This is a genomic window from Acinetobacter seohaensis (assembly GCF_056431365.1).
This window is the reverse complement of record NZ_JBWKMK010000005.1, coordinates 1-57,671: the sequence shown is the minus strand read 5'-3', so window position 1 is coordinate 57,671 and position 57,671 is coordinate 1. Positions and strand designations below refer to the sequence as shown.

The following is a 57,671-nucleotide window of genomic DNA, read 5'->3' as shown; positions in this document are numbered from 1 at the left end:
CACCACTCCAACTTCAGATGTGGCAGTAACCACTGTCGAAACATCTCCTATCGAAACAACTACAGATATTGCAGCACCTGCAACATCCACTACAGAAAACAGCATATCTGCACCACCAGAAGCTGTTTTAGATACAGGCGATACGGCTTGGATTTTAGTTTCTACCGCTTTGGTACTGCTCATGACCATTCCAGGTTTGGCACTGTTTTATGGCGGTATGGTGCGTAAGAAAAATGTACTCAATACTATGGCTTATAGCTTTGTAGCAGCAGCCGTGGTCAGTATTGCCTGGGTGGCAGTGGGCTATAGTTTGGCTTTTAGTGAAGGTAATGCCTTTATTGGTGGCCTAGACAAAGTCATGCTGGCAGGCATTGGTACAGAGGCTTTAAGCGGCAGTATTCCTGAAATTCTATTTGTGATATTTCAAATGACCTTTGCCATCATTACTGTGGCAATTATCAGTGGTTCAATTGCAGAACGAATGAAGTTTGGTGCCTTTGTTGCCTTTATCGCGATTTGGGTGGTCGTGGTCTACGCACCAATTACCCACTGGGTATGGGGTGGTGGTTGGTTAGGCAATGATGGTGCTCTCGACTTTGCTGGTGGTACTGTTGTTCATATTAACTCGGGTGTTGCAGGTTTAGTTGCTGCATACATGTTGGGCAAACGTATGGGCTTGGGCCGTGAATCTATGGCTCCGCACAACCTGACTTTGACTGTACTGGGTGCAAGTTTACTCTGGGTGGGCTGGTTTGGTTTCAACGGTGGTTCTGCTTTAGGTGCCAATGGTGCAGCGGGTTATGCCTTAGTTGTGACTCAAGTGGCAGCCGCAGCCGCAGCAATTGCATGGCTTGTAGCAGAAAAACTGGTACGTGGTAAAGGTTCTGTATTAGGTGCTGCATCGGGTGCTGTAGCAGGTTTGGTGGTGATTACTCCAGCAGCAGGTTTTGTGACTGTTGGTGGTGCATTAGCGATGGGTTTAATTGGTGGTGTGGTCTGTTTCTGGGGGATTACTGCCTTAAAACGCGCCCTGAAAGCTGATGACTCTCTAGATGCCTTTGGACTACATGGTGTAGGTGGTATTGTTGGTGCAATTTTAACAGCCTTCTTTGCCAGCGAGTTTATTATGGGCGATGCTGCACCAAGCAACTTGATGAGCCAACTTTGGGTGCAAGTTGAAGGTGTGTTAGCGACCATTGCTTACTCTGCTGTACTGACTTTCATCATCTTAAAAGTAATTGATCTAACCATTGGTATTCGTGTGGCTGCAGAAGATGAGCGTATGGGACTCGACTTAAGCCAACATGGTGAACGTGTAGAATAATCTAGACAGTACATAATCAATATATTGTGTAAAACAGCCCTTCGGGGCTGTTTTTTTTCTATATGTTGCGTAAAACTCTACAAAGTTTGGAATTTTTGCTACACTGCATTTTCATTCAAATTTGTGCAATTAAACCGCTATGCATTGTCCATTTTGCAACACTGCAGACAGTAAAGTGATTGACTCACGTTTGGCGGCAGAAGGCTGCCAAATTCGCCGACGTCGTGAGTGTATTGGCTGTGGTGAACGCTTTACCACCTTTGAAAGTTATGAAGTGGTTATGCCACGGGTGATTAAATCCGATGGTAAAAGTGAGCCTTTCGATGAAGCCAAGTTACGTCGTTCGTTAATGCATGCTTTGCAAAAACGTCCCGTGACCCAAGAGCAAATTGAAACGGTACTCAGCGACATCCAATTACAAATTCGCCGTTTGGGAGAGCGTGATGTGAAATCACGTACCATTGGTGAGGTTGTTATGCAGGCTTTATTTGCATTGGATCATGTTGCTTATGTACGTTTTGCCTCGGTGTATCAAGACTTTCAGGATGTCGAAGCATTCCGTCGCCAAATTGAACAAATGCAGTCGCGTGAGCAATAAAGCGCAATGCCATCATCTATTCCACAGCAACCATCCATGATTGAACTCAATACTGACGCGCAACCCGATGATCTTTTTTGGATGCGTCGTGCCATTGAACTGGCACGTTTGGGGCAATACAGCACTAAGCCAAATCCGAACGTGGGCTGCGTTATTGTTAAAGATGCCCAATTATTGAGCGAAGGTTTCCATCCTCGTGCAGGACAGCCACATGCCGAAGTCTTTGCTTTGCGTCAGGCCGCTGAACAAGCGCAGGGTGCAACTGCTTATGTGACTTTGGAACCTTGTGCACACTATGGGCGCACACCACCATGTGCCAAAGCCTTGGTCGATGCAGGCGTGGCTAAAGTGGTTGTGGCTTGTCCAGACCCGAATCCATTGGTGGCAGGTAAAGGCGTTCAGATTTTACAGGATGCAGGTATTCAGGTTAGCGTGGGCGTGGCAGAAGCTGAAGCGCGTCAGTTAAATTTAGGCTTTTTAAAAGCCATGGCTACGGGCATGCCCTATGTGCGTTTAAAAGTAGCTTCAAGTTTGGATGGTCGCACGGCAATGGCTTCGGGTGAATCCAAATGGATCACAGGCACGGCTGCACGTGCCGATGTGCAGCATTGGCGGGCAATTTCTGCTGCAGTATTAACGGGGATCGACACGTTACTGGCCGATGACTGTCTGCTTAATGTACGCCACTTAGAGGGTGTAGATGACATCCACAGCGTAGTACAACCCAAACGGATTATTTTAGATCGCCAAGGTCGTTTGCCTTTGAGCGCACAAATTTTGCAGCAGCCTGAAACGGTGATGGTGATGGGACCGTATCGTGCAGAGTTGGCTGCTTTGGGCGTGTTACAATTGGAACCGCAACCTTTAGCCACCTTACTTGCCCAATTGGTACAGCAACATCAAATTTATGATGTATTGGTTGAAGCGGGAGCAACCTTATCGACCGCTTTCTTACAGGAAGGTTGGGTCGATGAAGTGATCAGCTATGTGGCACCTACATTGTTAGGGCGCTCGGCTCGTGCCATGTTTAATGCAGAATTTGAACAGATGGCAGAGCAACTTCGATTTAAACTTTGCGATGTCACTCAATTGGGTGATGACGTGCGCCTTAGGTTAATTCCTTCTCAAGAGACACTATGAGTTCAGAGTCAACGGTTTATCACAAACGTCGCCATGCGGCACGCACCACTGATGAATACTTATTCCATCAGTTAGTGCCTTATTTGGGCAATAAACGCCGTTTACTGCATCTGATTTTAGAAGCACTTGAACAGACAGGAACGCTGCATCCTAAAAATGGTCGTGCGCCAATTTTTGCCGATTTTTTTGCAGGTTCAGGAGTGGTATCACGTTTGGCGCGCCAAAATGGTTATCGAGTGATTGCCAATGATTGGGAACCGTACAGCCATGCCTTAAACCATGCGATTTTGGCCTGCACTGAAGCACCTGCGTTTAAAGAATTAGGCGGCTATCAAAAAGCCATTGATTATTTGAACCGTTTGCCTGAAGTCAAAGGCTGGGTGACGCATAATTTGTGTCCGCGCAATGATGAGATTTATGACCCAAGTCGTGACCGTTTGTTCTTTAAACGTCGAAACGGCATGCGCATAGATGCGATTCGTCAACAAATTGCCACGTGGCAAGCGCAGGGCGCCATTGATGATGTCGAAATGTCAGCATTATTGGCACCGTTGCTGTATTCTGCCAGTTTTGTCAGTAATACTAGTGGAGTGTTTAAAAGCTTCCACCATGGCTGGGGCGGCAAAACTCAAACTGCGCTCGAACGAATTGAATCGTTATTGTGGCTCACGCCAAGCCGTTTTTGTGACATTGGCGAAGCCAATAAACCTGCTGCAGAAATGTGGTGTGTCGATGCACAGCATCTTGCTAATCAAATGAATGGTTTTGAGGTGGATGTGGCTTATTTAGACCCACCGTATAATCAACATGCTTATAGCAGCAACTATCATGTTTTAAATGCCTTAACCTTATGGGATCAGGTCGACTTACCAACCCCAGACACCAAAGGCTTTAAAAGTGGTATTGACCGTGCATGGCGCAAAGAACGTCCAAGTCCATACAACTCATCCAAACATGCCAAAGAGGCGTATGAAACCTTATTGGACACCATTAATGCACGTTTTATTCTAACCAGTTATTCTACTGATGGTAATATTAGTGCCACAGACTTGTTACAAGCCAATTTAAAACGCGGTCGAGTGACGTTATTGACCCAAGATGTTCCCCGTTATCGCGTGAGTAAACAGCGCCAGTCCGAGCGGGCGCGCGTACTAGAATTTATTGTGATTACTGATACGCATGCCAAGTCCGGCCCACCTATTCGCCAGTTATTAGGACAACTCTACCACTTTGCAGAATTGGGTGGTGTAGATACCTCAGGCGTGAGTACCCAATTGGCGTTGTGGTAAATCCACAAATCCTCAGTGAATGAGAGAGAAGATTATGTTTACAGGCATTATTGAAAGTTTAGGTAAAGTAGAAAGCCTGCAAAGTGTGGGCGGTGATGTACGTTTGCGTATTCAGACCGATTTGGATATGTCGGATGTGCATTTGGGCGATTCAATCGCCACCAATGGTATTTGCCTGACTGTGATTGAATGGGGCGACAATTGGTATGCCGCAGATGTTTCCCGTGAAAGTTTGAACCGTACCACTTTAGGGACATGGAAAGTGGGTCAGCCTGTCAATGTCGAAAAAGCCATGTTGCCGACCACACGTTTTGGTGGACATATCGTAAGTGGCCATGTTGATGCAGTCGGTGAAATTACGCTGGTACGTGAAGATGCACGTTCAATTTACTATGAAGTGACTGCACCTGCAGAAATTGCCAAATATTTGGCAGAAAAAGGTTCGGTGACCGTCGATGGCATCAGCCTGACCATTAACCATTTACGCGGCAGTGTTATCAGTCTGAATTTAATTCCACACACGGCAGAGCGTACCAATATTGGCACATGGAAAGTTGGCAGCAAGGTCAATTTAGAAGTGGATGTCTTGGCGCGTTATATTGAGCGTTTGCTCTTGGGTGATAAAGCTGCAGAAACTACGCAGCAATCTAAAATTAGCATGGAATTCTTGGCTGAAAATGGCTTTTTAAAATAAGCACAGAGCCGAATGAAATTTAAACAGTCTGATTGAAAAATTAGACTGTTTTTTTGTTTTTAGGGATAATTAAAAAGATAAAGATGTTTTTTTCATCATAAACACCCCTTTGGTTTAATGTAGATGATTGATTTTTTAATGAATTTGGAACACTGGCTGCCATTATTACTCGATAATTATGGTCTGTGGATCTATGCCATTTTGTTTCTGATTATTTTTGCAGAAACAGGTTCTGTGTTCATGTTCTTTTTACCAGGCGATAGTTTGCTGATCGCAATTGGTGCCTTGTGTTCCACCACCGATGTGGTGCATTTGCACTATATGGGGATTTTACTTTTTGTCGCGGCAGTCTTGGGATATAGCGTCAACTATTACACTGGACGAATTCTAGGGGTGAAGTATTTTCATCAACATTCACGTTATTTCAAACCTGAATATATTGTCAAAACCAACCATTATTTTATGAAACATGGTGGCAAAACTATTTTAATGGCGCGTTTTATACCGTTTGTTCGTTCATTTGCACCATTTGCTGCAGGGTCAGGGCACATGCCTTTGGCGACCTTTAGTTTTTATAATGTGGTGGGTGCTGCCGTATGGATTTTTTCTTTAATGGCAATAGGTTATGGCTTGGGTAATATTTTGTCTTGGTTGGGTGATTGGATTTAAATTCCTCATTTTTTCTATTTTCTTATTCTAAATCCACCGCGATAACTAAAAAAGTGGATTGATGGCCACAAAAAAAGCCCACCGTGTGGACTTTTGATCTGGTTCAGTTTTAGTGTTTGGTGACAATTAACTCTGTGCCACCCAAGCGCGGGCTAAAAGTATCGTTACTTTGAATTGAAAACTCCCCCTTTTCCGCTTCTTTAGACAAGTACATGCTTAATGATTGGAAATCTGCACGACTGATCCATAAATCCTGAGCACGAATACTCCACTGTTCGCCCGCATTAAGATGGTCGATTTTGCCTGAAATTTTCGTCAAGATATCCATTTGAAACCCATGATTACAAAAGTCATTTAAAGGAGATAAAAGTTGAGAATTCAACTTTTTCTGGATGATTATCATGTGACAAAATTATTTCATTTTGATGACATTGGGTTTAAGACTTTGGGCTAATTGGGGATAAAAAGTAAAATTATTCTTTAGAAAAATTTGAATTTTTTAAGATATAGTCAATTTCTTCTTGGGCTGCAGCATGTAGTCGCGCACGAAAGATCGTTACCGCCTGCTCAATTTGAGTTTCGGCTTCTAGCTCTAAACGCAAACGTACACTTTCAAGTTCAGAAACAATTTGATCATCACTTACCGCAGTTGCGGCTTGATTAAAAGTCACTGCAGGTAATTCAGGATTTTGCTCATAACGTGCAGTATAGTTTGAAATTTCCTGATCCAGACTTTGACGCATCAACTCAAGTGCTTGAGTTTGTTCTGCAAAGCGTTGCGCTTCATCTTGCTGTAGCTGTGCAGCATAAGCGGCTTGTTCTGCACGTTGCTGTTCTAATTTGAGTTCGAGTGCCAATTGGCGACGTTGCCGTGCTTCTTCAATCAAACGTGCTTTCAGGTCAGCATAGGCTTGTTCAATTTTTTCCTGTGATTGTTGCTGAGCGCGCTGATCTTCTGCAATCCAGTTGTGTAATTGCGTTTCAGGTTGCAAGACCTCACAAATTCGATGCAGATCATCCATAAATGTCTGGCGCACAGCCTGAGGCGCGGTTAACCAGCGCTGTTTAAAATCTGAGCCGACATTTAAAGTCACCGCATCTCTCCTTATTTTGAGCAGTATTTTTAAAAAAACGTTTTAAAATTAAAGCTTAAACGTCTGTGGTTCTATGCCCAAACGTCGATATTGTTTAAATTTTTCACGTCCAAGCACTTTAGCTGCTTCGTGATTTTCAATAATCTCAATAATGTGACTAAATTTTGCATAGGCTTCAAGTGCCTGACTGTTAAAATTAAACATAATCCAGTCCGATTGCTGCGGTAATTCGGCAGAAATACATACGCTGGCCTGTGTTTGGTTAATGCCATGCGGAATAAAACTGCTGGCATCAAAACTCCACAGACGCTCATCCAATATTTGCTGTAACTCTGGATCAGGGCAATGCAGCCAAATGCGTGCCTGCTGCCGCAAAATTTTGCGGCATAAACGGCAAGTGCTTTCCACTTGCCGTTCAGGACTTTTTTCAAACAAATAAAAGCTAACTTTAGCCATTATTGCTTGCACGTTGTGCGAGGAACTGCATCAATAACGGTACAGGACGACCTGTTGCGCCTTTATTGCTGCCTGAATTCCATGCAGTGCCTGCAATATCTAAGTGTGCCCAGCGGTAGTCACGAGTAAAGCGTTGCAAGAAGCACGCTGCGGTAACTGAACCTGCTTTAGGACCACCAATATTGCCAATATCGGCAAATGGTGAATCCAGTTGTTCTTGGTAATCGTCAATCACGGGCATACGCCATACACGGTCAAATGCGGTGAGTCCCGCAGCATCTAATTCCGCCGCAAGCTCATCATCTGGGGTAAACATGCCTGTCAGTACCGAACCGAGTGCAACCACGCAAGCGCCTGTTAAAGTCGCAATATCAATCACCAAAGCAGGGTTGAAGCGTTTCACATAGGTTAGGGTATCGCACAGCACCAAACGACCTTCGGCATCGGTATTTAAAATTTCGATGGTTTGGCCGCTCATACTGGTCACAATATCACCCGGGCGAGTGGCTTTGCCTGACGGCATATTTTCTGCAGCGGCAATCGTGCCGACCACATGGATAGGTAAACGTGCTTCACACAGCGCGCGCATGGTGCCTAAAACTGAAGCAGAACCACACATATCAAATTTCATTTCATCCATCCCTAAGCCGGGTTTGAGTGAAATGCCGCCTGTATCAAAGGTGATGCCTTTACCGACCAATACCACAGGTGCTTCATCACGCTGTGCTTGATATTCGAGGCTAATAATGCGCCCAGGACGGTCTGAACCCTGACTGACTGCAAGGAACGCACCCATGCCTAGTTCCGCCATTTGTGCTTCATCTAAAATGGTGACTTTGAGCAAGTCTGGAAACTCTGCCGCCAAGGCCTGAGCCTGTTCTGCCAAATATTCAGGGAAGCAAATGTTGCCCGGACGGTTACCCAAGTTACGCGCCATGTTTTGCCCTGATTGCACGGCTTCAATTAACTGCAACTGATTAGCAGTGAGTGAGCTTTCTTTGGCAATTAAGTTAATCTGTTCAAGGTTAAATTCATTCTTTTTGCTTTTGTATTCATCAAAAGCATAGGCTGCTTGGGTCAGGCTGAGTGCAAATACATAATGCAGCTCGCTAGGCAGGGCAGACAAGTCAATGCTGATCTGTTTAAATTTTTTTTGTGAAGATTTGATAATGCTTTGTGCAATTTTTGCCAGCTTTGCGGCTGGTAATTCTTCGGTTTTACCCAAACCGATCAGGTTGCTATTGGCGCATTCAACAACGCTAGCCACCAAACTTAAACTTTCATTAAAGCCTGCTTTAAATTGTGTCGCTTGAATAATGCTGTCTAAATCCTTGATTTGATAAGCAGCAGTTGCCTGTGGCACCTGTTCTGCAGCCACTAAAATTGACAAAGATTCACTCGCGCTGTGTTCTTGGAATGAGGGACTTAAGCTAAATTTAATCACTGGATTTTATGCCTATCTAAATGTGCAAACTATGCAACCATTGAAACATTTTTATGCGTCGAGTTTCAATGTATAACAAGGCGATAGGTTTTATATTTTCAACATTCAGGTAAACTAACGCGAATTGGATTCCCTCACATTTTGGAAGAAATAATTTGATTATTCGGCGTTATTTGGTCAAGCAAGTTGTGTCGACATCCTTGGTTGTGATTGCCTTACTGACTTTGATCATGATGGGTGGTCGCTTGATCAAGTATTTTGGCGTGGCGGCACAAGGGCGTTTGGATGCGAGTATTTTATTCAGCATCATTGGCTATCGCTTGCCTGAATTTTTGACGCTGATCTTACCTTTGGGTTTCTTTATTGGTTTGATGTTGGTATTTGGTCGTTTATATGTCGACCATGAAATGGCGGTGCTCAATAGTAGTGGTGTGAGTCGGCATCAACTGGCACGTTTATTGGTGCCAATGACCTTGGTATTTCTAATCGTTCAAGGTTTCTTAATGCTGTGGGCATCACCGTGGGGACTGCGTCAGTTTGAAGCATTGACCACCAGTCAGGCAGTACGCACAGGTTTTGATTTGGTGCGACCCAAAGAATTTATTTCTTCAGGGCCATATACCATTTACGCAGGCGATCTGTCCGAAGATCGTAAAAACCTGAAAGATATTTTCTTTTATCAACGTGCAGAAAAAGCAGGTCGTCCTGATGTCATGATTCTGGCAAAAGAAGCGACACGGGTAGAGTTGGAAAATGATCCTGCCAATGTGGTGGATTTGGTCGAAGGGCGTCGTTATGAAATATTTCCGGGCACAGCCAAATATTCACAGGCAGAATTCCAAAGTTATCGTTTACGTTTAGAAAATGATAAAGAAGCCAAATTTGAAAGTGCCGAAGTAGAAGCCTTAACCACCTCGCAACTTTGGAAAAACCGTGCAGACCCTGTGGTCGCAAGTGAACTGGGATGGCGTATTTTTGTGCCTTTTGCGATTGTGGTGGCGTTGTTTTTAGCCGTGGCATTGTCAGAAGTTAGTCCGCGTCAGGGGCGTTATTTAAAACTGTTTCCTGCCTTGTTAATTTTCGCCAGTTTGATTGTGGCGCTCATGGCGGTTAAAACCCGTATCAGCAAACAAGAAATGGGTATGCTTGCTTATCCGTTGGTGTTGTTGGCTTATGCGATTGCGGCAGCCTTGTTCTCACGTAAACAAAAACTAGCACCTAAAATTAAGCAGCAAATTCAGCGAGTGAGGTCTTAAGATGTTGGCACGTCGTATAGTTGCAAAACACGTCACCAAGACCACTGCACTGGCTATGTTTGGTGCAACGGCAATTTTGTCTGGTTTGCAGGTGTTGTTTACCTATTTAGGCGAATTGGGTTCACTCAATGAAAACTATAGTGCATGGCAGGCATTGCTGTATGTATTGTGGGGTGCGCCAAATTATCTCTATGAAATTTTGCCGATTTCTGCCTTGATTGGCGCAGTGTTAGGCTTGGGTACGTTGGCATCCAACAGCGAATTGATTGTGATGCGTTCTGCAGGGATTAGCCTGTGGCGTATTGTGGGATGGGTGATTCGTTCCGCCATGGTATTGGTACTGCTGTCTTTTGTGCTCAGTGAATGGGTGATTCCATACACCAATGAACAAGCCAAAAGTGTTAAAAGTCACCGTAGCGTCGCTGAGCTGGGTGAAGTTCGTGGCTATTGGTCGCGCGAAGGCAATCGTTTTATTTATATTGACTACGCCAATGCCCAAGGGCAGCTCAAAAATGTACAAGTGGTCGATTTTGATGATAATTATCGCTTGCGTGGTACATTGTCTGCAGATCAGGGACAGTTTGTTAAAGACGGTAGTTGGTTGCTCAATCAAACTGAACAGATGGATATTTTGCAGGCGGGCAACGCGACTTTAGCTAAAAACAGCGAACAGGCTTTGGCTTTAGCATTGCAACCGAAATATGTGCACATGGTCACCATCGACCCTGAAGATTTATCCCCAAGTCAATTGGTCAGTTTCATGAGTTATATGCATGAATACAGCCAAGTACCCAAAACCTATCAACTGGCGTTCTGGCAAAAACTTGGTGCACCCTTTGCGCTGATTGCTTTGGTGGTGATTGCTTGCTCCTTTATTTTTGGGCCGTTACGTCAGCAATCTATGGGTTTCCGTTTGGTGATTGCTTTATTTGTCGGCTTAACCTTCTTTTATTTACAGGATTTCTTGGGCTATGCCAGCTTGGTCTATGCACCATCGCCTGCGTGGTTCGTATTTATTCCTATTATTCTGATGTTTGTCATCGGCGGTTACTTACTGCATCGTGCGCGTTAAGTGCGGGCCGATGCTGCTGCTTTTTCCGTATGATTGGGTAAACCTATCTGAATCAGTGGCGGAAACCATCTTCTGAACATAGAGTCTTGACGCAAAATTCGTTAAGATAGCATGATTAATTTGTAGACGAAAAAGAGTATTGATTATGGCGGATGCAACTGCTGGCAAAATCCCTCACGTATTGGTGATTATGGATGGTGTGGGTCATCGCGAAGCGGTCGAAGACAACGCGTTTTTAGCAGCGAAACGACCAAATTTGACTGCTATGCAGGAAAAGCATCCGCATGGTTTGATCTCTGGTTCAGGTGAAGATGTGGGCTTGCCAGATGGTCAAATGGGTAACTCTGAAGTTGGTCACATGAACTTGGGTGCAGGACGTGTGTTGTACCAAGACTTTACCCGTATTACCAAAGACATTCGTACAGGCGCTTTCTTTGAACATGAAGTGTTGGTCGATGCGGTAGAAAAAGCCAAAGCAGCCAACGGTGCAGTGCATCTGCTTGGTTTATTGTCTGAAGGCGGTGTGCATTCGCATGAAGATCATATCGTGGCGATGGCAGAATTGGCATTAAAACGTGGTGCAAAAGTTTATCTACATGCCTTTTTAGATGGCCGTGATACGCCACCAAAAAGCGCGCAGCCTTCTTTGGAAAAACTGGACGCATTATTTGCACAATATCCAAATCAAGGTCGTATTGCCAGCCTGATTGGTCGCTACTATGCGATGGATCGTGACAACCGTTGGGATCGTGTAGAACAAGCCTATCGTCTACTTACCGAAGGTGAGGCAGTACGCACTGCGGCAACTGCGGTTGAAGGCTTGGCAGCGGCTTATGCGGCAGATGAAAGCGACGAGTTTGTTAAAGCCACCCGTATTGGTGAAATTGCCAAAATTCAAGATGGCGACAGCGTGGTGTTTATGAACTTCCGTGCTGACCGTGCACGTGAATTGACCAAAGCCTTTGTGGAACAGGATTTTGCTGGTTTTGAACGTAAAGTTGTGCCGCAATTATCTAAATTTGTGATGCTGACCCGTTATCAAGCCAGCATTGCTGCGCCAGTGGCGTACATGCCAGAAGATTTGAAAAACTCGATTGGTGAATATTTATCAGACTTGGGCAAAACACAATTGCGTATTGCTGAAACTGAAAAATACGCACACGTGACGTTCTTCTTTAGTGGTGGTCGTGAAGATGAATATCCGGGTGAAAAACGTATCCTGATTCCATCGCCAAACGTAGCAACCTACGACTTAAAACCTGAAATGAGCGCTTATGAAGTGACTGATGAACTGGTTGCAGCCATTAATTCAGGTGAATATGATTTGTTGGTAGTGAACTATGCCAATGGCGATATGGTCGGTCATACTGGTGTGTTTGATGCAGCTGTCAAAGCAGTGGAAGCAGTAGATACCTGTTTGGGTCGTGTCTATGAAGCGGTGATGGCGAAACAAGGTCACATGATTATTACAGCTGATCATGGTAACGTCGAGCAAATGCAAGACTATGACAGTGGTCAGGTACATACTCAGCACACCACTGAATTGGTGCCATTCATTTATGTAGGCCCAACTCAGGCCACCATTTTGGAAGGTGGTGTGTTGGCAGATGTTGCACCAACTTTATTGAATTTGATGCAATTGCCAGTGCCAGCAGATATGCAAGGTCGCAACTTAATTCGCTTACAGGCATAACCCTCGATACAGGTAGATGATGGAATGACGGCTCACAAAATTTATGCGGTTGTGTTGGCAAGCGTGTTGTGTGCCAGTCATTCGAGTGTTTGGGCTGCGCCAGATTGGGAGTTAGATGGCCCTACACTACAACAGGACTATGTCGATGTGCCTGTAGAGTCGATACAGGAATTTGTACAAATCTATGGCATTGTCAAAGACAACTATGTGACTGAAAAAAGTGATGATGCCTTGTTTCAGCAAGCCATTCGTGGCTTGGTGAGCGGTTTAGACCGTTATTCACGCTATTTAACTGCTGAAGAATATAAACAACTTTTACAATATACCGAAGGCGACTTGGCCTCGGTTGATTTTACTTTGCGCTATGACGCTGCCCAGCAACATTGGGTCATTCAAAATTTAAGTGCCAATGCCGACTCGGCTAAACAAGGGCTGAAGAATGGCGACAGCCTATTTAAAATTGATAACCAAGAACTGAAAAAGCTGAGTGCAGATCAGGTCAATAACCTGCTCACAGGCTCAGTGGGATCGACTGTAAGCGTACAACGTGCAGCCAATCAGCCTGAAATTATGTTGGTACGCAACAAAAAAGTAGAAACCGATATTCAGGCGCAGATGCTTTCTAATCAGGTCTTGTTGTTAAAAGTACGTGTGTTTCAGCAAGACACCGCCAATGAAATTAAACGCTTAATTGAAGAACATAGCACGCCACGCTTAAAAGCCGTATTGATTGATCTGCGTAATAACCCAGGAGGCTTACTGTCTGCTGCGGTGGAATCTGCCGATTTATTTTTAAATCAGGGTGTGATTGTATCGACCAAAAGTCGTTCTGAAGGCGATCAACAATTTCAGGCGTTACCTAGCTTTGAATTTCAAAATTTAAAAGTCGGAGTACTGATTAATCATCGCTCTGCATCTGCGGCAGAAGTCTTTACCGGTGCTTTAAAAGACCATTCACGCGCTTGGGTGATGGGCGAAAAAAGTTATGGCAAGGGGGTGGTGCAAAAACTGTTCCCACTTAGCGATGGTGCTGCCTTACAAATGACGGTTTCGCATTATTACACCCCACGCGAGCAAATGATTGAAGGGGTTGGGATTCAGCCGAATCAGCAATATATTCAAAGTCCTGAAATGAAAGAAGAGGCTTATCTTGAGCATGTGGCAGATTTACTGCTGAGCCGCCGTTAAGTCTCATCTGAGTAACACGTATTTTTAGACAGTCTTCATTGTTTAGCGTTTACTCATCTTCAGTATCTAATCCAAACTTTTTCAGACGATAGCGCAAAGAACGGAAAGACATGCCCAATTTTTTTGCTGCCAACGTACGGTTCCAGTGGGTCAGGTGCAGCGCATTCAGTAAAATGTCTTTTTCTACTTTTTCCAAGTAGGCTTCTAAACCTTCTTCAGGCAGTTTGCGTCCTGTCAGCAATACATCTGTCACGATCTGCTGTGGTGTTTCTGCTGTAGGTTGTGATTCAGTGGTTGCTGTATTGCTCATACTGAATTGGCGCAAGGGTGCGGTTTGTAAGTGTTTGAGATCAATAACATCATCATCACTCAGGGTAATGGCACGTTCAATAATATTGCGTAACTCACGCACATTACCCGGATAGTACTGTTCTAATAAAAATTGCTGGGCACGAGGTGTCAGTTGTTTGGCAGGAATGTCCCATTCTTGTGCAACTTTTTGAATGAAGTGGTCTGCCAATAACAGAATATCTTGTCCACGTTCACGCAAGGCAGGCAAGACCAAATCCATCACGTGAATACGGAAGAATAAATCCTGACGGAAACGTCCTTGCTGAACCAAACTTTCTAAGTCCTGATGACTGGCGCTGATCACACGAAAATCGACATCAATTTCACTATCTGAACCCACAGGACGGATGCGCTTTTCCTGAACGGCACGCAGCAGTTTGACTTGCATGCTCAGTGGCAGTTCGGCAATTTCATCTAAAAATAAGCTGCCACCATGTGCAGATTGAATCAGACCTTGTTTGTCTTGAGTCGCTCCTGTAAAGCTACCTTTTTTGTGTCCAAATAGCTCGCTTTCCATGAGTTCGGTGGGGATTGCACCACAGTTAATTGCAATAAATGGTCCTTCGTTGCGGTTACTTAAACGGTGAACCAAATTGGCGACAACTTCTTTCCCCGTACCCGATTCGCCTGTAATAATTACAGGCGCTTGCGAGCGCGCAATTTTTTTGATGGTGCTGCGCAATTGTTGAATAGGCAAAGACTGCCCAATCAACATTTTATATTCAAGCTGATCTTGGCTGTGATGATCGGTGGTGTCGAAAGGTTTATTCAGTGCTTTTTCAAGGAGTTGCTGTAAATGTATTTGATTGACAGGCTTGCTGACAAAGTCAAATGCACCTGCTTTTAAAGCAGCAATCGCAATATCCATATTGCCGTAAGCGGTCAATACGGCAACAGGCACATTCGGATATTGTTCGGAAATCCATTCAACCAGTTGCAAGCCATTGCCATCGGGCAGGTTTAAGTCGGTTAAGCAAGCATCGTACTGATGTTCTGCCAATAACTGCTTGGCTTGCACTAAACGATACGCGACATGGGTTTGAATCCCCATACGTGCCAAAGTCATCTGCATGAGGGTACAAAGGTCTTCTTCGTCATCGACCAATAAAACCAAAGGTTGAACAGCGTGCATATTTTCCCCAAAACCACACAAAATTAAATCAAAACCACAGCAACAAGATTGATCCAATATCAATCGCGTTTATTCAATGGCACGTAGACATTTCATCCTGAAACATGCGCCTTGTTCTTGTTCTACATAGCTCAGCTTGGCTTGATTCGCCTCGCAAAAACTATGCGATAGATACAATCCTAAACCAGTTCCATTGATTTCGGTACTGAAAAATGGCTGGAACAGATAGAGGAGATCTTGACTGGCGACACCTGCACCAAAATCCCGCACATCAATATAAATATAAGTTGCTTGCGGATAGGCCGTAATCTCAATAGGTTGTTGTGCAGTATTGTGCCGAATGGCGTTACGAATCAGGTTAATCAGCACTTGGCGAAACTGCGATTCATCAAACTGGATGCTCAGTGGTTCGGTCAGTGTAAGTTGAATTTGACTCGCTGCATCAGGTAAATCTTCCTGAATGAATTGCGGCAAAAATTGATTGAGCTGAATCGCGACAGGCGTGGTTTGCTTATTTTTGACCATGCTCAGCGTGTCATGAATAATTTTATCAATCCGTGTCGCTTGTTTGCTGATCATGTCGGACAGCAATTGCTGTTGTATAGCATCACTGCCTGTAAATAAATTGTTGGCTTGTACAATGGCTGCCAAAGGGTTACGAATTTCGTGCGCAATACTGGCAGAGAGTTGTCCTAAGGCGGCTAATTTGAGTTGCTGGACTTGCTGATTGATTTTACGTCCATCCTGCAGCGCCAATAAAGTCAGCGTTTGATGTGGCACTTTGAGTTTTTGCACCTGAATATGCACATGGAAATGACTCAGTTGTGACTCGAATTGAAATTTTTCTCCATCTTGCAATTGATCAAATTTGAACAGATCAAATAAATCGGGCTGAATTTTATACAATGGATAGGTCGCGTGCGCATATTTAGGATGAATCCCCAACAGATGACAGGCTGCAGGGTTACTGAGGACGACATGGCAATTTTCATCTAAAACCAAATAGCCCATTTCGGTTTGTTCTAAAATATAACGGTTAATATTTTGTAGGCGGTTTAATTCCAACGACTGTGAAAAGTTTAGATTTTCTAAAATTTGGAAACGCCGTACTGCAATACGTCCACTGCCATAAACCACCCAAAATAAAAATGCCAATAGCGCACTTTGACCAATATTATTTAGCGATGAAAAGTCCAGCAAACTCCCAACAAAGTGTTGGTAAATCACCATAATCATCGCGATGAGGGTAATGGCTAAGGCTTTACGCTTTTGCAGCAAGAGTGATGCTGCAAAAATCGTGATCGCAAACAGCAGACTTAAATATAAATTAGGGCCATCGCTGGCAAAAGTCAGGCTACTGAGCGCGATAATATCGACTGCAAAAAACAGGGTCAGTTGTTGCGTGCTTTTAAAGGGAATGTATTTATAGCTGATCAGTTGTAGGCAGCTAAAAATAAAATAGCAGACCAAGGTATACAGATATAAACCCGGGTGCTGATATTGTGTGCCAAGCTGCTGAAAGGTGAGCAGGGTAATCAGCAGCAAGCAAAAGGCAATCAGCAGTCGGTAAGTACCATACCACATGCCAAGATGATACTGATTTAACTCAGAATATTGTTTTAAATCTGGCATATCGTAAAGGTCTTATTTGTGCATCAACAGCGTTGAAAATTATTGAACGTTTAGGGTTTAATCAGTCCATAACGAATGGCAAGGTGAGTCAGTTTGACATCACTATCAATATTTAATTTTTCAAAAATACGGTAACGATAGGTATTTACGGTTTTTACACTGACAAACAACTTATCGGCAATTTCCTGTGCGCTAATACAATTCACCACCATCATCGCCACTTGCATTTCACGTTCTGAAAGACTATCAAAAGGCGATTGTTGTGTGTCAGATAAGTATGAACTTGCCAGTTGTTCGGCAATGTCGGCACTGAAGTATTTACCGCCCTGCATGACTTTTTTAATGGCACGTACCATTTCACTGACAGGTGCGCCTTTGGTGATATAGCCTTTTGCACCTGCTTTCAGCAATAAAGAAGGGTAGGGTTCTTCTGCCAAACCACTCACCGCCAAGACCTTAGTGTCTGGTGCAGTTTGCAATAGACGACGTGTGGTTTCTACGCCTCCAATCCCAGGCATGTTCACATCTAACAACACCACATTGGGATGATGCTGACGCACTAAGGTAATCGCTTCTTCACCCGATTCAGCTTGTCCAATCACCTGCACATCGGCATGGTCTTCGAGCATACGGCAAATCCCAGTACGTACCAATTCATGATCGTCGACTACTAAAACTGTGATCACCTACACTCTCCCTTTGAAAAAATCATCTTTTTTGTTACATAAAGCAAAATTAGCTTGCAATGAAACGACAAAATTAGCAATGCTATTCTTAATCTAGAATGAAAAGTTCTGCACAATATGGTGTCAAAAACGATTCATTGTTGTTTTTAAATGTAAGGCATATTTGAGGTAATACGCAAATGTATCTTACCTCCCTGAGTTGAGTAAGCAGTCGTGAAAAATTCTAAGAAGTCGTTCATGCATGTGCTGGTCGCATCTATGATGTTCAGCCTAAGTTCTGTCAGTTTTGCTGAACTTGTCATCAATCCTTCCTCTGGGAGCGACGGTCAGGCGACCTTAAGTTGGTCTTCGGAGCAAGCCGATCAATTCTTAAATGGTGATCTGGAAAGTACCAGTGCGAGCGCTCAGGCTGCGCCAGAGAGCTATGTTGCTGAACCTACTCCGCCAGGTTCAACGAAAATTACCACTACAGTGCGTAGTAGCAATGGTGTTGCACCTGCTTCCACTGCGCCTAAAACAGTCCGTATTTTAGATACCTCTGCTTATAGCAACCAACCATCAGTTAATGCACGTGCGGCTTTGGTGATGGATGCGCAAACAGGTGAAGTGCTGTATAGCAAAAATACCAATGTGGCATTACCTATTGCATCTGTGACCAAGGTGATGACTGCCGTGGTGACTTCTGATGCACGTTTGAATATGTCTGAACAAATCACTTTGCAATCGATTGATTTTGCAGGTGCAGCAGGTAAAAACTCAAGCTCAACTTTGCGTGTGGGCGACAAGTTAAACCGTGCCGAAGCGTTACTGTTTGCATTAATGAAATCTGAAAATCCTGCAGCAGCAGCGTTGGCACGTACTTATCCAGGTGGGAAAAATGCCTTTGTAGCCGCAATGAATGCTAAAGCGCGTGAATTGGGCATGCATTCTACCCGTTTTACCGAAGCAACAGGCTTAGACCCACGTAATGTATCTTCTGCGCGTGATTTGGGTATTTTGGTCAGCACCGCTTCGCAATATGGTTTGATTCGCCAATTCTCAACCACGCCAACCTATGACTTTAACTTGGGTTATCGTGTTTTAAAATCTAACAATACCAATGCACTGGTACGTAATGGTGGTTGGAATATTAATCTGTCTAAAACAGGCTATATCAATGAAGCAGGGCGTTGTGTGGTGATGCATACCACTTTGAATAACCGTCCTGCAGTGGTGGTGCTTTTGGGTGCAGATACTTCACAAGCACGTACCAATGATGCAACTCGCTTAATGAGTTGGGCAAGCCAGTTACCAAAACGTATTTAATAAGATTTCAGATTTTTCATTCTTTCAGTATTTGGATTTACTCAACGTTTAAATGCTGAAGTGAATGCAAGATATAAAAAGCCCTGCAAGAGCAGGGCTTTTTTTAAGTTATTATTTTTTTAAAATCTCTATAGATGTTCTTTCCTGCTCGACCATCACTTGGAGTTTTAGCAAAAGTTTGTGGATATCTAGTGTCTAATTTAAAGTTAGCTTTTACATGTTTACCTTCTTCACTTAATTCAATATTGAAGTTAATTAATATTTTACGTAACCTAGGGGTGACTCCTTTAAAATCTGATAAACAAGTTTTAAGCTGTTCAAGATGTTCCAAATAGCCTTTATAGGCTTCATGATTTTTTATATTTTCTCTCAAATTTTCAATAATTTCCTTATTTCTTTCGTTTAGTCCAAGTTGTTCTAAATTGAGATCTAGAATCAAATTATAGACTTTGTACTCAATTTCATTTTTGAAATATTCAGCTGTATTAAAAGGTATTTGTATGAAAGTTTTGTCTTCATCAGGATTGTTGGCAATACGAAATTCTTGATAGTCATATTGAACAGAAGCATTTTCTAATTCTGTAATTTTTCTATTTTTAGCATCTATCTCTTCTTCATATAATTTAATTAACTCTTCATAATCTTTAGGGTCTTTAAGCTCTTTTTGTTTTAAAAAATCAATTTGTGCACGAAATTTTTTCTCAAGAATAAAGTGTCGAGTCAAATTTTTAGGGAATTTTTGCATTAGCAAGGAACTTCGTACTAACTTTTTTAATTCCTCGATTAATTCTTCGTTATTTTGATTAGGCTTCAAGAAAAGTTTTCTACTAATTCCTTGTTTCCAGTAAATACCTATAGAGCTCTGATATGCATTTTTGCTTAAAGAAGCTTGACGTAATTGATTAGAAAAAAATTCATAGTTTTCTTTGGGCTCAATAAAGATATGGGCCAGACCAAATAATTCTTTTTGTAAGTCTACAATTTGTTCTTCATTAAAACTAAGAGGCTGGCTAAGATATACGCACGGAAGGTGTCCATTGAATTCACCAAGCATAAATTTAGCAACAGTTTCAATCCAATATGATGAGTGGTCTAACCAATTAATTTGATCGATTAGAAATTCACCATCAAATGCGGCACCTAGATCATCAATTAATCTACTGATAATTAGCGGTTTTTTTATTGTCTTATTGTTGGGCTTTGGATTTGTGCTAATGGTTTTTAGCTTTATTCCTATTTTAAAATTAGTACCTGTTTTTTCAACAGAAATAATAGTTATCCAATGATCAGCTTTTTGTAAATCTTTTTGATATTCAAAGTAAAAACTTTCTGTATTGTCATAAGCTACATAATTAGTAATGATTTTCTCAGATTGATTGTTAGATAACAAATTAAAGTCATCATACGCAGAAAATTGTAGATCATGGATTTTTATTTTAGAATTTTTACTTTGATGAATCCAGTCGCAGCATATATTTTTTAAGTCATCTAAAGTTTTGCTTTGCGAATCAACATTAAAAATTGTTTGGTATAAAAGCATAATTTCCCCCTAATATTTATATAAAAATTTCTTAAATTTAAAAAAAGCCCTGCAAGAGCAGGGCTTTTTTATTTAGTCAGTATATGAATTACATATTTGACAGAATTGAATCACGAACTTGATCCATAGTTGCATCAATCGACAACATTACTGCATCTTGGCATTGCTTGATGGCAGTGTCAGGATCTTTTAAACCGTTACCTGTCACAGTACATACGATCACAGAACCTTCAGCAATTTTACCTGCTTTGATGTCGCGCATTGCACCACCAATAGACGCAGCAGATGCAGGCTCAACAAATACGCCTTCATACATTGAAAGCATGCGTTGTGCTTCTAAGATTTCAGCATCAGTTAGCTCATCAAACCAACCTTCTGAATCGCGTACAACGGCTTTGGCATGGTTCCAGCTTTGTGGGTTACCAATACGAATTGCAGTTGCAACAGTTTCAGGGTTTTCTACAGGCGCACCACGTAAGAATGGCGCAGCGCCAGACGCTTGATAACCCACCATGATTGGGCGGCCTTCAGGGTTTGGACCTGTGAATTTGTCCGTTGCTGCGTCATAGACCACTTGCTCGAATTGATCGGCAGATTGGTTGGCAACCGCTTCGGTATAACCCATCCAGTGTGCAGTAATGTTGCCTGCGTTACCTACAGGTAAGCAGTGGTAATCTGGTGCACGACCTAACTCATCTACAATTTCATACGCAATGGTCTTTTGACCTTGTAGGCGGTAAGGGTTGATCGAGTTCACAATGGTCACAGGTGCTTGGTCAGCAACTTCTTTAACTAGACGCATACCATCGTCAAAGTTACCGCGGATTTGCATGGTGATGGCACCGTACATCATCGCTTGTGCCATTTTACCCATGGCAATTTTGCCTTCAGGAATTAAAACGAATGCTTTGATGCCTGCACGTGCAGCATAGGCAGCAGCAGCAGCAGAAGTATTACCTGTAGATGCACAGATAATGGCTTTTGAACCTTCTTCAACTGCTTTAGTAACTGCCATGGTCATACCACGGTCTTTAAATGAACCTGTCGGGTTTAAGCCTTCATACTTCACATAAATTTCAACATCTTTACCAATAATGCGTGGAATATTCTCAAGCTTAATCAGTGGCGTGTTTCCTTCGCCTAGAGAGATTGCACGTGTGGTTGCAGACACTGGTAAACGGTCACGATAACGGTCAACTAAACCAGTATAACGATTGGCATTCGACATGATGATGTTCCAATTGTGTGTAGAGCTTGGCAAGGGGAAATACTCCCCTCCACCCGATTAATTATCAAGCGATTCTAAACGAATTCGTACAATTTCGCCATGAATGGTTGGCAATGCTTGAATTTGTTGTAACGCTTCATCCATTTTTGATTCTAGGACTGGGTCAGTCAGAATCACGATAGGAATAAGGTCTTTCAAGCGTGATTGCTGCATGATGGCATCAATACTGATTCCCGCGCGGCTTAAAATAGTGGTCACATCAGCAAGTACGCCAGTTTGGTCTTCGGCATTAATGCGAATGTAGTAACCCGTGGTCATTTCTTCACGGCTTAAAATTGGCAAGTCGGTTAAGGCTTCAAATGCCAATTGCGGAATTGTACCTGCGCCATCTTCGGTATAAGAAATGTCACGGACAATATCAACGACATCTGCAACTACTGCAGAGGCTGTTGGGCCTGCACCTGCACCTGCGCCATAATAGAGCGTTGGACCAACCGCATTGGCTTGTACCAAGACCGCATTTTTCACGCCATTAACATTGGCAATCAATTCTTCTTCAGGAATTAAAGTTGGGTGAACACGCAATTCAATACCTTTATCGGTACGACGGGCAATCCCCAAGTGTTTGATGCGGAAACCGAGTTCTTCGGCATATTTCACATCTTGTGCGGTCACTTTGCCAATACCTTCGGTAAAGACTTTGTCAAACTGTAGTGGAATACCAAATGCACATGAAGCCAAAATAGTCAGTTTGTGTGCAGCATCAATACCTTCGACGTCAAAAGTCGGATCGGCTTCGGCATAGCCTAACTCTTGCGCTTCTTTCAGTACATCTTCAAATGCACGACCTTTTTCACGCATTTCACTTAAAATGAAGTTGCCTGTACCGTTGATGATGCCTGCCAACCATTCAATTTTGTTGGCAGCCAAACCTTCACGGATGACTTTAATAATTGGAATACCACCTGCAACCGCAGCTTCATAGGCAATTTGTACGGCATTGTCTTCAGCTGCTTTAAATAGCTCATTGCCGTGTTCTGCAAGTAGGGCTTTGTTGGCTGTCACTACTTGTTTGCCGTGCTTCATGGCTTCCATGATCACGTCATAAGCAGGGTGAATACCGCCCATCACTTCAACCACCACGTCTACATCGGGTTGACGGACAATGTCCATCAAGTCGGAGCTTTGCTTGACCGATTCAGGCAAGTTTAGGTCAGGACGCGGACGACGTGTTCCCACATAAGTGATTTCAATTTCACGACCGGTGCGACGTCTAATCTCAGCAGCATTTTCTTTTAATAGTTTAAGGGCACCACCACCCACAGTACCAAGACCGAGGATTGCCAGACGAACTGGTTTCACGTCACACTCCATATTTTAATAACTTTAAGCAAGCCTAGATCATAGCTAAAAAAACGCGCTGACTCTAGGGCAGATCTCACTTATCTTCACAGTATAAAAAAAAGTAAAATAACGCATAAAAAATCGTTATTTATATTGGCTTCATAGATGCTACGTCTTGGTGTATTGGGATGATGCAGCATCCACAGATCCGCTATTTTTATTTGTCTAAGCGCTTGATCAATTCAGCGGTAGACAGATAGCCGCCTAAATATACGCCTTCGGCATTATAAATCGCAGGTGTGCCATTGACGCCCATATTTAAGCCCAATTGATACTGAGCACGAACAGGGTTTTTACAGTTGGCAGGTGCAATTTGTGCGCCATTCATGACCTGATTAAAGGCAGCGTGACGATCTTCGCTACACCAAATTGCTTCCATAGCAGGCATGTGCTGTTCACCACGCGGCCAAGCAATGTAACGGACTTCAATGCCTTTACCATTCATTTCATCCATTTGTTCATGTAGACGATGGCAATATGGACAGCTGACATCGGTAAATACATAAATGACGTGTTTGGTTTTGCCTTTGGCAGGGAATACCAATAAATCTTCCTGTTTTAATTCAGCAAAAATTTTCTTGTTCACGCCTGCTTGCAGGTTTTCACTGACGTTATGTAGTTCTTTGTCACCTAAACGGATCACATCGCCCTGAATAATGTATTTGCCATCACTGGTGGCATAGACCGATGACATGCCTTCAAGACTCACCCAAAATAAATTTGGAACTTCAGTGGCTTTAATGTCGGTAATTTTGGCGTTGATACCTGCAGTTTTAAAATGTTGCTGCAAGGTTGTACTTAAACGCTGTTGTGCATTGCGTTCAATTAGGGTTGATGCTTCACCCGTTGCAGGCGCACTGGCGGTGAGTGTGGTTTGCTTTTTATCTTCATTGTTTGCATTTGAACATGCGGTGATTGCAAAAGCATTTGCCAGTGAACAGGCAATCAAAAGTGTCGAGCGGGTAAATGTCATAAACAACCCTTTCTTGTTGGCATAAAAAATAGAGCGTTAGCATAACAAAAAATATTCGTGATCGTTAGGGTCTGTTGCCATTTCATAAATGGCTTACGTTCATAGACGAAGTTTCAGTAGATCTTATGCTTCGACGTCGTTTTTGTTTTTTTAAGCCCGTGGATGATGCTGGGCATGCAATTGCTGCATACGGATTTGTGCGACGTGGGTGTAGATTTGTGTGGTGGATAAATCACTGTGCCCGAGCAGCATTTGTACCACGCGTAAATCTGCCCCATGATTGAGTAAGTGTGTGGCAAAGGCATGTCTTAACGTGTGTGGCGATAACTCGGCTTGAATGCCTGCTTGCAGGGCATAGCGTTTAATGGCATACCAAAAATTTTGTCGGCTCATAATGCCGCCATGCACCGTTAAAAATAGATAATCGGTAGCACTTTTATACAGTTGCGGACGCGACTCGGTTAAATATTTTTCTATCCATTCACAAGCGACTTGTCCCATAGGCACCAAACGCTCTTTATTGCCTTTACCTACAATTCGTAAATAGCCTTGTTTTAGGTTGATTAATTCTAAACGTAAATTCAGCAATTCCGTCACTCGTAAACCGCAAGCATATAAGACTTCAAGCATGGCACGATCTCGTAATCCGAGTGCAGTGTTGATGTCGGGGGCGTGAATTAAAGCTTCAACATCGGCTTCAGATAAATCTTTGGGTAAGGCACGACCTAATTTTGGGGTTTTATGCGCAGCAACAGGGTTGTCAGAGCGCAGTTTGTGCTCTCTTAAAAATTTATAAAAAGAACGTAGTGCAGACAGGCAGCGTGCAATAGAGCGGGGGCTTTTTTGTTGTTTGGTGAGTTCGATGAGTACATCTGAAATATCGTCATGATTCCATTCAGGCATGGGTTTGCTGACATAGTCACTGCATTGAATTAAATCGGACAGATAGGCATTGCGGGTATGCGGGCTGACACTTTGCGCGATTAAATCGTTGCGATAGCCTTCCAAAAAGCTTAAAGCTTCTGGAATTTGTATTGCAGCAGGAATACGAGGTTTTTTGTTCAGCATAGGAATCACAGGCGAAATCACAAAATTAATTGAGAAATTCGATAATAAGCAGCGTTATTTTCTACTCTAATCCAATTCAGCAGGGCTGTCGATGTGATATAAAGCATTTAAATGTAAGTCGACCTTATTTGTTAATTGTTCTCATTTGCATGTTATAATGTGCAAAATGGTATAGGAATTTCACGGTGCGTTTGTCAGAACTTAAAGCAAAACAAACAGCCATCATCCGTCAGGTATTACGTACTGCCGATGGTGCAACATCCCTAAATGATTTGGTTGCGAATCGCTTAGAAACGTTAGGCTTTGTGCCTGGGACGCCTGTGCAGGTGATCACTAAAGGTATTTTTGGTGGAGATCCGATCTTAATTCAAGTGGGATTTACCCGATTTGCCTTGCGCAAAGTAGAAGCTCAACGCATAGAAATTGAGCAAGGAGCATCTGCATGAGCGATGCCTTACGTATCGCACTTGTAGGGAATCCAAACTGCGGTAAAACTTCTTTATTTAACCATTTGACAGGGACGCGTCAGAAAGTTGCAAACTATGCGGGTGTTACCGTAGAGCGCAAGCTTGGGCAGTTCAGCTTGCCTTCAGGGCAAGCGGTGCGGGTTTTAGATTTACCAGGCACTTACAGCTTAGAAGCTACCAGTCCCGACGAAGCCATTACCCGAGATGTGGTTCAGGGCAAAATTGCTGAAGAAGGTCAGCAAGATGCATTTTTGTGTGTGGTCGATGCGACCAACCTAAAATTACATTTGGGTTTGGTGCTTGAAATGATTGAGTTGGGACGTCCAATTTTATTGGTGCTCAACATGATGGATGAAGCACGCCGCCGCGGAATGCAAATTAATACGCAAAAATTGTCTGAGCGTTTGGGTGTGCCTGTGGTGGAAACCGTTGCGGTGCGTGATTCAGGTATTCAAAATTTAATGCACGCCTTAGATCAGGGCAAATTTGCTGTTCCGCAGACAGAATTGACAGGCCTAACAGGCACTCAGCATCAGCGTATTCAAACCATTTTGCATGATGTGGTGCACTTTGTAGATCAAGAAGACAAACGCTCCGACTTCCTCGATAAAATTTTTTTACATCCTGTATTCGGTTTAGTCAGCCTTGCGGTGATGATGTTTGTTGTCTTCCAAGCGGTATTTGCTTGGGCTGCACCGTTTATGGATGGCATCGAAAGTTTATTTGGCTGGCTAGGTGAAGTGATTGGCGAAAACATTAGCCATCCCTTGCTGAACAGCTTGATTGTGGATGGCATTATTGCGGGCGCAGGCGGTGTGGTGGTGTTCTTGCCGCAAATTTTAATTCTGTTCCTGTTTATTTTAATTTTAGAGGAATCGGGTTATTTGCCACGTGCCGCATTCTTGCTCGATAAGCTGATGTTTAGCGCAGGTTTGAGTGGTCGTGCCTTTATTCCATTGCTGTCTAGTTTTGCCTGTGCAGTGCCGGGCATTATGGCAACACGTAGTATTGCTGACCCACGTGATCGTTTAACCACGATTATGGTTGCGCCGTTAATGACTTGTTCTGCGCGCTTGCCTGTATATGCCTTACTCATCGCAGCATTCATTCCCAATCAAACCGTATGGGGCATGTTTAATTTACAAGGTCTGGTCTTGTTTGGTCTGTATATGGCAGGCATTGTGAGTGCCTTGGGCGTATCTTTTGTGCTTAAATTTTTGCAAAAAGATAAATCTGAGCATGTCTTGTTGATGGAACTACCAAGTTACCGTTTTCCAGACCTAAAAAGTGTTTGGATTGGTTTGCTAGATCGCGCCAAAATTTTCTTAAAGCGTGTCGGTGGCATTATTTTTGCACTGTCGATTTTATTGTGGTTCTTGTGTACGTTCCCGCAGCCGCCTGAAGGCGCGACCATGCCTGCAATTGACTATAGTTTTGCAGGGATGCTGGGGCATGTATTACAGCCATTTTTTGCTCCTGTGGGCTTTAACTGGCAGATCGTGATTGCCTTGATTCCTGCGATGGCAGCGCGTGAAGTGGTGGTGGCTGCATTAGGCACAGTCTATGCCTTATCTGCAGTGGATGAAGATGCCATGTCCCAAGGTTTGGCTGCTTTAATTAGTGGTGGTGGTGAACTGGGCTGGTCATTGGCAACGGGTTTATCGTTATTGGTGTGGTTTATTTATGCACCGCATTGTTTGGCAACTTTAGCAACGGTAAAACGCGAAACAGGATCATGGCGTACGGTCAGTATTATGACCTGCTATCTATTTGGTTTGGCTTATTTCATGTCATTCCTGACTTATCAAACGGCATCGTATTTGTTGGGTTAAGGCACATGCCTGACCTACAGGAGTAGATGAACATGGTTGAAATTTTAATTGTTGCTGCATTGGTACTGTGGAGTGCTGTAGTTGTCTTTAAAAAAGTCTTTCCCAAGACTTCTGGCGCAGTTTTTCTAAAACTCTCCAATTTCTGTACTGAAAAAGGCTGGCATGGCTTGGCCAAATGGCTAAAACCTGCAGCCGCGGCAGGCTGTGGTGGCAGTTGTGGTTGTGATTCTCAAGATCAACCCGCAGAAAAGAAAGTTGAAGTTCAAGCGGTGAAGTGGAAATAGGCTTGTTTATTCACTTTAGCAATATTCTTTTTAAAAACCGTCTGCAATATGACGGTTTTTTTACGCACTGACACAAAAAAACTGCAGGAACTGCAAACAGAAAAAGCATTCAAAACAGCAAAGTGCTACTATTTTGTCTGTTTCAAAATTAGCGCACAAAATGGGGCAAAAATGTTAATACAACGTGGTGGATTAAAAGTCGTTGCAGGACTTGGTATTTCTGGTGTTGCAGCCGTTAATTTTTTACATCATCAGGGTTACCGCGTTGCTGTGACAGATTCTCGCCCCACACCCCCAGGGCATGACCAAATTCCTGCCGAAGTAGAAACCCGTTTTGGTCAGTTTGATCAGGATTTATTGCTGTCTGCGGAAGAAATTGTGATTAGCCCAGGTTTAGATCCAAAACTCCCTGAAATTCAGGCTGCGATGGCGCAGGGCATTCCTGTGGTGAGTGAAATTCAGATTTTACGTCGTGCGACCGACAAACCTATTGTGGCAATTACAGGGTCTAATGCGAAAAGTACCGTTACCACACTGATTGGTTTAATGGCAGAGCAGGCAGGTAAAAAAGTCGCGGTAGGTGGAAATTTGGGACGCCCTGCGCTGGATTTGATTAAAGATGATCCTGAACTGTATATTTTAGAACTCTCCAGTTTTCAGCTAGAAACCACCTCGAATTTAAATGCAGAAGTGGCGGTAGTGCTGAACATGAGTGAAGACCATTTAGACCGTCATGGCGATATGTTCGGTTATCACACCGCCAAACATCGTATTTTTCAGGGTGTGAAAAAAGTGGTGTTTAACCGTGATGATGCTTTGAGTCGTCCGTTGGTGCCAGATCAGACTCCTATGCAAAGTTTTGGCTTAAATGCGCCTGACCTAAACCAATACGGCTTATTAAAAGATGATGATGGCAGCATGTGGTTGGCACGTGGGCGTGAGCGTTTATTAAAAAGCACCGAGATGTATATTCAAGGCACACACAATATTGCTAACGCATTAGCGTGTTTGGCATTGGGTGAAACCATTGGTTTATCTATGCACAGCATGCTGGAAACGCTGAAAACCTTTAAAGGTTTGGAGCATCGTTGTGAATTCGTCAAAGAATTACATGGGGTGCGTTATTATAATGACTCCAAAGGAACCAACATCGGTGCAACTTTGGCAGCTTTAGATGGCTTGGGTGCAGCAATTCAGGCACAAGGCGGTAAGGTTGCAATTATTTTAGGTGGGCAAGGCAAAGGGCAGGACTTCACTGCGCTACGCCAATCATTGCAACAATATGCCAAACTGGCAGTGTTGATTGGTGAGGATGCTACGAAAATTGAAACAGCAGTTGCGGGAACAACCCAACTCTTAACTGCAGATACCTTGCAACAAGCAGTTGAAATCTGCCAACAACATACACAAGCGCATGATGTGGTGTTATTGTCACCTGCATGTGCAAGTTTTGATATGTTCTCGGGCTATCCAGAACGTGGTCACAAGTTCGTTGCTTATGTCAACGCACTGGTATAACAACAATAAGGTGTGAGATATGGCTGGCTTTGCTCAGACAACAATCAATAAACTCAATCAGGTCTATGAGCGCTGGTTACCCAAACTGCCAGCGGAAGTGAATGTACGCAATGTACTGATTTTTAGCGTACTGGCGCTGTTATGTATTGGTTCAATCATGGTGGCATCGGCTTCGATGCCTTATGCCGAGCGCATGCATGAAAATGCCTTTCACTATGTATTGCGTCATGGCATTTCTATTGTGGTGGCATTAATCGCTGCCGTGATTGCCTATAGAGTGCCGCTGAATACCTGGTTTAACAACACCTTCTTTCTGTGGATTGTGACCATTGCCTTGTTGGCTGCAGTGTTGCTGGTGGGTACTGAAGTCAATGGTTCTAAACGCTGGATTCGGGTCGCAGGTTTTACCCTGCAAGCTTCCGAAGTCGCTAAAGTGATGATGGCCATTTTTACCGCTGACTATGTGGTGCGCCGTGCCGAAGAAGTGCGTAATAACATTAAAGGTCTGATTCGTCTTGCAGTGATTATGGCAGTCACGGTAGGTTTGGTGATTGCAGAGCCTGACTTGGGGGCGACCGTGGTGATTGCCTTGACCATGTTAGGGGTCTTCTTTTTAGCTGGTGCGCCATTAATTCAGTTTGGTATTGCCTTTGGCGCGATTATTGCCGCCTTTGTGTTTTTGGTGGTATTTGAGCCTTATCGTTTTGAGCGTTTAATGTCGTTCTCAAACCCGTGGAATGACCCTTTGGGTGTCGGTTATCAGTTGTCTAACGCCTTAATGGCATTTGGACGCGGTGAATGGGCAGGCGTAGGCTTGGGGCATAGTATCCAGAAAATGTCCTATTTACCTGAAGCACATACGGACTTTATGTTGGCTGTCTTAGGTGAAGAGTTTGGCTTTTTAGGCATTTTTGTGGTGTTGAGCTTGTCTTTTGCTATGCTGATTGCCTGCATTAAAATTGGTCATCGCGCCCTGAAAAACCAGTACTTACGTGCAGGATATTTGGCTTATGGCATCAGCATTATCTTCTTATTACAGATTATGGTGAATGCAGGCATGAATATGGGTATGTTGCCTACCAAAGGTTTGACTCTACCTTTTATTAGTTATGGTGGTTCATCGTTAATTATGTGTGCAGTGATGGTGAGTTTGATTCTGAAAATTGAAGCCAGCACGCATGAGATTAACCCTAGCCGTGAAGAATCCAGCTTCTAGAATTTATCCTTCTATTTCGCTTCTGGCTGAGCATGGTGCAAGACCATGCTTGGCATGACTGTTCCGCAGTGTAAGCACTTGACTGTAGTATTTTTTTGTTTAGACATAGGAAACAAGGGAATAAAAAATAAGGAAAAATATTGTCGTTGCTGTCTGAGTTCATAGCTACTGCGAGTGCGGCAAACGGGGCAGCTAAATTGACTTTTCTCGACCACTTTGGTTTTCGGTCCAACACCAAAAAAAAACATGACACAACCTCAAATGATCTATTTCAATTTGAGCATAACTGAATTTTAAATTTTATAAATAATAGCCGTGTAAAGCTGTGCCTGCAGGAATACGTGAAAGATCCCATTGCTGAATGGCTTGCGTAAGCATGCGTGCAGGGGTGTCTAATTCGACAGTGGCTTGATTTAAGGCAGTTAAAGCGGCTTGTAGCAGCTTCGGTGCTTGGGCTAAATCTAAAGCTTGTGCCAAGTTCTGTTTAGACAGTTTTTGCCCTTGTGCATTCATGGCTAAAGGCAGGTGCGTGTAGCTGAGTTTAGGGTAGCCTAACAGTTGCCCCAAATAGATTTGCCGTGCGGTGTTGTCGAGTAAATCTGCGCCGCGAACCACATGGGTAATGCCTTGCAAATAATCATCCACCACCACTGCCAGTTGATAATTGATAATGCCATCACGCCGTTTTAGGACAAAATCGCCCAAGTCCTGCGCAAGGTTGGAACATTGTTTGTCTTGCAGGCGGTCTTGAAAGCAAATCTCTTGGTCTGTGACTTTGACTCGAATCGCTTGATTGGCAAAATCTAAACCTAAATTGCGGCAAGTCCCTGCATAAATATGATTGGAGCCAAGCATTTTGCGGGTGCATTGACAGGCATAGACCAAGTCGCGTTGCTGCAATTGTTGCAACACGGCTGCATAGAGATCGAGGCGATCTTTCTGGAAAATAATTTCGGCATCCGGCTCAAATTGAAAGGCATCAATACAACGCAAGATATGATTTTCACTGCCAGGGTAAATGCGTGGGATGTCAGTATCTTCAATACGTACCAGCCAAGTGCCGTGCTGGGCTTTGGCATCGCAATAACTGGCAACGGCAGTAATGAGAGAGCCAAAATGCAAAGGGCCGGTTGGCGATGGCGCAAACCGACCTGAGTAGCGCGTCAGCGAAATATGATCTCGCTGCTGCGCATGGGGAGCATGCTCCGCTAAAGAATTTTCAACAGTCACAATTAACCGTTATTTTGCTTCTCTTTGATCTCTGCCAAAGTTTTGCAGTCAATACATAACGTTGCCGTTGGGCGTGCTTCTAAACGACGCAGACCAATTTCGATACCACAAGTTTCACAGAAACCATAGTCATCGTTTTTAATCGCTTCAATGGATTGTTCAATTTTACGAATCAATTTACGTTCACGGTCACGGGTACGTAATTCAATTGCAAACTCTTCTTCTTGAGTCGCACGGTCGTTTACATCTGGCAAGGCTGTATTTTCGTCTTGCATGGTGTTTAAAGTGCGGTCAACTTCTGACATTAACTCTTCTTTCCACGCCATGAGAATTTGACGGAAATGCTCGAGCTGTCCTTCAGACATGTATTCTTCATTTTTTTTAGGCTGATAAGGTGCAATACCAAATAAGCTAGCTGTAGAACCGCCCTCTAAAGCCTTTGGCTTTGCCTTACGCACGCGTTTTGTAGCTTTTTCTTCTACAAGATCTGTTTGTTCGTCCAAGACTTGATTTTGGTTGTCATTCGCCATGTAGGGCATTCCTCATCATATGCGTACGATTGGTACGCGAAAAATATGGTGATATGCAAGTGTTTTTATCCACTCCCAAAGAACAATATTCGATCTTCGGGGGACGTCATCATATAGACTTTTTTTGATTATGGATAGTCTTTGATGTTTGGATGTGTTATCGCATTTTTTCGTTGAAGGCATAAAGTAAAGCAAAAGAAATAAAATGAAAAGTTAATAACCTGAAATTTCAAAATTTATTTGTTGCACGATATGCTCAACCCGATGCACCTGAGTGCTAAAACTGCCATCTGCATTCAAATGTAACACACGGTAATCCGGGGCTTCTGTACCTAAGGCAAAGTGTTGGCTGTGTGGTTTGAACTGCACGCAGGTCGATGGGGTCGAGTAAAACTGAATCCCTTGCCATTGATTGAGTGAGTCCTGATGCACATGACCGCACAGCACCAGTTTGACTTGATTGTGCCGCGCCAATACATCAATTAGATCTTCAGTATTTTTTAACTTGTGCTGATCAATCCAGTGTGAATGCATATCAAAAGGATGATGATGACAGGCAATGATCACATACTGATGCGCATGTTGTTGCAGAACCTGATCTAATTGTTGTAACTGTGCTGCGTCCATCCAGCCATCAATCCGACCTTTAACCGCAGTATTCAGTAAAATGACACTCCAATTGCCCAACTCAATTGCATGAACTTGATTGGACTGTAAATGGAATGGAAAAACCGCGGCATCATCATGATTGCCCGGAATCTGGAAATGCGGCGTATTCAAAGTCTGCATAAACTGCAAATAACGCTGATAGGTTTCAGCAACAGGGATTTGTGCTAAATCGCCTGTATGGAAAATAGCATCGAGCTGCGGATATTGCTGTTGAATATCGTGCATTACCGCGTGAAAGCTGCGTTCAGGATTCATGTGCACAAACTCTAAATCTTCCTGATTCATGAGGTGCGTATCTGAAATTTGTACAATTGTCCAGCGTTGCTGGTGATTGTTTGAGAATAAAGTCATGCCTGACCCCTTAGACATCCTTCACGGTTTTAATTTGTTGTTGTAACCATTGCAATGCCATGATGACAGGTGCGTTTTTTAGCCGACCATTGGTCAGCAAGTTTGGAATTTCCTGATAATCAAGAATGTGTAATTGAATATTCTCTCCTTCATCTGGCATACCAAACACGCCACCTTCCTGTGGTAACGTGGTGCTCGCACTATATAAGTGGAACAATTCTGCGCATGCACCGGCAGATGGATAAAAACTGAATAAATGTTGTAGTTGTTGCAGCTTACAGCCTGACTCTTCTAAGGCTTCACGACGAATGCAGCTTTCAGGCGATTCATTGCCATCTAGTACCCCTGCAATCACTTCCAATTGCCAAGGCGAGTCGCTGTCGTCAATTGCACCAATGCGGAACTGTTCAATCAGTGCAAATTTTTGTTGTGCGGCATCATAAATGAGTACCCCAGCCGCTTCAGGGCGCTGAATAAGTTCACGCTGAAGGACTGGGGTATAGGTGGTTTGATTAAACAAGCGATGGCTCAGGCTGACTTTCTCAACCTGAATAAACCCGCGATACAGGTATTCACGCTGGTGAATCTGTGCATCGTGATGACCATAAGTTGCTTGTTGAATAATCTTCATAAACTCTCATCAGGATGAGCAAAGCATGATTTCATCCTAACTGAGATTTGATTGAATACAAACGCTTTTTAAACAATTTATAGCTTATGGTACAATTTTTGACCATGTTCCTGATAAGCGGTTTTCATGGCTTTGAGACCTGATTCTACCTCTGTATCTACTTGCTCTGTTTTGTTCGCAGCATTTTGATTTTGTGCATAATCTCTCACATTTTGGGTGATTTTCATGGAGCAGAACTTTGGTCCGCACATTGAACAGAAGTGTGCAGACTTATGCGCTTCTTTGGGCATGGTTTCATCATGCATGCTGCGTGCGGTGTCTGGGTCAAGGCTCAGGTTGAACTGATCTTCCCAGCGGAATTCAAAACGTGCTTTAGACAGCGCATTGTCACGGGCTTGCGCGCCCGGATGTCCTTTGGCAAGGTCAGCCGCATGTGCTGCAATTTTATAGGTGATGATGCCGTCTTTGACGTCTTTTTTGTTCGGTAAGCCTAAGTGCTCTTTAGGTGTCACATAGCACAACATTGCAGTACCGTACCAACCAATCATCGCTGCACCAATTGCAGAAGTAATATGGTCATAACCTGGTGCAATATCCGTGGTTAATGGGCCGAGTGTATAGAATGGTGCTTCTTTACAGACTTCAAGTTGCAAGTCCATATTTTCTTTGACCATGTGCATTGGTACGTGCCCCGGGCCTTCAATCATCACTTGCACATCATGTTCCCAAGCGCGGTGAGTCAATTCACCCAAAGTTCGCAGTTCGCTGAATTGTGCTTCATCGTTGGCATCTTGAATACAACCCGGACGTAAACCATCACCTAAGCTGAACGATACATCGTAAGCTTTCATGATTTCGCAGATTTCATCAAAGTGTGTGTAAAGGAAGTTTTCTTCATGATGCGCCAAACACCATTGCGCCATGATTGAACCGCCACGCGATACAATACCTGTTAAGCGATTGGCCGTGAGTGGTACATAACGCAATAACACGCCTGCGTGAATGGTGAAGTAATCCACACCTTGTTCAGCCTGTTCAATCAGCGTGTCTTTAAAGATTTCCCAAGTGAGGTCTTCGGCAATGCCGTTTACTTTTTCTAGTGCCTGATAAATAGGTACAGTACCAATTGGCACAGGCGAGTTGCGGATAATCCATTCACGGGTTTCATGGATGTTTTTACCTGTCGATAAATCCATGATGGTATCTGCACCCCAACGGGTCGCCCAAGTCATTTTTGCGACTTCTTCATCAATACTTGAACCCAGTGCCGAGTTACCAATATTGGCATTGATTTTGACCAAGAAGTTGCGACCAATAATCATCGGCTCACATTCTGGGTGGTTAATGTTGGCAGGAATAATTGCACGGCCTTCAGCTACTTCCTGACGTACAAATTCAGGTGTGATTTCAGTTAAGTTTTTAGCCCCAAAGTTTTGCCCCGGATGTTGACGCATATCGACACCTTCGCGTTGGCGTTGGTTTTCACGAATGGCGATATATTCCATTTCAGGGGTAATGATGCCTTGTTTGGCATAGTGCATTTGGGTGACGTTTTTACCCGCTTTGGCACGACGCGGCTTTTGAATATGGGCAAAACGGATCTCTGCAGTACGAATATCGCGTAAACGCTCTTGACCAAATGCCGAGCTAAGGGTTTCTAGTTTTTCGGTGTCTTGGCGCTCTTCAATCCAGCTGTCGCGGATGTTCGGCAAGCCTTTATTCAGATCAATTTCAACATTTGGATCGGTATATACACCTGAAGTGTCATACACCATGAGCGGCGGATTGTGCTCACCGCCTAAACCTGTTGGAGTGTCAGTCAGTTCAATTTCACGCATTGGCACCTGAATGTCTGGGCGTGAGCCTTGGATATAGACTTTTTTCGATGCAGGTAAAATGCGGGTTAAATCTTTGGCATCTTGCTCGTGTTGAGCAGAAATATCAGCAGGGGATAGATTCGTTAATTGGTTCATTGCAATGATCCTGAAGAATGAAATCAACGAATCAAGCACGACCAAAAACAAGGGCAAACTGATCTGTTTTGAACAAGGGAACAATTTGGGTGCTATGTTTTTAGATGGGCTTGATTCCTACGCAGGTTTTAACCTGATCAGGTTCAACGGTACTTGGGTTTACAGCTTGGTTTGCAGATTTTAGGCTACAAACTCAGCATGGACACAATCTCAGCGAGGCATTACTCGCGCTCCGTCAAGCTGTATAAATAGTAGCACGTTGTTGGTATAAAAGCAGGCTTCGCGCGGCTTTTATTCTTTGATGCCTAATGACAAGTATTTGAGCTTTAAGCGACTTTGGATAATTAGCGAGTAATACAAACGGCATCACTAAAACAATCGCGTTTTGCATGGATGGAGATGTTCTTTAAATTTAAATATTGATGCAACTGTGCATGTACTAAAGCATCATCGCCATATTCACGCTGTTCACGTGCAGTGGGCTGTGCTACAATTTCAGTGAGTCGTTGTTCACTGCTCATGTGTAAAAAGGCAAGGAATTTACGCGCTTGCTGTGCTAAGGGAGATTTTTGCAACTTTGCCAGTTTTTTAATTTCAAATAATACGGCAGGTTGGATACTGTATTCATCGACATAATCCTGAGAAACAGGACTGTTGACTGTGCCTTTAAACAGCAGCAAGGCATACACTTCGGCTAGATAACGTGCATCCCGTATAAAGCGACTTTTAGGATAACGCTGCACGTAATCTTCCCAAAATAAGGCGCGTTCAGTCAAATCGGCAGCATCAAGGGTGAGTCCACCATCACGCAGGCTGTGCTGCATATTGTCATTGGCCATTCTTTCAATAAAAATCTGCTCGGCATCGGGCATGTAAGGCGCAAAAATAATGGCTAAGTATTGCGGGCTTCGACGATAAACCAACTGTGCTTCACCTGCATCGTATAGCTCTAAATAGGCTTGTCCCTTATGTTTCAATAAATATTGATCACGCAAGGCAAAGTTTTCAAAATGACTTTGCTGAATGGTCGGATGCTGTGCCATATCAAAAGCGTGTTGGTCAAAGGCAGCTTGTTCTGCAGCGCTGCGTTCTACATGCAAAAAGCGTTGATACATTTGGGTCGAAAGATTGAGCAAATTTAATTGCTCATTCAAAGGCAGCAAGGGTAGGCAGACTTTTAAATCCTGATTAATTTGTTCTAGCGCAAACGTGGTGCGGGTATTGTCAATTTGCTGCATATTGTACTGAATATTTTCACACATTTGGGTCAAATCCACAGGCTCGCTGGCACTGGCCTGTACCTTTGGTGGTTCAGCTACGGGAGGTGTATCTGAATTTTGGCAGGCGAGCAAATACAGACAACTGCCAAGCAGTAGGGCAAGTTTACTGGCGCGAAGAAATTTAACCATTACAGCAATTCAACATGAGTATTCATTCATCATCTAGTGCCTTCATTTAGGCACTATGGATTCCAAAAATTCAAAATGAGTCATTCATACCAAAATTCTAAATTTAAAATATCCGCTGTGAGGCACACGGTTTTAGAAGCTTGGGTCGAAGGACGAGGGGAGAGCTTGCATTGTAAAGTCAAAGCCACGGAGTAAATTGTAGTATTCTGCTAGAGTTTGGTTACATGCCTGTGAGTAAGTACCACTTTATGCAGCGATTGTTAGCACGTGTATGGCTTTGCTTAATTATTGCAATGAATTGAAATAATATGAAAAATTATCAAAATTAATGAAAATCATACGAAAAAAAAGCAAATTCGCTTTAGTATGGGCGGTGTAAAAATACATTGCAGTAGGATTGACGAAATTACAGAGTGGGTTGATCGAAAAATAATGAAAAAAATGATGTTAGTGACATGCTTATGTTGGATGAGTTCAAGCGCTTTTGCTTTGGATTTAATGCAAGCCTATCAGCGTGCTCAAAATAGCGATCCGACTTGGCGCGCACAGCAATTACAATATCAGGCCGATCAATTAAATTTAGGGCTTGCGCAAGGCAATTTACTGCCAACTGTGACTCTGTCGGGCAATATCACCCGTAAAAGTCAGGAAATGAGTCGAGTCAATATTGCCAGTTCCTCGCCAGAGCTTTTAAGCAGTTCATCTTCAACTTCACGTCAAGTCGCGTTAACAGCACGTCAGCCTTTATTTCGTTGGGATGCTTGGCAAGCCCTGAAACAAGTCAAAACCTCGTTAAGCCTGAGTGAAGTCACCTTACGTTTACAACAACAGCAACATATTTTGAATGTATCAGAAGCGTATTTTAATGTGCTGAGACAGCAGTCTTTAACAACAGCATATTTACAAGAAGAAAAAGCTTTGTTGGAACAGCTCAATATGATGAATGCCAAACTGCGTGAAGGTTTGGTGGCTAAAAGTGAAGTCAGTGAAGCCAATGCGCAATATCAAAATGCACGAGCGAACAGGATTGGAACACATGTGCAGTTGGTTTTGGCACAAGAGCAGTTGGCACAATTGATTGGGCCATATCAAGAAAGTTTGGCAGTTTTGCGAGATGACTTTCAATTTCAAAAACCTGTGCCTGAAAGTTTAGAGGCATGGTCGCAATTGGCACAAACTCAAAATTTGGCTATTCAACAGGCACGTTTGCAGCGACAATATGCCGAAGATGCACGTCGGGTTGAACAAGCAGCACGTTATCCGCAGGTAGAAGCTGTGGGCAGTTATGGTTATGCCAAACAAAGCCCTGAAAGTATCATGTCGCCCGATGGTCAGTTCGACCAGGTCGGGATTGAAATGAACTGGAATGTGTTTAGCGGTGGGCGGGTCAATAAAAATGTGCAAAAAGCAGTGGTTTTGGTACAAAAATCTGAAGCCGAGCTAGATGCAGCAATCCGTAAAGCCAATACCGATGTGAAACAGGCATATTTACAAGTCGAAACTGATCAAGCCAAATTGCAGGCGCGACAGGCTGCAATGAATTCAGCAGATTTAGTGGCACGAGCATCCAAAGCGCAATATCAGGAAGGTTTAAAAACCATGGTGGATGTACTGTTGGCACAGCGTAACGCCTTTTCTGCCAAGCAGGATTATCTCAATGCACAGTATGACTATTTGAAGCATGTGTTACAGTTGAAAGCAGCCGTTGGGCAATTGACTGAACAAGATGTGCAGGAAATGAATGCTTGGTTGATTCGGAAAGCCATATAGGGTCTGTTGACATTTCATAAATGGCTTGCGCTGTAGGCTAAAACTGAGCAGATCAGGCATGAAACGCAGGGAATAGCGAGACTATTGCCAAGTTTCATAACGCAATCTGAGAAAGTTTTAGCCACATGAGCAAGAACAAAGCGTTGCTTTGTTTGCTGCGCAAGGGGGCGAGCATATTTTTGCTACTATTGCTTTATGAGTCAGTCATTTAGAATGACTAAATTTCCTGTCCCATGCCTTATATCAGCTAAAAAATATGCGTTGCCGCAAACATAGACGAAATGTCAACAGACCCAAGTCATTTTGTCATCTGAATGGCTTATGCTGTTTAAAGACAGAAACGATCAGACTTGAGAGTTTGGTGAGAAAATGTCATAAAAACGTCATCATTGCTGTGCTTTAATATTCAATCATTGCGTCAGTCTATCCTTTTGTTGTGGAGTGTATTCCTTGAGTACGAATAATCCTGTGTTAAGTCACCATATTTCTTCTCAGTTCAATGAAGATTTGCAGGATGTAAATACCAAATTTATGGCCATGGGTGGTTTGGTAGAGCAGCAGGTTGCCAACTCGATTCACGCACTCTTGGATACCGATGCAGCCTTGGCGGTAGAAGTTCAGTTCCAAGACAATGTTGTCAATCGCATGGAAACCGAAATTGATGAAGCCTTAACGTTGATTTTGGCGCGTCGTCATCCAGCCGCAATTGATTTGCGTATGGTGATTGCCATGTCTAAAGCCAATACTGACTTAGAGCGTATTGGTGATGAAGCTGCAAAAATTGCCCGTATTGCCCAAAACTTATGTGAAGAAGGTGGTTCGCCACGCGGCTATATGGAAACACGTCATATTGGTAATCAAGTGCGTGTCATGATTCACGATGCACTGGATGCTTTTGCACGTTTAGATGTCGATCAAGCACTGCGTGTTTTACTTGCCGATGCCGATATTGACCGTGAATATCAATCTGCAACACGTACTCTAATGACGTATATGATTGAAGATCCGCGTCATATTTCACGTGTGATTAATGTGATGTGGGTGTTACGTTCATTAGAGCGTATTGGTGACCACGCACGAAATATTTCAGAACAAGTGATTTATATGGTCAAAGGTTTTGACGTACGTCATACCAGTGTCAAAGAAATTGAAGAAAAAGTACAGGAACGCTAAGTTCAGCTTTTTTGAATATTCAGCCTCATCTAATGATGGGGCTTTTTTTATGGCTTGAAACAGCCGAAATTTTGGATAAAAAAAAATCTCAGACTTTGGGGGAAATCTGAGATTGAAATCGGGGATATTTATTATAGTGAGAGATAATTGCTTATCTCCTTGAAAATAAGTATAGGAAAATCACACTCAAGAATCATGTGGTTTATTGTAGTGGAATGTAGTGTTTTATATACAAATGTATTTTTAAATTACATTATTTTTAGTGTGATTATTTTTAAAACTATTGTCTTTAAAATCAATAATTAATATATTTTTGAGTGCTTTACTGTGACTATGAGTTATATGACTTCAGTCGAAAAATAAAAATAGGAAATTAGCTTAATTTTTTGAATCTATTTTCATTTATTTAAAACATTGTTGCGGCAACTCATAATCACAAATGGCATAAAAAAAGAGCCTTCATAAAGACTCTTTTAATTGTAAAATAAACAAGGTTTGAATTTTCCAAAATGAAAAAACAGTACTTGGATTAGTTTTGAGGTTTTAAGCCTTCTGCGACTTCCAAACTGGCATCATTGTTGAGAAACTTCTCACGTTGTTCTTCCAAAAACTTTTTCGCTTCAGGTTCAAACACATTTAAACGCTTTTCATTAATGAGCGTAGTTTGGTGTTTGAGCCATTCCTGCCAAGCCTGTTTAGATACCGTTTCAAGTAATTCTTGACCTTTGGCACCCGGAAAAGGAGCGAAATCCATCGCTTCCATGTCGGTTTGATATTTACGACAAAATACTTGTTTAGACATCTCTCACTTCCTGATTATGCATAAAGTTGAGCAAGACGTGTTTGAGCACGTTCAATTGCTGCAGCGACTTGTGCAGGTGCAGTACCACCAATATGATCACGTGCATTTACAGAAGCCTCAAGGGTCAAGGCTTTTTCAAATACATCGGCTTGAATCAAATCAGAGAATTGTTGTAATTGCGCTAAGCTCAGTTCAGACAAGTCTTTACCGTCTTGAACACCTAAGGCTACGGCTTTACCTACAATTTCATGCGCATCACGGAATGCTACGCCATTTTTCACCAAGTAATCGGCAAGGTCGGTTGCGGTAGAGAAACCACGCAATGCTGCTTCACGCATTTCTGCAATATTTGGTACTAAGGCAGGAATCATGTCGGCAAATGCCATGAGTGAGCCACGTACCGTATCAATTGCATCAAATAAAGGTTCTTTGTCTTCTTGGTTGTCTTTGTTGTAAGCCAAAGGCTGACCTTTCATCAGGGTTAATAGGCTCATTAAATCGCCATAGACACGACCTGTTTTGCCGCGCACCAATTCAGGTACGTCTGGGTTTTTCTTCTGCGGCATAATGGATGAGCCTGTGCAGAAACGGTCTGGAATATTCACAAACTTAAATTGTGCCGATGTCCATAAAATCAGCTCTTCAGACATGCGTGACAAGTGCATCATAATTAACGATGCAGCGGCATTAAATTCGATCCCAAAATCACGGTCTGATACTGCATCTAGCGAGTTTTCAGATACAGCTTCAAAACCAAGTAGTTCTGCGGTATAAGCTCGGTCAATTGGGTAAGTCGTGCCTGCTAATGCAGCAGAACCCAATGGCATGCGGTTGACACGTTTACGACAGTCAATTAAACGCTCAGAGTCACGTACCAACATTTCGAACCATGCCATAAGGTGATGACCAAAAGTCACAGGCTGTGCGGTTTGCAAATGGGTAAAACCAGGCATAATGGTGTGGGTGTTTTTGGCTGCCAAGCTCAAAATGCCGTGTTGTAATTTTTTTAATAATTCTAAAATAGCATCAATTTCGTCACGGACATATAAACGAATATCGGTTGCCACCTGGTCGTTACGGCTACGACCTGTATGTAATTTTTTACCTGTAATGCCAATACGTTGAGTAAGGCGTGATTCGATGTTCATGTGGACATCTTCAAGGTCAATACGCCATTCAAATTGACCTGCTTCAATTTCAGCCTGAATGGTATTTAAACCTTGGATAATATCGTCACGCTCTTCAGTCGTAAGTACGCCTACTTTGGCAAGCATCGTTGCATGTGCAATTGAGCCAGCAATATCTTGTTTATAAAAGCGTTGGTCAAATTGAACAGATGCTGTAAATTCAGCAACAAAAGCATCAGTCGCTTCAGAGAAACGACCGCCCCACATACCCGAAGTTTGGGCTTGTGACGGATTTGAGGAATTAGAAGATGTGGTCATATCGGCTCAATAAAGTAAAAAGCGGTGATTTGGACAAGAGTATAACAAATTCAGATTCACTTGCCGAAGAACAAGCCAATCAAACTTATGCTGATACGCAGGCAGAACAAAATTATGTGTATTTTTTTACGAAAATAGGGCGTTGGCAATATCTAATTGAACTATTTATTGGCAGTAATGCTTTGGCAATGGTCTTGGCTTTGGCTGAAGCACAGGGCTGGCAAGGTTTAAGTTTTACTCGGGTGCTGCAATATATTTTGTATATCAACTGGGTGGTATTGTGTTTTGCGGCTTTGGTTGAATTTTTTCAGGCACGTTTTTTACGCATGGGCTTGGCGCTATCGTTTATGGTGAGTTTTATCTTGCTGCAAACCATCGTATTGGTCACGACACTCAGTTTAAATACCTTATTGCATTTTGGGCAAAATTTTCATTTACAGCAGTTTAGTCTGGCTGAACTCATGCATGGGATTGGACTGCATTTGAGTTATGGTGTGATTTTGGGTGCGTTTTGTTTTCGTTATATCTATGTCCGAGAACAAGCTACTCAGCAGCGGCATAGCGAATTGCAAGCGCGGGTGCATGCTATGCAGGCCCGTATTCATCCACACTTTTTGTTTAACAGCTTAAATAATGTGATCAGTCTAATTGCAATTGATCCCGATAAAGCCGAGCAGATGCTGCTGAATTTATCACGTTTATTCCGTGCCAGTTTGCAGGAATTAAAACTGGTGAGCCTGAAAGATGAGATTGAACTTTGCCAGCGATATTTAGAGATTGAACAAATTCGTTTGGGTGATCGGTTGGCGGTAGAATGGAAAATTGAACAACCGCAACTGCTCAGTCAGGTACAAATACCCTTATTAACTTTACAACCCTTGTTAGAAAATAGTATTTTTCATGGAGTTGAAAAAGTTTTAGCAAAGAGTACGATAAGTATATTGATCGAAATATTGCAAAACCAAGTCAATATTGTCATTACAAATCCGTATGTCAGCGATAAAATAAATTTAAGACAAGGACACGGTATCGCGCTACAAAACGTGGAACAGCGCTTAAAAGCGTATTATGGGCGCAGTGTTACTTTCAAAAATTATGCGGGGAATGGTATGTACACCACGGTGCTGCAATACCGTTATAAATAAAAAAACTTGTGATTGTTCTGATTTTTCTAGACTTGATAAAAATAAAGTTATTGACTTAAAAAGGAGGAAAAATGGACATCCTAATTTGTGATGATGAGCCTCTAGCTAGAGAGCGATTATCACGTTTGGTCACTCAACTGGGGCATCATGTGGTGGCAACGGCAGCTCATGGGCAACAGGCGATTGAACTGGCGGATGAACATCAGCCGGATGTCATATTATTAGATATTCAAATGCCGGGAATGGATGGTTTAAGTTGCGCTCAACATTTGCGTGAGCTTGACCCAATGCCAGCCATTGTGTTTTGTACCGCCTACGATGAACATGCACTCGAGGCATTTAAGTCCAATGCGGAAGGCTATTTGTTAAAACCTATTATGCAACAGGAATTGCAACAGGTTTTAGATCATTTAACAAAACTCACGCAAGCGCAGATGAGTCATTTAAAACAAAAAGAAAATATGAACGAATTAAAAATAAAACGTCACCAAATTGCTGCGAAAACTTATCGTGGTGTAGAGTTGGTGCCTATAGAAAATATCTATTATTTTTTAGCCGATCAGAAATATGTCACGGTGCGTCATAAAAATGGCAGTGTCTTGATTGATGAAACGCTGAAAGATTTAGAAACCGAATTTGGTGATCTGTTTATTCGGATTCACCGAAATGCCTTGGTCTCGATTCAGTTTTTGGAGGGGCTAGAAGTGGTCAATTCAGGACAGTATCAGGTACGTTGCCGCGAGCTAGATGAGCGTTTGGCTGTTAGTCGACGACATTTGCCTTTATTGCGAGAACGCATCCAAAAACTCTAATTGATCAGCCTCATCGCAGATGAATACGCAGCAGATTGATAAATCGGCAAAGAAATAGACTTGCATTTTTAGGGGATCAGGTTAAGTTTAGATGAACTTATTTATCTTGCTTAGCCACTATGATGAAAACCCTGAAAATTGCAACTCGACAAAGCCCGCTTGCGTTATGGCAGGCTGAACACATTCGTGCCCGTTTAGAGGCGATGCATGCCGATTTAACTGTTGAGTTGGTGACCTTTGTCACACAGGGCGATAAAATTTTAGATACCCCATTGGCAAAAATTGGGGGGAAGGGCTTATTTGTCAAAGAATTAGAAGCCGCCTTAATGGATGGTCGTGCCGATTTAGCCGTACACTCTATGAAAGATGTACCCATGGCATTGCCTGAAGGTTTGAGCTTGGCGGTCATTTGTGAGCGTGAAGACCCACTCGATGCCTTTGTGTCGAATCACTATGCCAGTTTTGCAGATTTACCACAGGGCGCTAAAGTTGGAACCTCAAGCTTGCGCCGTAAATGCCAAATTTTAAAAGCACGTCCAGATTTAGAGATTATTGATTTACGTGGCAATGTGGGTACGCGCTTGTCTAAGCTAGATGATGGTCAGTATGACGCGATTATTTTAGCCAGTGCAGGATTAAAGCGTTTGGGCTTGGCAGAGCGTATTCGTCATACCATTCAGCCTGATGTGAGCTTACCTGCCGTTGGGCAAGGGGCTTTGGGTCTGGAATGTCGTAGCCAAGATCAGGCGGTGTTGGATTTAATTTTGCCGTTAATGCATGCCGAAACCAATGTCTGTGTACGTGCCGAACGTGCTTTTAATGCCTACTTGGAAGGCGGTTGTCAGGTGCCAATTGCAGGCTACGCAACTTTGCAGAATGGTCAGTTGCAGATTGAAGGTCGTGTTGGTAGTGTCGATGGGCAAACCATTCTTAAAGCTGTGCAATTTGGCGCACCTGAACAGGCTGAAATGCTAGGTGAAGAATTGGCAAAAGCTTTATTGGCACAGGGTGCGGGCGAATTACTCAAAGCCCTGTATCAATAATTCATATTGCACCAGAAGCCCATGCTCTTCATTAATACCCGACCTCAAGATCGTGCAGAGGCCTTAACTCAGGCTTTGCAACAACAGCATATTGAGGTCATTGATTTGCCCTTGTTGCAGCTTTCTGCACAGCCGTGGTCGGAGCAACTGGCTAATTTATATGCCCAGTTGCCTCACACGCATATTATTGTGGTGGTTAGTCCGACTGCTGTCGATATTGGGATGCAATATTTAGCCCGAAGCCAAATATCATTGCAGGATTTGCAGCATATACGTTGGGTGGCTGTGGGTGAGAAAACAGCAGAAGTTTTACGTGGATATGGTCTTTACAGCGAAGTCCCGCAGGTTGAAACTTCCGAAGGGATGCTGAGTTTGCCGTGTTTGCAAAATTTGAAAGTCGGCACACACATTGCCTTTTGGCGTGGCGAGGGCGGACGGCAATTTATGATGCAAACACTGCTTGATCAGGGGATGCAGATCCATAATTTTGTATTGTATCGGCGGGAGTGTCCTGCCAGTTCTATTGAAAAAATGCAGGCAGTACGCGCACGTTTAATACAATCTTCAGAATTTATCATGATGATCAGCAGTGAAGCCAGTTGGTTAAACTGGCTAAGCTTAATTCAGCGGGATTTCGATCTACTGAACAAAGGTCATTATTGGGTATTGGGTGATCGTTTAGAGAAAATTTTGCTCGATTATCAAACGCAGCATCATACAAAATATAACGTATTCAAGTTGACCCATTTAAAAACAGAATTAATATTGCAGCAAATGATGCGCATGCAAGGAAAACTATGAAAAAACTGGTTGTGATAGTGGTGTTGATCGCTTTGGTCTGGATCGTCAAATTAAGTTTTGATGTGATGCAAATTTCAGCGCAACAACAGCAACTCAGTCAAAGTTTGCATCTTGCAGAAAAAACCAATGCCAATTTAAATGATCAGTTGGTGGCTTTGCAGCGCCGTAATTATACCCAAGATGCACCAGAACAGCCCGCAGTATCCAGCGCTGTGCAGCAAGAAGATGCGATTCAACCAGTAGATATGGTGGCGCAGCAATTGGACTTGGTGGAATTTTCCTTACAACAACAACAGTTTCACTATGCGACTGAAAAGCTAGCTCATTTAGACCGTGAGTTAAACGAATATGCTTTAGCTCCTGCTTTGAAACAAAGTTTGCACCAAGTTGTTCAGCAAGATCAGAAACAAATTCAACAACTTATAACAACACGTGATGCGCAATATCAACAAGTAAGTCAGTTATTGCAGCAATTAGATCAACAATTAAAACAGCAAGCTCAACAACCTGAGCTGAACCCTGCCGATGTCGATGATCGTTATTTTTGGCAAAAATGGCTGAGTATTGAATCTGCCAAGCAACCTGCGACACAGTTGATGCAGCGTCAGATTATTTTAAAAGAAGCGCAATTGCGTCTATTGCTGGCTCGACAAGTCTTTATGCAAGGTCAATATGTGCAATATCAACAAGAAGTGAATGACATTATTCAGTTATTACAACAATTGCCTGATCAGAAAGCACAACAATTGGTTCAGCAATTAGAAAAAATTAAAAACTTAAATATCGTTCCAACGCCGAGTTTAAAAACACGTGCTTTATTGGGGGCGGTATAAATGAAACAGATTTTACTCGCCTATGTGGTGGTCAGTATTGTATTGGTCGCTTTGCTGAGCGTACTGAGTTATGGGTATGGTTCAGGCTATGTTTATGTGTATTGGCGCGAATGGCAATTACAAACCAATATTTGGTTGTTGTTGTTCTTTTTCTTATCGATCAGTGTTTCACTACAAATTTTATGGTTGTTGTTAAAGCGCTATTTTAGCCGTGAACAGCGTAAGGTTGAAACAGTATTTAACTTTAAAAATCTGCATCCATATGAGCAATTGGCGGTCATTTGGTTGCTAGATGCTGCAGAAGATCAACACCAGTTTATTCGACAGGTGTTTGCCCAGTCAGGTTTGCTCAAAGGAGTGATGGAAGCACGTATGCACTCCATCCAACAGCAATATCTGCAAGCGTTGGCTGCCTTAAATCAAAGCAGTGCCATGGCGTTTGAGTTGGCAGAAATACAGCGTATTGAAATTTATTTAGCGCAGCAACAACCTGAACAAGCTTTGACGCATTTAGAGTTTTTGAATCAGCACGAATTATCGCCGTGGTTATTTAAAGTCAAAACGGCTTATCAAAAACGTTTAATTGCCTTGTGGGGCGAATTTGCCACGCAATATCCTTGGCATTATTTACGTTCGACCAAATACGGGCATTTAGATGCAGACACCAAGCAAAAGTGGCTGACTGAGTTATTAACCCAATTTGAGCAGGCTGATGCAGAAAATTTACAGGCTTTGCAGCAGCGTTATAGTGATTTAAGTGAGCAGATTTTCAGTCAGTCTTATGCCATTCAGGTGTTGTGGTTGAAGTTATTGTCGCGTCTGCCTGATTTAGCCGCACAACATGAACGTCTTTCGGTACAGATGTTGAGTGAACAGTTTAATCAGGAAGTGTTTTATTTATGGTTCCAACAGCAGTTGTTAAAACAACAACCTGATTATGCCAAAATTGAACAGCAAATAAATCTGTGGGAACAGAAATACCCTGCATTACCTGTATTTAGTTTTGCCAAATGGCATATTTTTACAGCAACAGCGCGTTATTCAGAAGCCGAGCAATTACTGGATTTATATCCTGAACACGTATTAATGAGTTATTTAAGAGTTAAATCTAATTTAAAAGATCAGCCTGAATTATTAAAACAGTTAAATTTAATCTTTGAAAATAATTCTAATTTTGTCGAAATTAAAATTTAAGGGTGAGTTGTGTTAACACTAGCAGATTATCCAATTGTTTTTGAGCAGCGTGTTGCATGGGGAGATATGGATGCTTTTGGGCATGTCAATAATGTGATCTATTACCGTTATATTGAAAGTGCGCGTTTATATTATTTAGACCATTTAAAAATTTTACAGCAAGATGTTTTGACTGTGATTGCCTCAAATCAGTGCAAATATATACGTCCTGTGGTTTATCCTGATATTTTAAAAATTGGCGTTCGGGTAGAAGAATTGCGTAATAGTGCCATGCGTATGCATTATTTAATCCACAGTGAAGCACAGCAAATGGTGGTGGCAGAGGCAGATGCGGTGATTGTATGTGTAGATCGCGTCAATATGCAAAAAACCTTAATCCCTGAAAATGTACGCGCGGGTATTCATAAAATAGAAAAAACCGTACCGCATATTCTTGATTAAATCTTAATAATCAGTTCATAATATGTCCGACTGTTATTTATATGTAGAGTAGTAGATTTTTTATTGACGCTTCGGTTTGATAAAAATAGAATGAATCTGCTTAATTTAATAACTGAATATAAAAAGCATAGTTTTTGGAGTAAGTATGATGCCTGATATTAGCAATTTGTCTGTAGAACAGTTAAAGCGTTTACAAGCTGAAGCGGAAGCATTAATTGCCACGAAAAAAGATCAAGCAATTGAAGATGCCTATAATCAAATTTTAGCGATTGCAGACAATTTGGGTTTAAGCATTGAGCAGATTTTGGAAGTTGGCGAAAGCAAGCGTAAGAAAAGCCCACGTAAAACTGTAGCGCCACGTTATCGTAGCAAAATCAATTCTACAGATACTTGGACTGGTCGTGGTAAAAAACCACGCTGGTTAGTCGCTGAATTAGAAAAAGGCGCAAAACTTGAAGATTTTCTAATCTAAGCTTCATCAATTTGTCATTGATTTGACTTAGAGTTCAAAAACCAAGCAATACAGCTTGGTTTTTTTATCTGTATCAATTGGCGACGCCGAAAAAGTGTGCATAATGTGTGAGTGTTATAAAAGTCATTCATAGAAAAATTAGTAAGGTTGGTCGTGGTGGCATGATAAAGAAACCCAAATACATCACGTGGTGGATTTTCGCCCTCATTGCATTTTTGTTTTTTGTGTTGTTACAAATCCCAGCAGCGTGGTTGATTTCAAAATTTTATAAAAATAATCAGACCTTACATAATGTGAGTGGTAATATTTGGAAAGGACAAGCCGATTGGCATAAAGGACAGTTACGTGGCTCTTTAAGTTGGAATACACGTCCTTTAGATTTATTTTTATTGCGTGTCGCTGCCGATGTTGAAGTACACAGTGGCAATACCAAACTCGAAGGCATTGTTGGCTATCGTTTTGGTAGCGTCTTGGTGCAATCTTTAGATGGGCAAGTTGCGCCAGAAACCTTAAAAAGTATTGTGGACTGGCAGTGGCCAAGTAATGCGATTCAACTCAAAGACATTCATTTGAATTTTAAAAAACAACAAGGTTTTACCAAAAGCAAAGGACAGTTGCAGTGGGCGGGTGGCGAATTGCTGTATCGTTTTGCTCAGCGCCAAGACCGTATGAATATTCCTGCGTTAAAAGGCAGCTTGTCTGATGAAAATGGCAAACTGTTATTTGATATTCGCGATCAACGTGAACAAAAAATGCTGAATATTGCGCTTGATCAAAGCTTGATGTTAGATGTACAACTTACGCAACGCTTATTGATGAATATCGCCTCTTATGAGGGTAAAGCGGGCTTAGATACCTATGTAATCAGTACTCGCCAACCTCTATTTAAAGGAGGTTTCTAATGCGTACACTCTCTGAACGATTGGAGAATTTGCACTGGAAGCAGTTTGATCGTGCTGCGCCTGTACTTTTAACTTTTTTGATTTTGTACCTGTGTTGGAAGCTGGCGAGTTTATTTTGGTGGGTTGTTGCGCCGCCCCAAGTCATACAAATTGATCGGGTGGAGTTAGGTTCACAGCAACCACAAATCCCGAATATTTCATCCTTTGCATTGTTTCAAGAACTAGGGCGTAGCAACACTGCCGATGATCAATTAAATATGACCTTGCAAGGTGTGGTGGTTGGGCAACCGAGTCGGTATTCTTCTGCGGTCATTAAAGTGAATGATGTGGCAGAGCGATACCGTGTTGGCGATGTGATTGATTCGAGTCAGTACCAATTGGCAGAAGTTTATTGGGATCGGGTGGTTTTACGTCATAGCAGTGGCGCGACGCGTGAAGTATTGTTTAAAGGTATTGAAAATGGTTTAAATCAACCTATCGCACCTTTAATTCCAAGTGGTAATCAAGCTCCTGTAACTGCACCTACGCAGTCCGCACAACCGAATAATGCCATTGGACAGGCAGTGCAGCGCATACAGGAAGATCGCGAACAATACTTAAAAGAGATGGGTGTTGAAGCAAATACGGGCAATGGTTATGAAGTGACTACACGTACGCCAGCCGCTTTAAGAAATAAACTGGGTTTACAGCCAGGTGACCGTATTTTGTCTTTAAATGGGCAAAACGTCGGGCAAGGACAAAGCGATGCACAATTGCTTGAACAGGCACGTCGTGAAGGTCAAGTGAAATTAGAAATAAAACGTGGTGATCAAGTGATGACCATACAACAAAATTTTTAAATGGATCGGCATCGTAACTACATGCAGAGACATATTTAGGGTTAGGAAACACAGTAGATTATGGCTTTATTGAATCATGAGCGTCCATTTTGGGCATTACTGGCTGCTGCACCGCTTGTTGCAATGGTGAGTACTGCAAGTCATGCGCAAACCTGGAAAATTAATTTACGTGATGCGGACTTAACTGCATTTATTAATGAAGTGGCCGATATTACAGGCAAGAACTTTGCAGTCGATCCGCGTGTGCGTGGCAATGTCACGGTGATTTCCAACAAAGCCCTGAATAAAAATGAAGTCTATGACCTGTTTTTAGGCGTATTGAATGTGAATGGTGTGGTGGCAATACCATCAGGCAATACCATTCGCCTTGTACCTGACAGCAATGTAAAAAGCTCAGGCATTCCCTATGATGGTCGTCAAAATGCGCGTGGTGACCAAATTGTAACGCGAGTGATTTGGCTAGAAAATACCAATGCCAATGACCTGATTCCTGCTTTACGTCCGCTCATGCCGCAGTTTGCGCATTTGTCTGCGGTCGGGGGCACCAATGCTCTAATCGTGTCTGATCGTGCCAGTAACATTTATCAGTTAGAAAGCATTATTCGTAACCTAGATGGTACGGGGCAAAATGACATTGAAGCGATTAGCCTGCAATCCAGTCAAGCCGAAGAAGTCATTGGCTTGCTTGAGTCGATGAGTTCGACAGGGGCAGCGAAAGATGTTAAAGGTTCGCGTGTGCGTATTGTGGCGGACAACCGTACCAATCGTATTATCATCAAAGGCGATACCGCAACACGTAAACGCATTCGTCAAATGATTGAAATGATGGATGTGCCTGCGGCAGATCGTTTGGGTGGTTTGAAGGTTTTTCGCTTGAAATATGCCAGTGCACAGAATTTAGCAGAAATATTGCAAGGTCTGGTTTCAGGACAGGCGGTGAGCAGCAGCTCTAATGCAAATAGCAACAGTAACAACAACAGTGCTAGTAATTTAAGCAGCACCAATAACAACACAGGTAATTCATCGACTATTTCCACCCCAAGTATTAATTTGGGTGGCAGCTCGAATAGCAACAATCAAAACAACATCACCAGTTTTAATGGTAATGGTGTCAGTATTATTGCCGATGGCTCGCAAAATGCTTTGGTGGTCAAAGCCGATCCGCAGTTGATGCGTGAAATTGAATCGGCCATTCAGCAACTAGATACCCGTCGTCAACAAGTGTTGATTGAAGCTGCGATTATAGAAGTGGAAGGTACCGATGCCGACCAATTGGGTGTGCAGTGGGCATTGGGCGATTTAAGCAGCGGTATCGGTCTAATTAATTTTGACAATATTGGTGCAAGTTTAAAAAATGTTGCTGCAGGCTATTTAACTGGTGGTGCAGCAGGCGCAGGCAGTGCGATTGGTGCAGGTACGTCATTGGTGTTGGGTGATTATCGTGAAGGTCGTGATGGTTCACGCAAGCTATATGGTGCGATGATTCAGGCCTTGAAGGAAAAAACCAAATCCAATTTATTGTCTACGCCATCTATTGTGACCATGGACAATGAAGAAGCCTATATTGTGGTTGGTGAAAACGTTCCTTTTGTAACAGGTTCATTATCTACCAATGGTGGTGTGGCAAATCCGTATACCACTATTGAACGTAAAGATGTCGGGGTTACTTTAAAAGTCGTGCCACATATTGGTGAAGGCGGAACACTACGCTTGGAAGTTGAACAAGAAGTGTCAGATGTCAAAGCCAATAAAGGTCAGGCGCAGGATTTAGTCACCAGCAAACGCGCAATTAAAACTTCTATTTTGGCCGAGCACGGACAAACCATTGTCTTAGGTGGCTTAATTTCTGATAACTCGGTTTATAGTCGTCAGGCTGTGCCAGGGTTGGGTGCTATTCCAGGGTTGGGGCGTTTATTCCGTTCCGATGGTCAATCTAATCAAAAACGTAATTTATTGATTTTTATTCACCCAACCATTGTGGGAGATAGTCAGGATATTCGCCGTATTTCGCAGCAGCGTTATAGCCAATTGTATAGCCTTCAGTTGGCAATGGATGCCGATGGTAGCTTTGCTAAACTGCCTGAGAATGTTAGCGATGTTTATCAGCAGCGTTTGCCTGTATCTCGAGTTGCGCCGCAAACAGGAACTTATCAAACCTTACCATCAGCAGTGTCTGCAAACCGCACAGCAACGGTGGTGAGCACCCCTGTTGCGATTGAGCCTGCGGTACAGCGCCAAAACGTAGTTTTGCCGCAGCAGGAAGTCAGCAAAACTAAAAATACAGTCACTACGACCACAATTCGCGCTACACCTTAATCGTATCCTGCGCAGATTGTGGTTGAGGGCATGTTATGATGTCGCCAAATCACACGAGAGAAGTTATTTATGACTTGGAAAATACAAGCAATTAGCGGTGAATTTACTGGCCAAGAAATTAGTATCGACCGTGATATGTTGGTGGGGCGTCATCAAAGTGCAGATTTGGTGCTGCAATCGGCAGAAATTTCACGTAAACATGCGGCTTTTTTACTTAAAGAACAAGCGCTGTATGTGCAAGATTTAAATTCTTCCAACGGCACTTTTGTAAATGATTTACGCATTGCCGATGAAACCTTACTTAAAGAAGGTGATATCGTCCAATTTGCCAGCTTAAAGTTTTCAGTATTTGCGCCTGCGGTTGAATTGGAACATGCGGCAGATGTCGCCGAAACTGCTGAAAAAGTCACAGCACAAACAGAAAAAACACCTGCACAGCAAATGAACGAGCAGGGAATGCCTGAATTGAATCAACGTGACAGTTCTGTGCAATTAAACCGTGATGGTATGCCGCAAGGCGTGGCAGTACCAAAACCAGCACCTATTCCAGAAGGCGTGGATATTCATGCAGTTCCAGCAGAGCCAACACCTGTGTCTGTCGAGCAGCCTGTTTCTCGTGTGGAACAAGAGAAAGAACAGCAAAAAAATGCTTCTGTTGGCTTGATTTCACTGATTGTCTTGGTGATTTTGGCAGTTTTGGCTTGGCTATTGTTTAAATAAGCAGCCTTTGCTTTACAATCAAGGCATGCGATCGCATGCCTTTGTTCATTTAGGGGGAAGAATGTCTATTGCTCAGCTTGATACACGTCAAGTCATTTTATTTGATTTAGATGGCACTTTGGTCGATTCTGCGACAGATTTATACCGCGCCATGAACATGAGTTTAAATGCACTGCAACTGCCTTTGGTAACACTGGAACAAGTGCGAACTTGGGTGGGGAAGGGAACTGCGGTATTTTGCAATAGTGTCTTATCGCACTTAATGGGCGAAGTTCATCCTGAACAGCAACAACAGCTACTGAACACCTTCTTAGAAATTTATAATGCCGATCCGTGTATCGACACACAACCATTCCCGGGCATTATTGAATTTTTGGACTGGGCAAAAGCACAACAAAAAACCTTAGTTTGTGTGACCAATAAACCTGAACTACCTGCTCGTGCCATTGTTGAAGCATTAGAGATGCAACACTATTTTGCTGATGTGATTGGTGGAGATCGCTTTGAGGAGCGTAAACCACACCCGCGTCAATTGCTGCATTGTGTTGAACATTATCAAGTGGAGAAGTCTCAAGTCTTGATGATTGGTGATTCTTCTAATGATGTTGAAGCCGCGCGTCGAGCAGGGATTGATTGTATTGTGGTCAGCTACGGCTATAATCATGGTGAGCCGATTGCCAATTGTCAGCCGCAACAAATTGTGGATAATTTAACTGAATTGTTAAATATTTAAGATTCAAAAATCAAATAATTTTACGCTAATTGCTATAAAGGATATCAATATGAGTCAGGCTGTAATGCCCATATTTCGATGGCGACGCTAGTCAATCTACAACCGTCCTTCACTTCGTCTTATCGAAAACATTGCTACATCGAAATATAGAGAGCTTCACATGACCACTCTGACTCAATTTGAACAACTTAAAGCAGCAGGCTACAACCTCATTCCTGTATATCGCCAGCGTTTGGCCGATACCGAAACTCCATTGTCGGTATTTGCACGTTTGAAGCAGCATCAACAAGCCTATTTGTTTGAGTCTGTAGAAGGTGGTGAAAACTGGGCACGTTATTCAATTATTGGTTTGGGTGAATCTACAGTTTTCTCCTGTAATGCGGGTGAACTCACCATCCAACATGCTGACGGTTCAATCGAAAAACAAACTTGTGCACAGCCGTTTCAGTATATCCGCGATTTTCAAGCGCAATTTAAAGTGCCTACGCAAGCTGACTTGCCTGAATTGCCAAGCTTTACAGGTGGTTTGGTGGGTTATTTTGGTTACGATGCAGTGCGTTATATCGAACCGCGTTTAAAAAACGTGCCTGCAGCAGATCCAGTCGGTTTGCCTGATATTTGGATGATGTTGTCTAAAACAGTCATCGTGTTTGATAACTTAAAAGATACCTTGTTCTTAATTGTGCATGCCGATGCAGCGCAGGCAGATGCTTATGACAAGGCACAACAACAACTCGATGCACTAGAAGAAATTTTAGCAACCCCGATTAGTCTAAAAGCAGAAAAACATACGCCACCACATTTTGAATCGCTTACAGGCAAAGAAAAATTCTTGACGACCATTGATACCGTCAAAGAATACATTCGTGCAGGCGATGTTATGCAAGTGGTGCCTGGACATCGCATGGTGTCAGATTTTGATGGTGAGCCGTTACAGGTTTATCGTGCTTTGCGCCATCTCAACCCATCGCCGTACTTATTCTTGGTACAAGGCAAAACTTTGGGCGATGATCAGCCGTTTCATATTGTCGGCTCATCACCTGAAATTTTATCGCGTTTGGAAAATGGTATTGCCACTGTGCGTCCTTTAGCAGGTACACGCCCGCGCGGTAAAACCAAAGAAGAAGATTTGGCACTTGAGCAAGATTTGTTGTCGGATGAAAAAGAAATTGCCGAACACTTAATGCTGATTGACTTGGGGCGTAATGATGTCGGGCGTATCGCCAAAATTGGTAAAGTACAAGTGACTGATCAAATGGTGATCGAGCGTTATTCGCATGTCATGCATATTGTGTCCAATGTGCAAGGTGAAGTGCGTGACGATGTCGATGCTTTGGATGTTTTTCAGGCAACTTTCCCTGCAGGGACACTTTCGGGTGCACCAAAAATTCGTGCCATGGAAATTATTGATGAAGTTGAGCCTGTAAAACGTGGTGTTTTTGGTGGTGCTGTTGGTTATTTAGGCTGGCATGGCGAAATGGACATGTCGATTGCGATTCGTACCTGTGTTATTCGTCAAAATAAGGTCTATGTGCAGGCAGGCGCAGGTCTAGTTGCGGACTCAAATCCTGAATCTGAATGGAATGAAACCCAAATAAAAGCTCGCGCAGTGATCAAAGCGGTTGAATTATCATCAAATGGATTGATTTTATGAGTTTTTAGCGTTTTTTTTGAAAAAAACACTTGCACGGATTTCAAGTTTTGCTAAACTGCACACCGTTCCGATACGAAACGTACGAAACACTAAGAAACGCCGGCATAGCTCAGTTGGTAGAGCAACTGACTTGTAATCAGTAGGTCCACAGTTCGAATCCGTGTGCCGGCACCATCTTAGGGAGTTTGAGTTGTTAAGTAAAGAACGAACACTGAGTAAGTGTGAAAATGGTGGGATTCCCGAGCGGTCAAAGGGAGCAGACTGTAACTCTGCCGCGTAAGCTTCGAAGGTTCGAATCCTTCTCCCACCACCATTAACTTCGATAGAAGTGGTAATTACCAACATAGATGCGGGAGTAGCTCAGTTGGTAGAGCGGCAGCCTTCCAAGCTGCATGTCGCGAGTTCGATCCTCGTCTCCCGCTCCATCGAAGGATTTGTCGCTCTTATAGCTCAGTGGTAGAGCACTCCCTTGGTAAGGGAGAGGTCTCGAGTTCAAATCTCGATAAGAGCTCCAGATACAGTTTAGCGATTATTCGCACAAGATTTTCAAAAAGCAGGCTTATTAGTCTGCTTTTCAAGTATTAGGTGTCTAGTTTTTTAGGCGATATGTCGGGGCAGAGTTTTACTCAGCATTGTGTTCGACGTAAACGAGGAAGATGAACATGGCTAAGGCTAAGTTTGAACGTAATAAGCCACACGTTAACGTGGGCACAATCGGTCACGTTGACCATGGTAAAACAACTTTAACAGCTGCGATTGCTACAGTATGTGCACGTAAGTTTGGTGGTGAAGCGAAAGATTACGCTGCTATCGACTCTGCACCAGAAGAAAAAGCACGTGGTATTACAATTAATACTTCTCACGTAGAATACGATTCTCCAACTCGTCACTACGCGCACGTAGACTGCCCAGGCCACGCCGACTATGTTAAAAACATGATCACTGGTGCTGCTCAGATGGACGGTGCGATCCTTGTTTGTTCAGCGACTGATGGTCCAATGCCACAAACTCGTGAACACATCCTTCTTTCTCGTCAGGTAGGTGTACCTTACATCATCGTATTCTTAAACAAATGCGATATCGTAGACGATGAAGAGTTAATTGAATTAGTTGAAATGGAAGTTCGTGAACTTCTTTCTACTTACGACTTCCCAGGCGACGACACTCCAGTAATCCGTGGTTCAGCACTTGCTGCACTTAACGGTGAATCAGGTCAATATGGTGAAGATG

General features: G+C 42.9%; 54 protein-coding genes, 4 tRNA genes and 1 riboswitch (1 of these 59 running past the window's edge). Of the genes, 37 read left to right on the top strand and 21 right to left on the bottom strand.

Going from position 1 to position 57,671, the window contains the following annotated elements; translation table 11 throughout:
• The 6 genes from AC07E5_RS00710 to AC07E5_RS00685 form a co-directional block, all read left to right on the top strand.
• Positions 1-1,324 carry the 3' portion of an ammonium transporter gene (locus AC07E5_RS00710; protein WP_286378737.1) on the top strand. It extends 83 nt beyond the left edge of the window, so only the last 1,324 of its 1,407 coding nucleotides appear in the window; its start codon lies off the left edge, out of view; the stop codon is at positions 1,322-1,324.
• Positions 1,325-1,463: 139 nt separating this feature from the next.
• On the top strand, positions 1,464-1,922 hold the full coding sequence (gene nrdR / locus AC07E5_RS00705) for a transcriptional regulator NrdR (RefSeq protein WP_096902237.1): 459 nt from the start codon (positions 1,464-1,466) through the stop codon (positions 1,920-1,922).
• 36 nt (positions 1,923-1,958) lie between these two features.
• Entirely contained in the window at positions 1,959-3,062 is a 1,104-nt protein-coding gene (gene ribD / locus AC07E5_RS00700; RefSeq protein ID WP_498624465.1) for a bifunctional diaminohydroxyphosphoribosylaminopyrimidine deaminase/5-amino-6-(5-phosphoribosylamino)uracil reductase RibD, read from the top strand.
• Positions 3,059-4,351 carry a DNA adenine methylase gene (locus AC07E5_RS00695; RefSeq protein WP_317098424.1) on the top strand — a complete coding sequence of 431 codons (1,293 nt, stop codon included), beginning with the start codon at positions 3,059-3,061 and terminating at the stop codon, positions 4,349-4,351. Before ribD ends, AC07E5_RS00695 begins: the two co-directional genes overlap by 4 nt.
• Positions 4,352-4,385: 34 nt before the next feature.
• A complete protein-coding gene (locus AC07E5_RS00690) occupies positions 4,386-5,045 on the top strand; it encodes a riboflavin synthase (RefSeq protein ID WP_104852910.1) in 660 nt (219 codons plus the stop codon).
• A 123-nt stretch (positions 5,046-5,168) separates the two neighbouring features.
• Positions 5,169-5,714 (top strand): VTT domain-containing protein, encoded by a 546-nt coding sequence (locus AC07E5_RS00685; protein ID WP_004975673.1) that lies wholly within the window; start codon positions 5,169-5,171, stop codon positions 5,712-5,714.
• A 109-nt stretch (positions 5,715-5,823) separates the two neighbouring features.
• Here the strand turns inward: AC07E5_RS00685 and AC07E5_RS00680 are convergent, their stop codons facing one another.
• From AC07E5_RS00680 to AC07E5_RS00665, 4 genes are all read right to left on the bottom strand, one after another.
• Complete coding sequence (locus AC07E5_RS00680; RefSeq protein ID WP_096901968.1) at positions 5,824-6,042, bottom strand: hypothetical protein; 219 nt, start codon at positions 6,040-6,042, stop codon at positions 5,824-5,826.
• 145 nt (positions 6,043-6,187) lie between these two features.
• Entirely contained in the window at positions 6,188-6,808 is a 621-nt protein-coding gene (gene blhA, locus AC07E5_RS00675; protein WP_004975677.1) for a cell division protein BlhA, read from the bottom strand.
• Positions 6,809-6,856: 48 nt separating this feature from the next.
• A complete protein-coding gene (locus AC07E5_RS00670) occupies positions 6,857-7,264 on the bottom strand; it encodes a DNA polymerase III subunit chi (protein ID WP_096901966.1) in 408 nt (135 codons plus the stop codon).
• Positions 7,257-8,705 (bottom strand): leucyl aminopeptidase, encoded by a 1,449-nt coding sequence (locus AC07E5_RS00665; protein WP_498624464.1) that lies wholly within the window; start codon positions 8,703-8,705, stop codon positions 7,257-7,259. The genes AC07E5_RS00670 and AC07E5_RS00665 overlap by 8 nt, the downstream gene beginning before the upstream one ends.
• 158 nt (positions 8,706-8,863) lie before the next feature.
• Here AC07E5_RS00665 and lptF point away from each other — a divergent pair, with 158 nt between their 5' ends.
• The 4 genes from lptF (at position 8,864) to AC07E5_RS00645 (ending at position 13,917) form a co-directional block, all read left to right on the top strand.
• Positions 8,864-9,964, top strand: coding sequence for an LPS export ABC transporter permease LptF (lptF, locus tag AC07E5_RS00660; protein ID WP_498624462.1), 1,101 nt, complete (start codon positions 8,864-8,866; stop codon positions 9,962-9,964).
• Position 9,965: 1 nt separating this feature from the next.
• Positions 9,966-11,036 carry an LPS export ABC transporter permease LptG gene (gene lptG / locus AC07E5_RS00655; protein WP_004975683.1) on the top strand — a complete coding sequence of 357 codons (1,071 nt, stop codon included), beginning with the start codon at positions 9,966-9,968 and terminating at the stop codon, positions 11,034-11,036.
• Positions 11,037-11,181: 145 nt separating this feature from the next.
• Positions 11,182-12,729: a 2,3-bisphosphoglycerate-independent phosphoglycerate mutase gene (gpmI, locus tag AC07E5_RS00650; protein ID WP_004975686.1), complete on the top strand. Its 1,548-nt coding sequence runs from the start codon at positions 11,182-11,184 to the stop codon at positions 12,727-12,729.
• Positions 12,730-12,753: 24 nt separating this feature from the next.
• Entirely contained in the window at positions 12,754-13,917 is a 1,164-nt protein-coding gene (locus AC07E5_RS00645) for a S41 family peptidase (protein ID WP_004975690.1), read from the top strand.
• Positions 13,918-13,966: 49 nt separating this feature from the next.
• Here the strand turns inward: AC07E5_RS00645 and AC07E5_RS00640 are convergent, their stop codons facing one another.
• The 3 genes from AC07E5_RS00640 to gacA all read right to left on the bottom strand — a co-directional run bounded on the left by AC07E5_RS00640 (position 13,967) and on the right by gacA (position 17,718).
• Positions 13,967-15,400, bottom strand: a complete 1,434-nt coding sequence (locus tag AC07E5_RS00640; protein WP_498624461.1) for a sigma-54-dependent transcriptional regulator — start codon at positions 15,398-15,400, stop codon at positions 13,967-13,969.
• A 69-nt stretch (positions 15,401-15,469) separates the two neighbouring features.
• Positions 15,470-17,032 (bottom strand): sensor histidine kinase, encoded by a 1,563-nt coding sequence (locus tag AC07E5_RS00635; protein ID WP_317097846.1) that lies wholly within the window; start codon positions 17,030-17,032, stop codon positions 15,470-15,472.
• A 50-nt stretch (positions 17,033-17,082) separates the two neighbouring features.
• The gene (gacA, locus tag AC07E5_RS00630) at positions 17,083-17,718 is read right to left on the bottom strand and encodes a response regulator transcription factor GacA (RefSeq protein WP_004975702.1); all 636 of its coding nucleotides are present in this window, start codon (positions 17,716-17,718) and stop codon (positions 17,083-17,085) included.
• A 213-nt stretch (positions 17,719-17,931) separates the two neighbouring features.
• Here gacA and AC07E5_RS00625 point away from each other — a divergent pair, with 213 nt between their 5' ends.
• Entirely contained in the window at positions 17,932-19,023 is a 1,092-nt protein-coding gene (locus AC07E5_RS00625; RefSeq protein WP_131260992.1) for a serine hydrolase family protein, read from the top strand.
• Between the two features lie 103 nt (positions 19,024-19,126).
• On the opposite strand, the gene AC07E5_RS00620 is transcribed toward AC07E5_RS00625, so the two are convergent.
• The 5 genes from AC07E5_RS00620 to xerD form a co-directional block, all read right to left on the bottom strand.
• On the bottom strand, positions 19,127-20,563 hold the full coding sequence (locus AC07E5_RS00620) for a hypothetical protein (RefSeq protein WP_180022067.1): 1,437 nt from the start codon (positions 20,561-20,563) through the stop codon (positions 19,127-19,129).
• An 88-nt stretch (positions 20,564-20,651) separates the two neighbouring features.
• Positions 20,652-21,791: a threonine synthase gene (gene thrC / locus AC07E5_RS00615; RefSeq protein WP_286396896.1), complete on the bottom strand. Its 1,140-nt coding sequence runs from the start codon at positions 21,789-21,791 to the stop codon at positions 20,652-20,654.
• A 57-nt stretch (positions 21,792-21,848) separates the two neighbouring features.
• Complete coding sequence (locus tag AC07E5_RS00610) at positions 21,849-23,153, bottom strand: homoserine dehydrogenase (RefSeq protein ID WP_004975708.1); 1,305 nt, start codon at positions 23,151-23,153, stop codon at positions 21,849-21,851.
• 199 nt (positions 23,154-23,352) lie between these two features.
• Positions 23,353-24,168 (bottom strand): DsbC family protein, encoded by an 816-nt coding sequence (locus AC07E5_RS00605; protein WP_178318310.1) that lies wholly within the window; start codon positions 24,166-24,168, stop codon positions 23,353-23,355.
• A 150-nt stretch (positions 24,169-24,318) separates the two neighbouring features.
• Positions 24,319-25,236, bottom strand: a complete 918-nt coding sequence (gene xerD / locus AC07E5_RS00600) for a site-specific tyrosine recombinase XerD (RefSeq protein WP_004975712.1) — start codon at positions 25,234-25,236, stop codon at positions 24,319-24,321.
• 185 nt (positions 25,237-25,421) lie between these two features.
• Between xerD and AC07E5_RS00595 the strand changes: the two genes are divergently transcribed.
• From AC07E5_RS00595 to ftsW, 5 genes are all read left to right on the top strand, one after another.
• A complete protein-coding gene (locus tag AC07E5_RS00595; protein ID WP_019838134.1) occupies positions 25,422-25,682 on the top strand; it encodes a FeoA family protein in 261 nt (86 codons plus the stop codon).
• The gene (gene feoB, locus AC07E5_RS00590) at positions 25,679-27,535 is read left to right on the top strand and encodes a ferrous iron transporter B (RefSeq protein WP_317097847.1); all 1,857 of its coding nucleotides are present in this window, start codon (positions 25,679-25,681) and stop codon (positions 27,533-27,535) included. The genes AC07E5_RS00595 and feoB overlap by 4 nt, the downstream gene beginning before the upstream one ends.
• Before the next feature lie 32 nt (positions 27,536-27,567).
• Positions 27,568-27,819, top strand: coding sequence for a DUF6587 family protein (locus AC07E5_RS00585; RefSeq protein ID WP_004975717.1), 252 nt, complete (start codon positions 27,568-27,570; stop codon positions 27,817-27,819).
• 171 nt (positions 27,820-27,990) lie between these two features.
• The gene (gene murD / locus AC07E5_RS00580; protein ID WP_317097848.1) at positions 27,991-29,337 is read left to right on the top strand and encodes a UDP-N-acetylmuramoyl-L-alanine--D-glutamate ligase; all 1,347 of its coding nucleotides are present in this window, start codon (positions 27,991-27,993) and stop codon (positions 29,335-29,337) included.
• 19 nt (positions 29,338-29,356) lie between these two features.
• The gene (gene ftsW, locus AC07E5_RS00575; protein WP_004975720.1) at positions 29,357-30,553 is read left to right on the top strand and encodes a putative lipid II flippase FtsW; all 1,197 of its coding nucleotides are present in this window, start codon (positions 29,357-29,359) and stop codon (positions 30,551-30,553) included.
• A gap of 11 nt (positions 30,554-30,564) precedes the next feature.
• Here the strand turns inward: ftsW and AC07E5_RS00570 are convergent, their stop codons facing one another.
• From AC07E5_RS00570 to AC07E5_RS00540, 7 genes are all read right to left on the bottom strand, one after another.
• Positions 30,565-30,801 (bottom strand): zinc-ribbon domain-containing protein, encoded by a 237-nt coding sequence (locus tag AC07E5_RS00570; RefSeq protein WP_498624460.1) that lies wholly within the window; start codon positions 30,799-30,801, stop codon positions 30,565-30,567.
• A gap of 52 nt (positions 30,802-30,853) precedes the next feature.
• The gene (gene gluQRS, locus AC07E5_RS00565) at positions 30,854-31,783 is read right to left on the bottom strand and encodes a tRNA glutamyl-Q(34) synthetase GluQRS (RefSeq protein WP_004975723.1); all 930 of its coding nucleotides are present in this window, start codon (positions 31,781-31,783) and stop codon (positions 30,854-30,856) included.
• Positions 31,784-31,785: 2 nt separating this feature from the next.
• Positions 31,786-32,313, bottom strand: a complete 528-nt coding sequence (dksA, locus tag AC07E5_RS00560; RefSeq protein WP_004975725.1) for an RNA polymerase-binding protein DksA — start codon at positions 32,311-32,313, stop codon at positions 31,786-31,788.
• A gap of 213 nt (positions 32,314-32,526) precedes the next feature.
• Positions 32,527-33,333 carry a 3',5'-cyclic-AMP phosphodiesterase gene (gene cpdA, locus AC07E5_RS00555; RefSeq protein ID WP_498624459.1) on the bottom strand — a complete coding sequence of 269 codons (807 nt, stop codon included), beginning with the start codon at positions 33,331-33,333 and terminating at the stop codon, positions 32,527-32,529.
• Between the two features lie 10 nt (positions 33,334-33,343).
• Positions 33,344-33,964, bottom strand: coding sequence for an NUDIX domain-containing protein (locus AC07E5_RS00550; protein WP_317097849.1), 621 nt, complete (start codon positions 33,962-33,964; stop codon positions 33,344-33,346).
• Positions 33,965-34,041: 77 nt separating this feature from the next.
• Positions 34,042-35,937 carry a phosphomethylpyrimidine synthase ThiC gene (gene thiC, locus AC07E5_RS00545; RefSeq protein WP_317097850.1) on the bottom strand — a complete coding sequence of 632 codons (1,896 nt, stop codon included), beginning with the start codon at positions 35,935-35,937 and terminating at the stop codon, positions 34,042-34,044.
• 97 nt (positions 35,938-36,034) lie between these two features.
• A riboswitch (TPP riboswitch) is annotated at positions 36,035-36,182 on the bottom strand.
• Between the two features lie 99 nt (positions 36,183-36,281).
• Positions 36,282-37,346, bottom strand: a complete 1,065-nt coding sequence (locus AC07E5_RS00540; protein ID WP_317097851.1) for a hypothetical protein — start codon at positions 37,344-37,346, stop codon at positions 36,282-36,284.
• Between the two features lie 432 nt (positions 37,347-37,778).
• Here AC07E5_RS00540 and abuO point away from each other — a divergent pair, with 432 nt between their 5' ends.
• A complete protein-coding gene (abuO, locus tag AC07E5_RS00535; RefSeq protein WP_104852922.1) occupies positions 37,779-39,116 on the top strand; it encodes a multidrug efflux outer membrane protein AbuO in 1,338 nt (445 codons plus the stop codon).
• A gap of 450 nt (positions 39,117-39,566) precedes the next feature.
• Entirely contained in the window at positions 39,567-40,289 is a 723-nt protein-coding gene (phoU, locus tag AC07E5_RS00530) for a phosphate signaling complex protein PhoU (protein WP_004975736.1), read from the top strand.
• Between the two features lie 529 nt (positions 40,290-40,818).
• Here phoU and AC07E5_RS00525 read toward each other — a convergent pair.
• A complete protein-coding gene (locus tag AC07E5_RS00525; protein WP_004975738.1) occupies positions 40,819-41,091 on the bottom strand; it encodes an oxidative damage protection protein in 273 nt (90 codons plus the stop codon).
• Between the two features lie 14 nt (positions 41,092-41,105).
• Positions 41,106-42,536, bottom strand: coding sequence for an argininosuccinate lyase (gene argH / locus AC07E5_RS00520; RefSeq protein ID WP_317097852.1), 1,431 nt, complete (start codon positions 42,534-42,536; stop codon positions 41,106-41,108).
• Here argH and AC07E5_RS00515 point away from each other — a divergent pair.
• From AC07E5_RS00515 to AC07E5_RS00425, 19 genes are all read left to right on the top strand, one after another.
• Positions 42,527-43,681, top strand: coding sequence for a sensor histidine kinase (locus AC07E5_RS00515; RefSeq protein WP_317097853.1), 1,155 nt, complete (start codon positions 42,527-42,529; stop codon positions 43,679-43,681). The two genes, argH and AC07E5_RS00515, sit on opposite strands and share 10 nt — an antisense overlap.
• Positions 43,682-43,752: 71 nt before the next feature.
• Complete coding sequence (locus AC07E5_RS00510) at positions 43,753-44,493, top strand: LytR/AlgR family response regulator transcription factor (protein WP_317097854.1); 741 nt, start codon at positions 43,753-43,755, stop codon at positions 44,491-44,493.
• Between the two features lie 122 nt (positions 44,494-44,615).
• A complete protein-coding gene (gene hemC / locus AC07E5_RS00505) occupies positions 44,616-45,536 on the top strand; it encodes a hydroxymethylbilane synthase (RefSeq protein WP_096901970.1) in 921 nt (306 codons plus the stop codon).
• 21 nt (positions 45,537-45,557) lie between these two features.
• Positions 45,558-46,337 (top strand): uroporphyrinogen-III synthase, encoded by a 780-nt coding sequence (locus AC07E5_RS00500; protein WP_004975746.1) that lies wholly within the window; start codon positions 45,558-45,560, stop codon positions 46,335-46,337.
• Positions 46,334-47,170, top strand: coding sequence for a hypothetical protein (locus AC07E5_RS00495; RefSeq protein WP_317097855.1), 837 nt, complete (start codon positions 46,334-46,336; stop codon positions 47,168-47,170). The genes AC07E5_RS00500 and AC07E5_RS00495 overlap by 4 nt, the downstream gene beginning before the upstream one ends.
• A complete protein-coding gene (locus tag AC07E5_RS00490) occupies positions 47,171-48,364 on the top strand; it encodes a heme biosynthesis protein HemY (protein WP_317097856.1) in 1,194 nt (397 codons plus the stop codon).
• Between the two features lie 9 nt (positions 48,365-48,373).
• Positions 48,374-48,805 (top strand): acyl-CoA thioesterase, encoded by a 432-nt coding sequence (locus AC07E5_RS00485; protein ID WP_004975749.1) that lies wholly within the window; start codon positions 48,374-48,376, stop codon positions 48,803-48,805.
• A 145-nt stretch (positions 48,806-48,950) separates the two neighbouring features.
• Entirely contained in the window at positions 48,951-49,277 is a 327-nt protein-coding gene (locus AC07E5_RS00480; RefSeq protein ID WP_004975751.1) for an H-NS histone family protein, read from the top strand.
• A 161-nt stretch (positions 49,278-49,438) separates the two neighbouring features.
• Positions 49,439-50,179 (top strand): type II secretion system protein N, encoded by a 741-nt coding sequence (gene gspN, locus AC07E5_RS00475; RefSeq protein ID WP_317098172.1) that lies wholly within the window; start codon positions 49,439-49,441, stop codon positions 50,177-50,179.
• Positions 50,179-51,018, top strand: a complete 840-nt coding sequence (locus tag AC07E5_RS00470; protein ID WP_317098171.1) for a type II secretion system protein N — start codon at positions 50,179-50,181, stop codon at positions 51,016-51,018. Before gspN ends, AC07E5_RS00470 begins: the two co-directional genes overlap by 1 nt.
• A gap of 60 nt (positions 51,019-51,078) precedes the next feature.
• Positions 51,079-53,334 carry a type II secretion system secretin GspD gene (gene gspD, locus AC07E5_RS00465; protein ID WP_104852930.1) on the top strand — a complete coding sequence of 752 codons (2,256 nt, stop codon included), beginning with the start codon at positions 51,079-51,081 and terminating at the stop codon, positions 53,332-53,334.
• Between the two features lie 69 nt (positions 53,335-53,403).
• The gene (locus tag AC07E5_RS00460) at positions 53,404-54,054 is read left to right on the top strand and encodes an FHA domain-containing protein (RefSeq protein WP_004975761.1); all 651 of its coding nucleotides are present in this window, start codon (positions 53,404-53,406) and stop codon (positions 54,052-54,054) included.
• A gap of 61 nt (positions 54,055-54,115) precedes the next feature.
• Complete coding sequence (locus AC07E5_RS00455; protein WP_004975764.1) at positions 54,116-54,787, top strand: phosphoglycolate phosphatase; 672 nt, start codon at positions 54,116-54,118, stop codon at positions 54,785-54,787.
• Between the two features lie 160 nt (positions 54,788-54,947).
• The gene (gene trpE / locus AC07E5_RS00450) at positions 54,948-56,441 is read left to right on the top strand and encodes an anthranilate synthase component I (protein WP_317098170.1); all 1,494 of its coding nucleotides are present in this window, start codon (positions 54,948-54,950) and stop codon (positions 56,439-56,441) included.
• Positions 56,442-56,539: 98 nt separating this feature from the next.
• Positions 56,540-56,615, top strand: a tRNA-Thr gene (locus AC07E5_RS00445).
• Positions 56,616-56,670: 55 nt separating this feature from the next.
• A tRNA-Tyr gene (locus AC07E5_RS00440) sits at positions 56,671-56,754 on the top strand.
• A gap of 36 nt (positions 56,755-56,790) precedes the next feature.
• Positions 56,791-56,866: transfer RNA gene (locus AC07E5_RS00435), tRNA-Gly, on the top strand.
• A 14-nt stretch (positions 56,867-56,880) separates the two neighbouring features.
• Positions 56,881-56,955: transfer RNA gene (locus AC07E5_RS00430), tRNA-Thr, on the top strand.
• A 148-nt stretch (positions 56,956-57,103) separates the two neighbouring features.
• The coding region (locus AC07E5_RS00425) for a GTP-binding protein (protein ID WP_180006095.1) at positions 57,104-57,671 on the top strand (568 nt) is incomplete at its 3' end.

Excerpts from the sequence above, each read along its gene's own strand:
- nrdR (WP_096902237.1), top strand. The coding sequence starts at position 1,464 with ATGCATTGTCCATTTTGCAACACTGCAGACAGTAAAGTGATTGACTCA.
- ribD (WP_498624465.1), top strand. The coding sequence starts at position 1,959 with ATGATTGAACTCAATACTGACGCGCAACCCGATGATCTTTTTTGGATG.
- AC07E5_RS00695 (WP_317098424.1), top strand. The coding sequence starts at position 3,059 with ATGAGTTCAGAGTCAACGGTTTATCACAAACGTCGCCATGCGGCACGC.
- AC07E5_RS00690 (WP_104852910.1), top strand. The coding sequence starts at position 4,386 with ATGTTTACAGGCATTATTGAAAGTTTAGGTAAAGTAGAAAGCCTGCAA.
- AC07E5_RS00685 (WP_004975673.1), top strand. The coding sequence starts at position 5,169 with ATGATTGATTTTTTAATGAATTTGGAACACTGGCTGCCATTATTACTC.
- AC07E5_RS00680 (WP_096901968.1), bottom strand. The coding sequence starts at position 6,042 with ATGGATATCTTGACGAAAATTTCAGGCAAAATCGACCATCTTAATGCG.
- AC07E5_RS00670 (WP_096901966.1), bottom strand. The coding sequence starts at position 7,264 with ATGGCTAAAGTTAGCTTTTATTTGTTTGAAAAAAGTCCTGAACGGCAA.
- lptG (WP_004975683.1), top strand. The coding sequence starts at position 9,966 with ATGTTGGCACGTCGTATAGTTGCAAAACACGTCACCAAGACCACTGCA.
- gpmI (WP_004975686.1), top strand. The coding sequence starts at position 11,182 with ATGGCGGATGCAACTGCTGGCAAAATCCCTCACGTATTGGTGATTATG.
- AC07E5_RS00645 (WP_004975690.1), top strand. The coding sequence starts at position 12,754 with ATGACGGCTCACAAAATTTATGCGGTTGTGTTGGCAAGCGTGTTGTGT.
- AC07E5_RS00640 (WP_498624461.1), bottom strand. The coding sequence starts at position 15,400 with ATGCACGCTGTTCAACCTTTGGTTTTATTGGTCGATGACGAAGAAGAC.
- AC07E5_RS00635 (WP_317097846.1), bottom strand. The coding sequence starts at position 17,032 with ATGCCAGATTTAAAACAATATTCTGAGTTAAATCAGTATCATCTTGGC.
- AC07E5_RS00620 (WP_180022067.1), bottom strand. The coding sequence starts at position 20,563 with ATGCTTTTATACCAAACAATTTTTAATGTTGATTCGCAAAGCAAAACT.
- thrC (WP_286396896.1), bottom strand. The coding sequence starts at position 21,791 with ATGTCGAATGCCAATCGTTATACTGGTTTAGTTGACCGTTATCGTGAC.
- AC07E5_RS00605 (WP_178318310.1), bottom strand. The coding sequence starts at position 24,168 with ATGACATTTACCCGCTCGACACTTTTGATTGCCTGTTCACTGGCAAAT.
- xerD (WP_004975712.1), bottom strand. The coding sequence starts at position 25,236 with ATGCTGAACAAAAAACCTCGTATTCCTGCTGCAATACAAATTCCAGAA.
- feoB (WP_317097847.1), top strand. The coding sequence starts at position 25,679 with ATGAGCGATGCCTTACGTATCGCACTTGTAGGGAATCCAAACTGCGGT.
- AC07E5_RS00585 (WP_004975717.1), top strand. The coding sequence starts at position 27,568 with ATGGTTGAAATTTTAATTGTTGCTGCATTGGTACTGTGGAGTGCTGTA.
- murD (WP_317097848.1), top strand. The coding sequence starts at position 27,991 with ATGTTAATACAACGTGGTGGATTAAAAGTCGTTGCAGGACTTGGTATT.
- ftsW (WP_004975720.1), top strand. The coding sequence starts at position 29,357 with ATGGCTGGCTTTGCTCAGACAACAATCAATAAACTCAATCAGGTCTAT.
- AC07E5_RS00570 (WP_498624460.1), bottom strand. The coding sequence starts at position 30,801 with ATGTTTTTTTTTGGTGTTGGACCGAAAACCAAAGTGGTCGAGAAAAGT.
- dksA (WP_004975725.1), bottom strand. The coding sequence starts at position 32,313 with ATGGCGAATGACAACCAAAATCAAGTCTTGGACGAACAAACAGATCTT.
- cpdA (WP_498624459.1), bottom strand. The coding sequence starts at position 33,333 with ATGACTTTATTCTCAAACAATCACCAGCAACGCTGGACAATTGTACAA.
- AC07E5_RS00550 (WP_317097849.1), bottom strand. The coding sequence starts at position 33,964 with ATGAAGATTATTCAACAAGCAACTTATGGTCATCACGATGCACAGATT.
- thiC (WP_317097850.1), bottom strand. The coding sequence starts at position 35,937 with ATGAACCAATTAACGAATCTATCCCCTGCTGATATTTCTGCTCAACAC.
- AC07E5_RS00540 (WP_317097851.1), bottom strand. The coding sequence starts at position 37,346 with ATGGTTAAATTTCTTCGCGCCAGTAAACTTGCCCTACTGCTTGGCAGT.
- abuO (WP_104852922.1), top strand. The coding sequence starts at position 37,779 with ATGAAAAAAATGATGTTAGTGACATGCTTATGTTGGATGAGTTCAAGC.
- AC07E5_RS00525 (WP_004975738.1), bottom strand. The coding sequence starts at position 41,091 with ATGTCTAAACAAGTATTTTGTCGTAAATATCAAACCGACATGGAAGCG.
- AC07E5_RS00515 (WP_317097853.1), top strand. The coding sequence starts at position 42,527 with ATGTGGTCATATCGGCTCAATAAAGTAAAAAGCGGTGATTTGGACAAG.
- argH (WP_317097852.1), bottom strand. The coding sequence starts at position 42,536 with ATGACCACATCTTCTAATTCCTCAAATCCGTCACAAGCCCAAACTTCG.
- AC07E5_RS00510 (WP_317097854.1), top strand. The coding sequence starts at position 43,753 with ATGGACATCCTAATTTGTGATGATGAGCCTCTAGCTAGAGAGCGATTA.
- hemC (WP_096901970.1), top strand. The coding sequence starts at position 44,616 with ATGAAAACCCTGAAAATTGCAACTCGACAAAGCCCGCTTGCGTTATGG.
- AC07E5_RS00500 (WP_004975746.1), top strand. The coding sequence starts at position 45,558 with ATGCTCTTCATTAATACCCGACCTCAAGATCGTGCAGAGGCCTTAACT.
- AC07E5_RS00495 (WP_317097855.1), top strand. The coding sequence starts at position 46,334 with ATGAAAAAACTGGTTGTGATAGTGGTGTTGATCGCTTTGGTCTGGATC.
- AC07E5_RS00490 (WP_317097856.1), top strand. The coding sequence starts at position 47,171 with ATGAAACAGATTTTACTCGCCTATGTGGTGGTCAGTATTGTATTGGTC.
- AC07E5_RS00480 (WP_004975751.1), top strand. The coding sequence starts at position 48,951 with ATGATGCCTGATATTAGCAATTTGTCTGTAGAACAGTTAAAGCGTTTA.
- gspN (WP_317098172.1), top strand. The coding sequence starts at position 49,439 with ATGATAAAGAAACCCAAATACATCACGTGGTGGATTTTCGCCCTCATT.
- AC07E5_RS00470 (WP_317098171.1), top strand. The coding sequence starts at position 50,179 with ATGCGTACACTCTCTGAACGATTGGAGAATTTGCACTGGAAGCAGTTT.
- gspD (WP_104852930.1), top strand. The coding sequence starts at position 51,079 with ATGGCTTTATTGAATCATGAGCGTCCATTTTGGGCATTACTGGCTGCT.
- AC07E5_RS00460 (WP_004975761.1), top strand. The coding sequence starts at position 53,404 with ATGACTTGGAAAATACAAGCAATTAGCGGTGAATTTACTGGCCAAGAA.
- AC07E5_RS00455 (WP_004975764.1), top strand. The coding sequence starts at position 54,116 with ATGTCTATTGCTCAGCTTGATACACGTCAAGTCATTTTATTTGATTTA.
- trpE (WP_317098170.1), top strand. The coding sequence starts at position 54,948 with ATGACCACTCTGACTCAATTTGAACAACTTAAAGCAGCAGGCTACAAC.